Raw genomic sequence first — 57351 nt, forward strand, 5'->3', positions numbered from 1 at the left:
AAATCTTCAAAAGACAGTGGTAATTGTAACTGATCCATAGTATAATCTTTAAATGTGAGCATACCTTATTATATCACATAATAAGGGAAAAAGGAGAACGGCGTGGTAACCGTTCTCCTTTTTTATAGTCGGGTGTCCTTTCAGTCACTTCGTGACTTTTGGGACACCCTCATTTTTTCTCTGTCATCTATACAAATATTTATATTGTGTATCTGATTAAATTCATGTATAATAAATGTTAAGAAAAATACGTATGTCAAATACATAAAAAAGGAGTGTTTCCCATGGTAAATTTATTGACAGGACCCAAAGGCAGCGGCAAGACCCAGCAGATGATCGATCTTGCAAATCAGCAGGCAAAGGCATGCAACGGCAACGTAGTATTCATCAAAAACAGCCACCGCGACACAAGCAGCGTGACGTTTGACATCCGCGTTGTATGCATGGACGATTACGAGGCTATCACGAACATTGACGAGTACATAGGCTTCCTCTACGGCATGTACAGCGCCAACCACGATGTGGAGTGCATCTTCATCGACGGCATCCTTAAAAGGGACCACATCAAGGCGGAGGATATGCCGAAGTTTGTGGATCGTCTGAAAAAGATCTCCTCTCAGTGCGGCATTGATTTCTATGTGAGCATCAGCGCTGACAAGAATCAGCTTTCAGATGTGGATCTGACCGACTGCAAGGTATTAAACTAACAAAGCCGGGGAATTTATTCTGAGCGAAGGAAAAAAGAGCTTCGGAACAGTTTTCAAAACTGGACCGAAGCTCCTTTTTTGTCTTTTTATCTTCTTTTCTATACCAGCCGCCTATGCGATCTCGTTGTACTTCTGGGCGATATTGAGGGCGTGATCGCCGATCCGCTCAAAGTCGGTGAGGATCTCGGAGTAAATAATGCCGGTATCCGCCTGGCAGGTTCCCTTTTGCATACGGGCCACCTGCCTGTCTCTGTAATCGTCTCTCATGTCGTCGATCTTCTGCTCATTCTGGGCCGTCTTCTGAAGGATATGATCCTTCTGCCCGTTTGTAAAGTTCTGGATATCATCCAGCGTCTTCAGGCACATATCCCGCATTTTCTTCAGCTCACCCAAGGCATCCTCCGAGAAGGTCTGCCCCCATTTTTTCAGGTTTACCGCATATCCGGCAATATTCATGGCGTGGTCGCCGATCCGCTCCAGGTTGCCTACCACTGTGTAGTAGCCGCTGATATTTTTCAGATCCTGGCTGGCCGACTCGGAGGACATGACGTGGACAATGTACCTGGATATCTCCACATTGAGATAGTCAATGTACTCTTCCCTCTCATCGATCTCCTCACTCTTGCTCACATCCCCCTTCAGCAGGGACTCAAAGCTGTCCTCAATATTCTGGCGCACCATGCCTGTCATGCGGCCCACCTCCTGCTCTACCTGAGCCTGGACAATGGCTGCCTGACCTACCTGGTAGCTGGTCTCAAAGGGCGTAATGTACTTGAGCCGCTTGATCTCGTCCTTCTCCTTCTCGCTCTCCGGCAGGATCTTCTCCGCCAGGCTGGCCATATAGGTTCCAAATGGAAGGAGGAGCAGGGTCGTCACTACGTTGAAGGTGGTGTGCACATTGGCAATCTGGGCCGCCGGGTTGTTCGGCGCTGTGGTGGCCATAAAGTCAACAAAGGGCGTCACGATACAGATAATCGTAAATATCGTGGTACCGATAATGTTGAACATGAGGTGGATGATGGTGGTCCGCTTCGCGTTTGTCCTCGTTCCGATGGAGGCCAGCACAGCCGTGATACAGGTTCCGATATTCTGCCCAAACAGGATGAATACCGCACTGTGCAGGGGCACCAGTCCCGCTGTCGCCAGCGCCTGCAGGATGCCGACGGAGGCGGAGGAGGACTGGATGATAGCTGTGAACACAGCTCCCATGGCGATGCCTGCCAGCGGGTTGGAGAAGGTGGTCATAAAGTTGATGAACACCTCGGAGCTCTGGAGGGGCACCATGGCATTTCCCATCATATCCATACCGATAAAGAGAACGCCAAAGCCCGCGATAACCTCGCTGATATGCTTTACCTTTTCCTTTTTCACAAACATGATACAGGCAACGCCGACAAAGGCGAAGAAGGGCGCCAGAGCTCCCACGTCAAGCGCAATGAGCTGTCCTGTGATGGTGGTACCGATGTTGGCACCCATGATTACCCACACTGCCTGTCTCAGTGTCATAAGTCCTGAATTCACAAATCCCACTACCATAACCGTGGTCGCCGAGGAGGACTGGATCACCGCTGTGATGATAGCTCCCGCAATGACGCCCTTAAAACGGTTCGATGTCAGCTTCTCCAGGATCGTCTTCATTTTGTTTCCCGCTGCCGTCTCCAGGCCGGTACTCATCATCTGCATACCGTACAGGAAGAGAGCAAGACCCCCAAGCAGCTGCAAAACCTCTGTAATTCCCATTTCTTTTTTCCATCCTTTGTTTTTTCAAATTTTTATACAAAGCCTGTCAGATGAGCGCCTCATAGAGAAGCACCATCAGAGGCATCGTAACAATACAGAAGATCACGGACATGACATTGATCACGCTGGCGTATCGGGCGTCCCTGCCGTGGATCTGGGCCAGCTGTGTCACCATGACCGCCGCCGGCGCGCTTGTGGCCAGGAGCACTACCATCAGGATGTACTCCGCATCCTGATGCAGGCTCACTGCCCCGCTGAAGGTAAAAATCAGTATAGCTATGACCGGAAAGAAGACCAGGCGTATAAAGCAGATAAAGTAGGGCCTCTTCTGCCGGAACACCCATCCCAGGTCCACATTCCCGATGATCATGCCCACCGCCAGCATGCTGGCCGGGCCGATCATGTCCCCAAAACCGCCGACACACTCGCCAACGATATAGGGAAGGCGAATACCGGTGGCAAAGAGGATAAACCCGATGACAATCGCTATGATGTTCGGATTGAGGAGGATCTTCCTCCAGTTCTTCTCCTGTCCCTGGCAGATCACGGACTGTCCGTGAGTCCAGATCAGGATCGTCTGCACGATAATGTACGCGGTGGTGTAGAAGACCCACTGCTCTCCCAGCACCGCGGACACAAGGGGAACGATCAGGTTGCCCGCGTTGCTGTACTCCACAGACGCCTTCTCGATCCCGTTAAAGTGCAGAGGCCCCGCCAGGAGCCGCCCCCCTCCGATCAGTATGATATGGACAAGGATGCAGGCCGCCCCCGCCAGCAGGAAGCCCATCAGCTTATCTGATGTAAAATCAATCTGAAACGCGTTGATGACCACACAGGGGGAGCAGATATACACCACCATGTTGGAGATGATCCTGCTGTCCTCCTCTTTAAATTTTCCTGATTTCACTGTCAGAAAGCCCACCAGGCCCATGAGGAACAGGACTGCGATCTGCTCTGCCAGCAGTATGCTTATCTCCATGGTGTCTCTTTCATCTCACTTCTCCTTTGTAATGAATTCTTTATCGCAAAGCTCTTTATCGTGCATCCTCCGCGCCAAAATCCCTACTGCTGCTTCACGGCCGTAACTGTGTTGGCCGGCGTTCCCTCCTGGTACTCCAGGGTGACACTGTCCCCCTCCTGGTACCGGATGATATCCAGGCAGTCCGCCACCGGCACATCGAAGATCTCTTCGGAGCCCTCCACCATGACGTAGTAGTGGGAGTTGCCGTCCACCACAGCCTCCGCCATCCGGGTGATCACACCGGTGACTGTCATAGTCTCAGCCACCTCAGCCTCCTCTTCCTCTTTGATGCCATTGCTCACCAGGAGCTCACGGTAGTTTTCCTGGCACTCGCTGACGCTGTCCCCGATGGCCACGATCTGGTATTTCTGCACATTGACCATGGCGTACTTTTTCACCAGTCCGGCGTCGTCCTTCAGAGCGATAAAATAGGTGGGCTCATCCGCTATATTCAGCAGCAGCGGGAAGGTTGCCTGGTACTTGAGATTTTGTACCTGCCCCTCTGCCGAGTCCATGGCCGCCTGCTCGGTGGCGCCCTCCACCTCGTAATACTTGGTCTCCATGGTCCTCTGGTTTGCAAGGACAAACCCCACGTTGGACTGATCACCGTTGACGGAGGTCACACCCGTGTACATCCACACGTCATCGTCCATCGCAAGATAATTATATCCCTCTGTTGTCTGCAGGCAGTCTCTCTGTCCCAGGATACTGTTGAAAAATCCGTGCTTCAGTGTGCCGTAATAGTCAAAAAGATCAACCAGAAGGTCAGCCGAGTACACTCTGTCGATCCACTGAGGCGCGTCCTCCACATCACAGGTGGTCGTCTCTCCCGTGATGGCATTGCAGAGGACTACTCTTCCTACCGTCTCCCCGCCAAAAAGGCCGATATTGAATTTTTTCACCGGGGCGATCCAGTAGGGCACCCCCTCCTCGTCTATCTCAAAGCTCAGCTCCCCATAGATATAAGTGGGGTGAGCAAACCGCAGATGACGGTAGATATTCCGGTTAAAATATTCGCTCGTGGAATATTTGATCCCCTCATCCAGCTTTACAAGCTCCGTGTTCTGGCTGGCCATGTCAATGAGGATGTAGGCCGGGATCCCTTCCGACCTGTTCGTCAGCCATTTGATGGGGCTGGCGTATTTCAGCGGTGTGACTCTGACAGGACGGTCCTGGTAGTTGATCTGGCTGTAGATGTCATCCGCCTCAAACTGGGAGACCATGTCCACCATGCTCCCCATCTTCCTGTCTCCCAGGATTTCCGCTGAATCCTTGTCAAGGAGCGGGATCTTGTCAAAGGAGAGCTCCTCTATATCTTCCGCAAAATCGCCCTCCTCCACTGTCATAAGCTGCTGATATTTCTTTGCGTTGATGACAGGGGAAGATAGCAGTGTTCCGGCCAGATATACGATGCCCACACCCAGGATCAGTCCAAGGAAAAACTTCATAGGACGGGACTTTCTGATCTCCCCTCTCCCCAGCCGTTTCCTCGCGGCATAAGCAACCGCGAGGACCACCAGCAGGAAGAGAAGGAAAAACCAGGTGTCCGAAGAATGGATATTGACTGCCGGCAGCGCAATATAATAGTAGATACCTGCAAGAAGCACCAGCGCAATACCCAGAATGATCTTTTTACTCTTTTTCATAATTCCTCCTTTTTGAGGGAGTTAGAATTTCTTTCTCCACATATATGAGAATAACATCAAAAAGGGGAATATTTCAAGCCTTCCGGCCAACATATCAATACAAAATACAAATTTTGAGAACAGGGAGTAGTCCGCAAAGCTTCCCACAGGCCCTGTCAGGTTCAGTCCCGGGCCCACATTTCCAATGGTGGTCAGGACAGAGCCTACATTTGTGGTAAAGTCAAAGTTGTCCAGGGACACGAGCAGGACGGAAACAATGGCAATGAAGCCGTAGGCCATCAGGTAGATGTACACGTTGTGGATCGTGTCCTCCCCCAGCTTTTTCCCGCTCAGGCGCACCACATTGACAGACTTGGGATGGGCCATCTGCTTGACCTCCTTCCAGATGCTCTTCAGGGAGATCAGAAGGCGGGACACCTTGATGCCGCCTCCTGTGGATGAGGCGCAGGCTCCCAGGATCATCAGAGCCGCAAGGACACTCTGGGAGAACACGGGCCAGAGGGTGTAGTCTGCCGTGGCGTAGCCGGTGGTGGTGATGATGGAGGCCACCTGGAAGGCCGCATAGCGGAATGCCTCCAGGACAGAGCCGTACAGGTGGCAGGTGTTGGCGGTAATAGCCGCGATAGCGCCGCCGATGATCACAAGATAGGCCCGCAGCTCCTCATTTTTGAAGACCGGCTTAAAGTCTCTGAGCACCATAAAAAAGTACAGGTTGAAATTGACGCCAAAAAGGATCATAAACACGGTGATAACCCCGTCCAGATAGGCGCTGTCAAAATGTCCCACGCTGTCCGCGTAGTTGGAAAATCCACCGGTTCCGGCTGTGCCGAAGGCGTGGATCAGGGAGTCGAACAGGTTCATGCCGCCCGCCATCAGGAGGATGACAAGGATCACGGTAAGGACAAAATACATGCCGTACAGTATCTGGGCCGTCTCTCTGGCTTTGGGTACCAGCTTATCCTTCTCCGGCCCGGGCACCTCGGCTCTCATCAGATGGATAGAGCTCTGTTTGTCCAGATTTGTCAGCACCATGACAAAGACCAGCACGCCCATGCCTCCCACCCAGTGGGTAAAGCTCCGCCAGAAGGTCATACAGCGGGGCAGCACCTCCACATCCCTCAGGATGGTGGAGCCTGTCGTTGTGAATCCGGACACGGTCTCGAAGAACGCGTCCATATAGTTTGGTATGGAGCCGGACAGGAAAAAGGGCAGGGCCCCGAAGAGGGACCAGAGTATCCAGGCCGAGGACACGATAAACAGCCCGTCTTTCCCGTAAAGCCCTGGATTTTGCGGCTTTTTCAGGCCTGTCATGAGAAAGAACACAAACAGGACCGCCGCCGTGACGACAAACCAGACCGCACAGGCCTCTCCGTAAAGCAGTCCCACAAAGGCCGGGAGCAGAAGCAAAAGAGCCTCTACCCCCATCATTTTCCCAAGGATATGTAAAATCATTTTTTTGTTCATATCTGTCTACCTCTATCTGCGGAACATCTCTCTTAAGTCCTCTGTCCCGCGCTCTGTCGTGACAATGACAACACTGTCCCCCGCCTGTATCCGGTCATCTCCTCCGGGGATGATGATCCTTCCCTTCCGCCCGATGCAGGCGATCAGATACTCCGGCTTTGTGGGAAGCTCTTTGAGCGGCACGTCCGTGTACTCGCACTCCTGACGGATCAGGAACTCAAGGGCCTCCACCTTGCCCTCCACAAGGCGGTACAGGGTCTCCACATTGGCGCTCTTGATGGATTTCCTCCTGGCCCGCACATAGCTCAGGATGGCATCCGCCGTCACGCTCTTGGCGGACACGATGCTGTCAATGCCCAGCCCCTCCACCATCTGCGCCCGGGAATCCTCGTTGACCTTTGCGATGATCTTCGGCACGTTCTGGGTCCTGGCAAACAGCGCCATGATAATGTTCTCCTCATCCATCCCGGTCAGCGCCACCAGTGCGTCCGCACTCTCGATCCCCTCCTCCAGGAGAAGGTCGTGGTCGGTGGCATCTCCGTGGATGATGGTTGCTTCGGGGAGGAGCTCTGTCAGCTTTTCGCACCTTGCATAATCCTTTTCGATGATCTTCACATGCATCCTGCTGTGCTGCAGCTGGTGAGCCAGGTAGTAGCTGACACCTCCCCCGCCGCAGATGAGGACGTTCTTGACCTTCCCTGTCCTCTTGCCCAGGGCGTTGAAGAAGTTCTCAAGCTCTCTGTGGGTGGCTGCAATGTGGATCCGGTCGCCCTCCTCAAGGACTGTGTCACCGTTGGGGATGAAGACCTCTTTGCCTCTGCGCACGGCACAGACAAGGATACGGATCTGGTATTTTCTGTATATATCTGCCAGGGACAGGTCCTTCAGCCTGCTGTCAGCGCGCACGCAGAATTCGACAAGCTCCACTCTGCCCTTTACAAACGTCTCCACTTTACTTGTGTCCGGAAAGAGCAGCACCCTGGCAATCTCGTGGGACACAGCCAGCTCCGGATTGACTGCCATGCTCAGATGCAGGTCCTCTTTCAGGAGTCCTATCTGACGGTAATAAACAGGATTTCTGACCCTCGCAATGGTGTGCTTTGCCCCCAGTCTCTTCGCCAGCAGACAGCTCAGCATATTAAGCTCGTCTGTGGATGCACAGGCAATGACCAGGTCAGCGTGAGGCACGTCCGCCTCCTTCTGCACCTCCACATTCGCGCCGTCGCCGGTGATGCAGAAAATGTCCATGCGGTTCAGGGCTTTCTTCAGCTTCCCTGCGTTCTGGTCGATCAATACGATATCATAATCCTCTTCAGACAACTGGGCGCACAGCTTATGCCCCACCTTTCCGTCGCCAATGATAACTATCTTCACCTTTTTATACCTCTTTTTCCCATATTCTCTTTAGAACCTCTGTACATTTCCGATATACAGCAACAGGATTATAGCACTTTTGTATTTGCTCTGCAATACGGAAACAGGCATGAAAAGGGCGGCATACATCACAAAAAAATGTATGCCGCCCCGGCCTCTTTTTGTGCTATTTTCACACCTGCATTTTATCTATGATTTCGCGGAAAAGCTTCTATAGATAAGAGCGTGTTCTTATTCCTCCGCTGCCCTCTTGGCGATCTCCGCCTCCTGCACATCGTGAGGCGCCTGCTCATAGCGGGCAAAAGCGTACTCGTATGTACCCCGGCCTCCTGTCATGGAGCGGAGGGTTGTGCAGTAGCCGAACATACCTGTCATGGGCACGTCCGCCTCAATGACCTGGCGTCCGCCGCTGACCGGGTTCATGCCCAGCACACGGCCTCTCCTCTTGTTCAGATCACCCATAATGTCTCCTGTGTACTCGTCAGGCACTGTAACCTTCACAGACGCGATGGGCTCCAGAAGGATCGGATCGGCCTCCATAAAGCCCTTCTTGAAGGCCTGAATGGTGGCTGTCTTGAAGGCCATCTCAGAGGAGTCTACCGGGTGGTAGGAGCCGTCGTAGAGCACTGCCTTGACGCCCACCACCGGATATCCGGCCAAGGGCCCCTTCTGAACAGACTCCTGAAGTCCCTTTTCCACAGCAGGGAAGTAGTTCTTTGGCACAGCGCCTCCCACAACTTCTTCCTCAAATACATAGGGGGTCTCCAGGTCGCCGGAGGGCTCGAAGCGCATCTTGACATGTCCATACTGGCCATGTCCGCCTGTCTGCTTCTTGTACTTGGAGTCCACGTCTGATTTCTTCCGGATTGTCTCCCGGAAAGCAACCTTCGGGGTCTCCAGGAGAATCTCACATTTATATCTGGAGAGGAGCTTGCTGGCCACGATCTCCAGGTGCTGGTCGCCCATGCCGTAGAGAAGGCTCTGCCGGTTCTCACTGTCGTTGACAGCCTTCAGCGTCACATCCTCTGCCATCATCCTCTGGAGAGCCTGGGACACCTTGTCCTCATCGCCTTTGTTCTTCACCACATACTTCATATATGTATAGGGCTTGGAGTAGTCGGTCTTGCTGTACACAACCTGGGTTGTCTTGGAGGAGAGGGTATCTCCCGTCTGGGTGTTCGGCAGCTTGGCGATAGCACCGATGTCACCCGCGAACATCTCGCTCACCTCCACAGGCTTGTTGCCGTTCATGGTGTAGATCTTGCCCAGCTTCACCTCTGTGTCTGATGCGGTGTTGTAGAGCGTGTCATCCCCCTTCAGCACGCCGGAGCATACTTTAATGAAGGAATATTTTCCGATAAACGGGTCTACCATGGTCTTGAACACGTAAGCACTCTTAGCGGCGGAGAAATTGTAGTCAGCCTCAAAGATCTCGTTGGTGGTCCGGTTCAGTCCGGCGCATTTTCTGCAGTCCGGGCTGGGGAAGAAGCGGACGATGTCGGACAGCAGGTTGGCAACGCCCTGGGCCTGGATGTTGGAGCCCATGGCCACAGGAACGATATCCCCGTCCATTACCTCTGTGCGCATGGCGGCCCGGATCTCCTCAACAGAGAACTCCTCGCCCGCGAAATACCTCTCCATAAACTCCTCGCTGGTCTCCGCGACCGCCTCCAGGAGCTTCTCTCTGTATATCTCCAGGTTGGGCTTGCAGTAGTCCGGGATCTCGCATTCCTCTCTCTGGCCGATGCCTGTGTACCGGCGTCCAGCGTTCTTGATGACATTGACATAGCCTACCAGCTTCTCATTTTCGCGGATGGGCTGGAAGTGGGGCGCGATCACCTTGCCGTAGCGGTCTGTGAGCTGCTGCACGACCTCGCGGAAGCTGGCGTCGTCCACGTCCATCTCTGTCACATAGACCATGCGGGGCAGGTTGTACTTGTCACACAGCTCCCAGGCCTTCTCCGTGCCGACCTCCACGCCGGCCTTGCCGGAAACAACGATGACCGCCGCGTCCGCCGCGCTGACTGCCTCCTCTACCTCGCCAACAAAGTCGAAATATCCCGGCGTATCCAGGACATTGATCTTAGCCTTCTCCCACTCGATGGGCACCAGTGTCGTACTGATTGAAAATTTACGTTTCTGCTCCTCTTTATCAAAATCGCTGATGGTGTTGCCGTCCGTCACCTTTCCCATGCGGCTGATAGCACCGGAGACGTAAGCCATAGCCTCCACAAGGCTTGTCTTTCCGCTCCCCCCATGTCCCAAAAGGACCACGTTTCTGATTTCGTCCGTTCTGTAAACCTTCATATAGCTGCCTCCTTGCGTTTGTAAAATCTCATGTGTATATTGTACTAAAAATTTTCTGATTTTACAACTCTTTCATGCAAGTTTTACAAATTCAATACTCTTTTGACAACTTCTGTCAATCGTAGTAGAATTTTTACCAGACGGCCGCATAAGCCTGCTCACAGGCGGACAGGCGACTTCTCCCGGAGCAAAGAATGAAACGGGGCGGCTTCAGCTTACAGAGAGGAATTTGACAGTACATGGATCAGAAGAAAAAAATTGGTTTTATCGGACTGGGACTCATCGGCGGCTCCATCGCGAAGGCCATCCGGCAGTACTATCCCGATTACACCATCACCGCATTTGACAAAAACAAGGAGACGCTGGCCCTGGCCACCCAGGAGTCGGTCATCGACGTGGCGGCCACCCACATTGACGACAGCTTCCGGGGGTGCAGCTATATTTTCCTGTGCGCCCCTGTCTCCTACAACAACGCCTACCTAAAGCAGGTCTCCCAGTTTCTTAATGAGGACTGCGTCCTGACAGACGTGGGCAGCGTGAAGACCAGCATCCACAGAGAGGTGGAGCGGATGGGGCTTGGAAAATACTTTATCGGCGGCCACCCCATGGCCGGCTCGGAGAAGAGCGGCTACGCCAACTCCAAGGCCATGCTCATCGAGAACGCCTACTATATCCTGACTCCCACCGAGGAGGTGGAACAGGCAAAGGTGGAAGCGTTTGAGGCATTTGTTGAGAGCCTGCGGGCGCTTCCCGTTGTGCTGGACTACCGGCAGCACGACCAGATCACCGGCACCATCAGCCACCTGCCCCACATCATCGCCGCCAGCCTGGTGTGCCTGGTGCGGGACACGGACACAAAGGATGAGCTCATGAAGCAGCTGGCAGCGGGCGGCTTTAAGGACATCACAAGGATCGCCTCCTCCTCTCCCACCATGTGGCAGCACATCTGCCTGAACAACAGGGAAAATATTTCCGTCATCCTGCAGCGGTATATCAATATGCTGGTGGAGGCCAAAAAGGCTGTGGATGAGGGGGACGAGCAGGCGCTGTACCAGCTCTTTGACAGCTCCAGGAATTACCGCAACTCCATCCCGGGAGGATCCTCGGGCCCCATCAAGAAGGTGTTCGCGGTGTACTGCGACATCATCGACGAGGCGGGCGGAATTGCCACCATCGCCACTATTCTTGCGTCCAACAACATCAACATCAAGAATATAGGTATTGTGCACAACAGAGAATTTGAAGAAGGGGTTCTGCGGATCGAGTTCTATGACGACGCCTCCTCGCGGAAGGCGGCTGAGCTTCTGCAGAAATACAGGTATATCGTCTATGAGAGACAATAGCAGGATCATCCGCCCGGCCGGGCGGCCATTTAACGGGGAGATCACCGTGCCCGGAGACAAGTCCATCTCCCACCGGGCAGTCATGTTCGGCGCTATCGCCAAAGGCACCACCCGCATCCGGAATTTCCTCATGGGGGCGGACTGCCTCTCCACCATTGACTGCTTCCGTCGGCTGGGCGTCCAGATCGACGTGGAGGCCGCCCCGGGACAGGTGACGGTTCACGGGAGAGGGCTGAGGGGACTGAAGGGGCAGCAGGAGCCGGCGGCATCAATTGTATTGGATACAGGAAACAGCGGCACCACCACAAGGCTCGTCTCCGGCATCCTGGCGGGACAGGATTTCCCCTCCCTCCTCTCCGGGGACGCCTCCCTGAACACCCGTCCCATGAAGCGGATCATGGAACCCCTATCCCAGATGGGAGCCCGGATACGCAGCGTCAAGGGAAACGGCTGCGCACCCCTCGCCATTGAGCCCGGGCAGCTCCACGGCATCCACTACACTACTAAGGTGGCCTCCGCCCAGGTAAAATCTGCCATCCTGCTGGCCGGTCTGTACGCGGACTCACCCACCTCCGTGACGGAGCCCGCCCTCTCCAGGAACCACACAGAGCTGATGCTGAAGGGCTTCGGGGCAGATGTTTCTTCTATTATAAATGAGGACGGCACGGCCACGGCGTCCATCCGGCCCTGCCGGGAGCTGTTCGCCCAGGACATTGTGGTGCCCGGGGACATTTCCTCCGCAGCCTACTTTATTGCCGCTGCCCTCCTGGTACCGGGCTCCAGCCTGCTCATCAAAAATGTGGGCATCAATCCCACCCGGGCGGGCTTTCTTTCAGTCTGCCGCGACATGGGCGGGGATATTACCCTCCTGAACGAGCGGCAGGCCGGCGGCGAACCATCCGCCGATCTTCTCGTAAAACACAGCTCCCTCCACAGTGTCACTATAGAGGGCGGCCTGATCCCCACTCTCATTGACGAGCTGCCCATGGCCGCAGTTCTGGCCGCCTTTGCCGATGGAACCACTGTGATCCGGGACGCAGCAGAGCTGAAGGTCAAGGAGAGCGACCGCATCGCCACTGTCACCGCCAACCTGCGGGCCATGGGATGCGACGTCACCCCCACGGACGACGGCATGATCATCCGGGGCGGCAAATCCCTCCACGGCGCCGTCCTCGACAGCTACCTGGACCACCGCATCGCCATGTCCTTCGCCGTGGCGGGTCTCGCCGCCGGCGGTGAGACCCGCATCAGGAACGCCAATTGTGTAGACATTTCCTTCCCGGGGTTCTACGATTATTTCAACTAACGCAATTGCGGACGTAATACTTCTAAAAAGTATTACGTCCGCAATTGCGTTAACTGGTGTGCTATTGTGTCAATTGTCTAGTAATATCTGACCTTTACATTCTTCCCCAGCTTCTGAACGCAGTCCTTCAGCTGCTCCACCAGGTTCATCCTGACGCTCAGGTCAAAGGGCAGATTGGAGTTCTGGTGGGCCGGATTCAGGGCCTTCCCCACAAAAAGGTGGAGGTCCGTGCACTCCTCGATAATGAGCTTGGCCAGCATTGAGGCCCCGTTTTTCGCATCCAGCTCATTGAAAAACTCCTCGTCAAATTCATCCTGCTCGTACTTTTTCAGGATACTGAGAGCCTTCCCGATGGTCAGCACGCCCTCTGTCACAAGATCCAGCCCCTCGATGGAGGCTGTGGGCGGAACTGATGGATCCGCGTAGTCCACGGAAGTGACGATCTCTTTTTTCAGAACGCGGGCGGCGATATTGGCGCTGGTCCCGCCGCAGACCACCTTTTTCCCCTCGCTCTTCATGAAGTCGCAGATCAGCTGCTCGTCATCCTCCTTGTTGGTAGGCGGCCCTGTGAAAATGTTGACTACCTGTCTCTCGATGACTCTGACCACAGCCACCGTGGTGTCGTCCCCGGGCTTTTCCCCGTACAGGTCATAGCAGGCCTGGGACAGCATGGCCGCAAGCCGTGAGGCGGACAGGGTCTCCTTTGTACATTTCAGGGTGTACTGGGCCATGTCCTTCCATGTCCAGCCGAAATTGAGCAGTTCCCCCACTCCGGCGTAGATCACTCCGTCGCTCATGAGGACAAAGCAGTCATTGATCTTCACCTGAAACCGGTACTCCCGTATCTTCTTGTCCTCTATAAAGCGCTCCTCATAGGGATAGTCCACGATCTTCTTATCCCGCACAAAGACGCAGGACGGATTGTCAAATTCCACCAGATAGGCATTGCCATCATGAAAGATCTGGAGGATGCTGAAGGTCGCATAGGCTACCTGACGCACCTGGCAGATGGGCAGCGTGCGGGCAATGGTCTCCACGCAGGACTCAATGGACGCTCCGTTCAAAAACATGGTCCCCAGTATCTTGGAAGTGAGAGTGGCCAGTATGTTGGCTTTCACGCCACTTCCCATGCCGTCTGCCAGGATCACAATATCTGCATTCTCTGTGTGCAGCACCTCCACCTTGTCGCCGCACAGCTCTTCATTATGTTTATTCAGGCTTTTCCACGAAATATCCAGACAAACACTCATATCAATCTTCCTCTTCAAACAAAATGGAGTCCCGCAGCTTGGACAGGGTCACCTTGGTCTCCGCCGTTGTCTCCCCCAGGAGCCCGGCAATCTCCTGCGCCACCATCATCTGCTTGTCAATAACCTTCTGGGCCATCTCCACTGTCTCCATTTTCAGGTGGTAATGCTGCTCCTTCGCCTTCTCCTCCCTGGACACGTCCTGATAGGTGACAAGCACAGACTCCAGCCTGTCTATGTAAATGATGCTCTCCACCACAGGCAGACCAGCAGGCTCCAGGCGAATTTTCTTCCGGATGATTGGCTCCCTCGTATCCAGCACCTGATCTATATCGTCCGACTCGATAAACTCAAATATGTACCGCTCCAGCGCCTCCTCCCTGGAGACCTCCAGAATCTTCAGAGCCTTTTTGTTGCACTCCCGTATCCGCATCTGGCTGTCCACAATGAGGATCATGCTGGGCGTCACGTCCATGACGACATTGGACATGGACTCCGCCTGGGCCACCGCGTTGGGAAGGCACATGCCGATCTCCGCCTTCCCCTGGAAAACGGCCGTGGCCTTGGCCCGGCAGCTGGGATAGCCACAGGCTCCGCAGTTGAGCTCATCGGACTTCGTGTATTTTCCCATGGCCCGGAGCACATCCTCCATCTGCTCCTCCGTTGGCGCCGGATCCTCCACTCGGCGGTCCATAAAAGTCTTGTGCATGTCTACATTGGTTCCGCTGGTCTCCTCTGCCGGCCCCCGCTTTACCGCATGCCTCTCCACGTCCATCTTGGCCCGGACCGCAGAGCGGTTCCATTTGTCTGAGGCAGGTCCCTTGACGCAGCCCCCCTCGCACACGTTTACCTCAAAAAAGCAGCCCTGTATCTCCCCTTTTTTCAGCTCCTCAAAAAGCTCCATGCAGGCTGACAGGCCGTCCACAGCCACCTTGTAGTAGCCCCCCTGCCCCTCCAGGGGTGCTCCCGGTCCTGCCAGCACAGAGTGGATGATGCCTCCCCCCACCGGGTAGAGCTGATTGACCATAGGGCAGGGATTTGCCAGGGGCTCATCCTCGCAGGCAGACACATGAATCCCCGCCATCTCCCACCACTTCACCACTTCCTCAAAGGTCAGGATGGCGTCCACCGCTCCGCTCACCCGCTCGTCCCCCTCGGCCTCCGCCTTCTTGGCAATGCAGGGTCCCAGGAAGACCACCTTCACATCCTCCCCGTAGATCTGCCGGATCAGCCGCCCGTGGGCGATCATGGGGGACACCACAGGCGCCATCAGAGGCACCAGCTCCGGGTAATATTTCTCGATCAGGTCATTGACGCTGGGGCAGCAGGTAGTGATGATATTGGTCATCTCCCCGGCCCGCAGCAGCTTCTGATACTCGGCCGTCACAAGAGCCGCCCCCTCAGCTGTCTCCCTGACTGCGTAAAATCCCAGCTTTTTGAGAGCTGAGACGACCTGTCCCGGGCGTTCGTAGTCCAGCACCCCCAGGTAGGAGGGCGCAATGGAGATGATCACCTTCATTCCCTGGCGCAGATATCCACGTACCCTGTCCATATCGCTGGCAAACTTCTTTGCGTTCTGGGGACAGACCTCCAGACAGTGGCCGCAGTTGATACAGTGATCCTTCATGATGTGGGCCTGCTCATTCTGCACGGAGATCGCCTTCACCTCACAGTGCCGCACACATTTATAGCAGTGACGGCAGCTTGCATCCTTAAAATCTATAACTCTCACCTTTGCCCTCCTTTTACAGCGCTCTTTCCATATTTATGCATATTATAGCATCCCGGGTGCAGGCAGGGCAACGAAAAAGGCTGAAATCAGCACCCCACAGGACTTGTTTTTATACAGAAGCAGACGTACAATATAAGTATTACATAAGAGGGAGGGGAGCCGGTATTTCCATCGCAAAATATCGGTTCAAACAAAAAAGATGTCTGAATTTGAAAACCACAGAAAAAAAGCCCGGGAAATGCAACAGGCCCAGGAGGCCAGGGAGCGGGCTGTCCAGGAGGTACGGCGCTCCAGAACTCATTCCCGGAGGAAAAATGACCAGAAATTCTTTCTTTTCGTCTTTGTCACCATTATCCTCGGCATCGCGGCTGCCGCTCTCCTGTCTGTCTTCTTTCCGTCAGGCGCAAAAAAGGCGGATGACAGGAAAGCGGAGCCTGTCAGCGCCCAGGCTCAGACTTATACGCCGTCCACTGCCACCTGGACAGCGGCGGGAGATATTGTCTTTCACCTGCCCTTTCTGGAGTCAGGCGTGTATCTGAATTCGTCGGACGGCACCTACGATTACACATCTATATTCGACCACTGCCGCCCGCTCCTTGAGTCGGCTGATTTCTCCACAGTCACCATGGAGACCTCCCTGGCCGGTGAGGAGGCCGGGTACAGCGGCTATCCCATGTTCAAGGCCCCGGACGCGCTGGCTGACGCGCTGGCCGCAGACGGATTTGACATGGTCAACCTGGCCAGCAACCATGTGTACGACAGGCTGGACGAGGGACTTGCCCGCACCATGGAGGTCCTGAGCCAGAAAAATCTCCAGTACATGGGCACCCGGCCGGATACAGACCACAAGAAATACAATGTAGTCGATGTAAACGGCATCAAAGTGGGCGTGCTCAGCTATGTGTACGAGACCACCGCCGGGAGTGGCTCCAAGTCCATCAACGGTATTGCCCTGTCTGACGCAGCCGCTCCTCTTATCAACTCCTTTGATCCCAGCAATCCGGATGTATTTTACAGCGAGGTGGAGGCCTCACTGGCCGCCATGAAGGAGGAGGGCTTCCAGTACACCATCGCCTACATGCACTGGGGCACAGAGTATCAGACCCAGCAGTCCCAGGAGCAGACAGATATGGCCCAAAGGCTCTGCGATATGGGCATCGACACCCTCATCGGCAGCCATCCCCACGTGATCCAGCCGGTAGACGTACTCACCTCATCGGACGGGGAGCACCAGATGCTCTGCTGCTACGCCATCGGAAATTTCCTCTCCAACCAGCGCAGCGAATACATGCAGGCGGAAATGCCCACCGGCGAGACAGAGGACAGCTACCTGCTGACACTGACTCTCTCCAGCGACAAGAAGGGAAAGGTCACACTCACAGACGCGGCCTTCACTCCCATGTGGACGTACCGCTATGAGACCGACGCCGGCGCCGCCTTCGCGGTCCTCCCGGTAAATGACACCTCCTCCCTGGAGGAGACCACCGGACTTTCCAGCATCAAGGCTGAGGCGGACGAGTCCGCCGCCAGGACCCAGGCCATCATCGGGGAGGGCGTGGAGAAGGTCAAAGCCGCGCTGCCCCTGAAATCCGCCATATAGAAAAATGCCATATGGGAAGACGCCATATAAGAAAATAATGCCAAAGAAAAATGCACTGCCCGCGTGGGAAATCCTCCCACATGCGACAGTGCATTTTCTTTTATTTCTTCTATTTTATAATTGTCAAGATGTCTTCCACTGTCTCTGCCAGGTAGTCCGCCCCGGCCTGCGAAAGCTCCTGCCTGCTTCCATATCCGTAGAGAACACCCAGGCTGTCCACGCCGTTTGCCCTGGCCCCCTCCACATCGTGGAACCGGTCTCCCACCATCAGCACCTGGGCCGGATCCGTTATATTGCAGCAGTCCATGGCGTAGGCAATGACCTCGTCTTTGCCTACCCTTGTCTCGTCCATGGTAGCCCCTGCCGCATAGGCAAAGTAGCTGGTCAGGCCAAAATGGTCCAGTATCTGCCGGGCAAAGTACTCCGGCTTAGACGTGGCCAGCACCAGCGTTTTCCCCCTGCGCTTCAGCTCCGCCAGCATCTCCTCCATGCCCTCATAAACCTTGTTCTCGAAAATGCCCCGGTCTTTATAGTACTCCCGGTACAGCTTAATGCCTCTCCTTGCCTCCTCCGGGGTAAAGCCGTAAAAATCCCGGAAGGAGTCCGCAAGCGGCGGCCCGATAAAGCGGTACAGCTTGGTCCGGTCTGTCTCCTCGATTCCAAAGCCCTTCAGGGCGTACATGACAGAGCCTGTGATGCCAACCCCCGGGTCTGTCACCGTGCCGTCAAGGTCAAACAGAATGTATTTGTACTCTTTCATTTTCTTCCTCCTTGTTCCCTGCTTCCCTCTTGCTATATCCAGGCCTCGCAGCCAGGCGTCAGAGGCACCAGATATATTTATACTTCCATCTCTGCCATCCCCGCAGCCGACTGTACATCTCCGCCCCCGTCTTCCTGTATATGTCCATCGCTTTCCTGTACTCCCGGGCAGACGGACGTTTCTCATTAAACATACTTTCCAGCACAAGCTGATACAGCCATCTCATCTCCTGCTCCTTAATACTGTCCCACATATCCGCCATGCGCCGGCAGGTCTCCTCTCTCAGGGGGCTGCTCTCCTTCATCCCCATCGTACGGCTCCTGTCATAGATCGTTCCGTAGATGGCCTCCACCGCTTTTGTTCTGTTTCTTCCTCCCAGGACGCGCAGCCGCCTTTTTCTGCGGACTGCTGCCTGCAGGAAAAATGCGCCTATGACGCATCCCACTATAGCCAGAAGGAGAGCCGCCCTTCCCGCGATCCGCATAGCACCTGGCCCGGCCTTCTCCTGGTCGCCCGCCTGCCCGTGCCGCAACGCGCTGTCAGAAGCTGTCTGCGTCTCACTGCCTGGTGAAGCGCTCCCATCGGAAGCAGGAGTGTGCTCCCGCACTGTCCATTCTCCATCCTCAAATGTCTCACACCAGGCGTGCCCCATGGTCCCGTCCGCCACCGCCAGATAGGTCCCGTCCGCCTGCCTGGAAAAGGCCGAGGCCGGGACAGCGTAGCCCTCCACATATCTGGCAGGGTATCCCATCATCCTGTACATAAGGACAGCCGCTGTGGCAAAATGCACACAGAATCCTCTTTCACTCTCAAACACAAAATACTCCGCGAAATCTTCCCCTGTCGGTGTTCTTCCCGGCTCCGTGTCATAGACAGCCTTCTGCGTCAACTCTCTGTCAATCTGTTTTTCTGCCTCCTCCACTGTATCTGACGGCCAAGAGGCGCACAGCTCCTCCAGACGATCCAGTCCCTCCGGCCAGGAGAGAAAGAGACTATCTCTTCCATCCTCACCGGACGTCTCCTCCCACGACTGCCCTGTGTAAGCGCCGCCCCATCGGAGGGGATAGTAGACGGTTCCGTAAGGAGCCTCCTCCAGCCTCACATCCACCGCTGCCGTCCCGTCTGGCGAAAACCTGGCAACTGACGCCAGGTCGGTCATCCCGTCCGCTTCTGTGTCCCAAGGAAGAGTACCAGCCCCGCTATCTCCGGGCGTCTCACTTTGCTCATCCGAAGCGGAAGGAGCCTCCTTTGCAGCCACTTCCGCTCTGTCTTCCTCCCTTTCCCGCGGCAGCTGTTCTTCTTCCTCCGGTCTGTCGTCTGCCTCTTCATCCTGACCTTCCATGCGCAGCCGGACGGCATTCAGATTATCCACGACTCCGGTCTGGATCGCCTGCCTGGTCTGACTGTAAAAGCCGTCTTCCTCCAGGCGGATCACATCTGCCGCTCTGCCTGCCAGCACGGACACTCCTCCCAGCACGAGGAGAGTCACCGCAGCGATAGCGGTTCCCGCCCAGGCAGCGCCGGCCGGACCTGCCATGTCTCTTCCTCCCGCTCCCGCGGCGGTGAGATAGCAGCCCCCTGTCACAATCAGCATCCAGGTCGCCCAGGCAGACGGAAAAGCTCCTTCCAGTATAGCTGCCAGTACGGGAAGCAAGAGGATCAGCACGGCTACCAGCTTTCCTCTTCCCCACCGGATCACCAGAAGCAGGATCGTAAGAAGAGGCACACAGACGAGCACCGCTGTGCCAACTGCCAGCGTCCCGGCTGAAAGGCTCCCCTCCTCCCAGAACCGGACTTCAAACCCTCTCTCCTGGTGTACCGCCAGATAGGCGTTGACAAGATGGGCCGCCGCCCCCTGTATCACATAAAAAAATCTCCAGCACAGAAGAGCCGCAGCCAGTATCACAGCCGGCACTGCCACTTTACGCCGCGGGCAGGACACAGCCCCGCCAATGATGACAGCCAGCACAAGTCCGGCGCCATACAGCCAGCTTCTACTCACCACCATCCCGGGAAAGACAGAAAAAAGACATTCCCACCAGGCTGCTGCCGCCAGACAGGTCACAAAGATACGCAGAGCAAAAAGAGATGCTCCGCCTTTCACAGACATATGTTTGACCTTTTCTCTTTTCATCTCTCTCCCCCTCTCAGACCTGCAGCAGCTCCTGCCTCTCTCCGTCGACGAGAATGTCTCCCCCATTGTCGATCGTCAGGACTGTGCTGAACCAGACGCCCCTGAATGCCTCCTCCCAGCAGGCGTCCGCCAGCTCTCTGTCGCTGACAGGCTCCATCTCCATCAGACTCCAGAGCAGTTCGTAGAGACTCTCCTCGCTGTCCACCCTCCGTTTCACGATCCGGCGGTTTTTCTCCTCCGGCCAGGCAGCCATATGCACACATTTGACCTCTGTCAGAGAAAAGCAAAGAGAGGCGGCGCTCCCCAGGATATGGTCGAGATCCTCTGCCATTTTCCGGCTCTTTTGGAAGTCAATCCGCACCAGCACAGCTGTCCCCAGAGGGAAGCTGTTTTCCTTCACCATCACAGCATCCTCCTTGGCGCTGATCTTCCAGTGGATGTTCCGCGCCGGATCCTGGGGCCTGTACTCCCGTATCTGATAAATCTGGGACGGGTCGTCCCCGCTCCTCTCCTCAGAGTACTCATCCGCATCTGCAAGAAATTCTCTTGTTCTCCTCGTCACCTCCACCGGCAGGAGCTCCATATCCGGCCAGATGCCCACTGCCTTCAGGCTTTCTGCCCTCACAGTCCTCTTGAATATCCCCAGCCAATCCCACAGAACCAGACCGGTCAGTTCGACCTCCAATCGTCCGCTCAGCTCCGCCCGGATCCTGACCGAAAGCTTTCTCGTCCTGCCAGGGACAAGATAACAGGAAACACGCTGCCTTCTGCCTGGGAGAAAACGGCTGCCTGCGTGTAGGCTGACCCGACACCTGACAGGAAACCGATATCTGCTCTTTACAAGGACAGGCACCTCTATCTCCTGCCCCTTTTCCCCCATATCCGGCACAAAGCCGAGGCGCGCCTCCACCGCTCTTTTCGCCCCCGCAAGGAAAAACCAGGCAGCGGCCGGATAGAGGATCTCCAGGATCAGAACGGTCGTCACCACTGTATCGTTCAGTATAAAAAACAGATAGCCGGTAAAAACCACAGCCACTGCATACAAAATGATCCGAAGCACCATATTTATCCCCGCCTTATCCTGATGGAGGGCGCCGGCACCTTCTCTTCGATTTGTCTCAAAAGATCAGCCGGACGGACATGTCCCACTCTGGCCTTTGCCGACAGCTGGATGCGGTGGGCCGCTGTGTCAACAAAAATTTCGGACACATCCTCAGGAACAACATATTTTCTCCCTTTCAGCCAGGCCCTGGCCCTGCTCATAGCCGCCAGGGCCACCGCTCCCCTCGGACTCACACCCAGGGAAATCAGGCCGTGGCTTCTGGTTGCCTCCACAAGGTCCGCTATATATCCATAGATGAGGTCGTGGACATAGGTATCTGCCGCCTCTTCCTGCATTTTGCACAGAATATCCGGGCCGAACACATTGCTGGTCCTGACAGCCGGCCGTCCCTTCTGATTCCTTTTGAGTATCTCGATCTCATCTTCCTTATCCGGGTATCCCATGGTGACACAGATCATAAAGCGATCCAGCTGGGAGTCCGGAAGCAGCTGGGTTCCGGCTGAACCTGCAGGATTTTCTGTAGCCATGACAATAAAAGGCCGGCCGGTCTTTCTCGTCACGCCGTCCACAGTCACCTGCCCCTCCTCCATCACCTCCAGAAGAGCGGACTGGGTCTTGGGCGAAGTGCGGTTGATCTCATCCGCCAGAAGGAAATTGCACATGGCCGCTCCGGGCTGATAAACAAATTTCTCCAGCTCCTTTTTATAGATGGTAAATCCGGTCAGATCAGAGGGCAGCACATCCGGCGTAAACTGCACTCGCTTCTCCTTCAGTCCCATAGCCCTGGAGAAAGCCAGCGCCATTGTCGTCTTCCCGGTGCCCGGCATATCCTCCACCAGAATATGGCCGCCCGCCAGGATAGCCGTCATGATCTTCTCTATCACCTGGTCTTTTCCAACGACAGCCTTCTCCACCTCGCGGATGACTCCCCAGGCTGCCTCCTGATATGCTCCATTCATTATAAATCCCCTCTCCCCTTTTTCGTATCATGTATACCTGCCAACATATTAGCATATCTGTCTTTAGATATCCACCTCTGCAGCATGTCTCTTCCGGTATTCTCTCGGCGTCGTATGGAACCGCTCCTGGAACACCCTGTTAAACGTCCTCATACTCGTAAATCCCGCGTTCATGGCAACATCCGTGATGGAATCCTCTGAGCTCTGCAGGAGCGCCACCGCCTGGTTCAGCCGCAGCTCATTCAAATACTGGTTGAAATTTGTGTGAAAGGTGCCGGAAAAGACCCGGGACAGGGCAAAGGGACTGTATCCCAGATCCTGGGCCATCTTTGTGAGGGATACCTCCTCATCCCCGTAGTGCTTTGCCATGTAGACCACCGCATCGTACACGATATCGTGTCCCGGCTGCTCTTCTCTCCTTCTCAGCTCCAGAAAAGGCAGCGCCCTGGCCAGAATCACCTGCGTGAAGGCCTGCCGCAGCACAGTTCCCGGAAGCTCCTCCTCGTCTTTTGTTTTTCCCAGACGCGCATCTCGGGGATTCTTCAGCTCCCGCAGCCTCTCCAGGGCGTAGGGGATATCCCTATGGACATGCCCCGATGGGACAACCGGCCCGAGAGGCTGACAGGTCAGCAGCTGCTCCGAAAAAAAGCCTGCAAAGGAGGGCGGCGCCAGAAAGTAGAGGGCCCTGGACTCCTCCCGGCTGAACACCTGGTAGTGGTGGATCACATTGGGAAAAACAACCCCGAAATCTCCCGGCTCCATATGGCACAGCGTCTCCCCCACTCCCAGCTCCAGCGTCCCGCTGGTCACATAGATACATTCCATGGACTTGTGGATGTGGGGCGGATAGTGGACAGACTCCTTTTCATAGATCTCCATCTGATCTTCCTTTAGCTCGTAGAAAAAATGCATCAAAACCCTCCTGCAAGATTTGGCTGATTTATCTTCCCTTTTGACAAGAATTATATCCCCTGCCACACTATAATGCAATTGAAAATAAAGAGGAGGTGCCAGATATGATCAGAAGATTTAGCAATTTCTTAAGAGACTCTTTTGACACATATATGCAGATCTACACAAGAGATCTCTTCTAAAAAATGGCAGAAAAGCAGCAATGAAACAAAAGCAGAACAAAAAAGCAGGCAGCTGTCACTGACCCTCACCGTTCCCGGTGTCCGGTCTTGAACAGCTGCCTGCTTTTTTATAATCCTGTCTTTTGTGAAGGGCTAATGCTGATTTCTACTCTTTCCTATTCTTTTGCTCCCCCTTCCGAAGGATCACCGGCCCTCCGGCTTTCCCTGAAGGCCAGCAGAGCGTTGGAGACCGCACAGCCAAGCACACATCCCAGAGTATTATGGAACATGTCATCCCACTCAAAAAGTCCCCTCATAAATAGAAACTGACTCACCTCAATCACACCGGACAGCAGGATTCCCAGCAGGATCCCCGCCCGAAGCCGCACTTTTTTCCCCGCCGCAAATGGCAAAAGCAATCCTGCCGGTGCCAGCATAACGCAGTTCAGCATGATCTCCTGCAGCAGCGCCCAGTCATGCTCAGACAGCACAGCTCTCCAGGACCAGAGAGGGATCAGTTCACACTGCCGTTCACTCACTTCCCTGGTGAATACAGTTGATCCCAGCACAACCACTATATAAACCAGCATGGCCATCATCCCGGCCGCCTGGCTTTTTCTGATCCTGTGACTTCCTGCCGCCGCCAGCAAAAAGGCCGCCCCCGCAACGAGCAAAATCCCAAAGAACAAGATTTCTCTCTCCGACCAGGGCCGGCTGTGGGTAGACAGGATCTGATATAAATCCATATATCCGTCTCTTCTTTCTCTAGTTTTCTCTTAAATCAAAACGAATCCTCTTCCGGATTGTCTTATCTTATACATTTTTCCACTTATAGGTACCCCCTTTTTCAAGTATCGCAGGAGGCAGCCTGTAAAGACGAAAACATAAGCTTCAAAGCATAGCTTTCAGGAAACCTCTCTGCTTTGTCGATGGGAATAAAAAGCATTGAGATTTCTTTTAGATCTTCTTATCAGATTTGCAGACACGGCAGACGCCGCAAAAGAAAAAAGCTGCCAGAAATATAATGCTTTGCCATTATCATATCACATACCCGAAGAAGTTTCCATAAGTTTTAGGTGTAAATTTTGCCCCCCTTCTGTACAGCCCTGCAGCAATAACACTCGAAGCGGGAAGAAAGCCACACCGGCTTCCTTCCCGCTTCTTTATATATCACATTAGGAGGTGTCTCTTGTCTGTCCTATCGTCTTATCCGTTGATGCTCCGCTTCACATAGGTAGTGTGCAGATACTCGTGAGCCTTGTGGCTACCGGGCTCGCCCAGATACTCCTCGTAAAGCTTTTTGATAGCCGGGTTCTCGTGGGACTTGCGGATGGCCTTGGCCTCATCATTGCGGTACAGGACGCCGGCGCGGATGGCCCGCACGTCTGTGAAATTCCGCACCTCACCCGATACCTGAGGCTGGCCGCCGCCATTAACGCAGCCGCCGGGACAGCCCATAATCTCGATGAAGTGGTACTGTGCCTCTCCGGATTTCACTCTATTTAAAAGGGTTCTTGCGTTGGCAAGGCCGGAGGCCACTGCCACCTTAATGTCCATGCCGGCCACATTGTAGGAGGCCTCCTTGATCCCTTTAGTTCCACGCACATCGGCAAACTTCAGCTTGGCCAGCTCCTCGCCTGTGAGGGTCTCCACCGCTGTCCGGAGGGCCGCCTCCATAACGCCGCCAGTGGCTCCGAAGATGACGCCGGCTCCGGTGGACTCTCCCATGGGATCGTCAAATTTCTCGTCCGGAAGAGCTGTGAAGGATATGCCGCACCGACGGATCAGCCTTGCCAGCTCACGGGTGGTGATAGCGATGTCCACATCCGGCACGCCGGCCGCGTTCTGGTCATCCCGCCCGATCTCGAATTTTTTGGCCGTGCAGGGCATAACGCTGACGGACACGATCTTCTTCGGGTCGATGCCCTCCTTCTCGGCAAAATAGGTCTTCAGCATGGCCCCAAACATCTGCTGCGGCGACTTGCAGCTTGACAGGTTCTCGGTCATGTCCGGGAAATAGTGCTCGCAATACTTGATCCAGCCCGGTGAGCAGGATGTGATGAGAGGCAGCACTCCGCCGTTCTGTATCCTGTCAAGGAGCTCTGTGGCCTCCTCCATGATGGTCAGGTCTGCCGCCCAGTCTGTATCGAACACCTTGTCAAATCCGATACGGCGCAGAGCTGCCACCATCTTTCCCTCCACATCGGTTCCCATGGGGTAGCCGAACTCCTCGCCAAGGCCGGCCCGGACAGAGGGTGCGGTCTGCACCACCACGTATTTGTCGGGATCCGCGATGGCCTCCAGGATCTGGTCGGTGTAGTCCTTCTCATAGAGAGCGCCTGTGGGACAGACGGCGATGCACTGTCCGCAGGAGACGCAGCTGGTCTGGCCAAGCCCCATGCCAAAGGGTGAGCCGATAAAGGTGGCAAAGCCCCTGTTGTTGGGCCCGATGACTCCGATGCCCTGGGTCTTCTCACACACTGCCACGCAACGGCGGCAGAGGATACACTTGTTGTTGTCCCGGATCATGTGGGCCGCGGAGGTGTCCAGCTCATAGTGGTTGGACTCTCCCTGGAAATAGTCTTCATCGTCCACGCCGTACTCCTGGCAGAGCTGCTGTAGCTCACATTTACCGCTGCGCACGCAGGAGAGGCATTTCTTGTCGTGGTTGGACAGCAGAAGCTGAAGCGTCCGCCTTCTCGACTTGATGAGTCTGGGGGTGTTGGTCCACACCTCCATCCCTTCATTGATGGGATAGACACAGGCCGCCACCAGGTTCTTAGCCCCCTTGACCTCCACCACGCACATACGGCATGCGCCGATCTCGTTGATCTCTTTTAAATAACACAGGGTCGGGATCCGGATGCCCGCCAGGTGCGCCGCTTCGAGAATGGTGGAACCAGCCGGAGCGGATACTTCTAAACCGTTTATCTTTAAGTTGATGTTCTCCATATTCTCCATCCTCCATTATTCTTTGTAGATTGCGCCAAAGCGGCATTTCTCCATGCAGGCGCCGCATTTTACACACTTCTCCTGGTTGATCACGTGAGGCTCTCTCACCTTGCCCACGATCGCGTCATTGGGGCAGGTGCGGGCACAGAGCGTACAGCCCCGGCACTTGTCCGCGTCGATCCGGTACTGCAGGAGATCCTTGCACACGCCCGCCGGACATTTCTTATCCACAATGTGGGCAATGTACTCGTCCCGGAAGTACCGCAGAGTAGACAGAACCGGGTTGGGGGCTGTCTGCCCCAGAGCGCACAGGGAATTGGATTTCAGGTGCTCTGCCAGCTCCTCCAGACGGTCCAGGTCCTCCATGGTTCCCTGTCCCTTTGTGATCTTCTCCAGTATCTCCAGCATGCGCCTTGTACCCACACGGCAGGGGGTACATTTTCCGCAGGACTCATCCACCGTAAACTCCAGGAAAAATTTGGCGATGTCCACCATACAGGTGTCCTCGTCCATGACGATGAGACCGCCGGAGCCCATCATGGAGCCGATGGCGATAAGGTTGTCGTAGTCAATGGGCACGTCAAAGTGCTCTGCCGGGATACATCCGCCGGAAGGGCCGCCGGTCTGGGCCGCCTTGAATTTCTTGCCCTTTGGGATGCCTCCGCCGATCTCTTCCACGATCTCCCGCAGAGTGGTGCCCATGGGGATTTCCACCAGTCCTGTGTTGTTCACCTTTCCGCCCAGGGCAAAGACCTTTGTCCCCTTGGACTTCTCGGTTCCCATGGAGGCGAACCACTCTGGTCCGTTGAGGATAATCTGGGGAATATTTGCGTAGGTTTCTACATTATTCAGTATAGTCGGTTTCTGGAACAGGCCCTTCAGCGCCGGGAAGGGCGGACGGGGACGGGGCTCTCCTCTGTTTCCTTCAATAGAGGTCATGAGGGCCGTCTCCTCGCCGCACACAAAGGCTCCTGCACCCAGGCGCAGCTCAATGTCAAAATCAAATCCTGTCCCGAAAATGTCTGTTCCGAGAAGGCCGTACTCTCTTGCCTGGCCGATGGCAATGTTCAGTCTCTCTACTGCGATGGGGTACTCTGCCCGGACATAGATATAGCCCTGTGAGGCGCCAATGGCGTAGCCCGCGATGGCCATGGCCTCCAGCACCACGTGGGGATCTCCCTCCAGCACGGAGCGGTCCATAAATGCTCCCGGATCTCCCTCGTCAGCGTTACAACAGACGTATTTCTGATCCGCCTCGTTGGCAGCGGCAAATTTCCACTTCAGTCCCGTGGGGAAGCCGGCTCCTCCGCGGCCCCGCAGGCCGCTGTCCAGAAGAATCTGGATCACATCCTGGGGCTGCATTTCCGTGAGCACCTTCCCCAGAGCCTCGTATCCGCCGGTGCCTATGTACTCCTCAATATTTTCCGGATTGATGACACCGCAGTTGCGCAGGGCAATACGGTGCTGCTTTTTGTAAAATTTTGTCTCCTGGAGAGGAAGGACTTCCGTGCCCTTTACTGTCTCATCGTAGAGAAGACGCTTGACCACTCTTCCCTTTAAGAGGTGCTCGGACACGATCTCCGGGATATCCTCTTCCTTTACCATGGAATAGAAGGACCCTTCCGGGTACACGATCATGATGGGGCCTAAGGCGCACAGGCCGAAGCAGCCCGTCTTCACCACGCCGACTTCGTTTTCCAGTCCCTGCTTTCTGATCTCTTCTTCCAGTCTGTCTCTGATCCTCTGGCTGCCCGAGGAGGTACATCCGGTTCCTCCACAGACCAGTACATGTGAACGATACATAGCCGTAACCTCCTTCTACTCTTTTCCGAGCTGCTCTGCGGCGAGGGTGTACTTGGTCACCACCTGGCCGCCTTTCAGATGCAGGCGGAACACCTCCATCGCCTTCTCGGGTGTCATTTTCACGTAAGTTACCTTCTCCCTGCCCGGCTCCATGACCTCTACAATGGGCTCATACTGGCACAGGCCGATGCAGCCTGTCTGGGTCACGTTGATATTGTTCAGGCCCTCCTCCTGCACGGCGTCTGCCAGGGCTGTGAGCACAGGGCGGGCGCCGCTTGCGATGCCGCAGGTGGCCATTCCCACCACCACCCTTGTCTGGGTAGCGTCCTCGGAGCGGAAGCCTACTTTCCCCTGCATCTTCTCTCTTATGGCACGTAATTCTTCAAGAGATTTCATATCCTTCCTCCAATCTTTCTTGTTCTCTATAACGCACTGCCGCCGTCCACTTCCCTCCAGTTCTCATCCAGGTATTCCTTCAGGAACCCGGACACCTCCGGTGAGCTTAGCGGCACATTTCCAAGTATTTCCTTCATCTCCCGGGTATCCAGTGTGAACTCACGTCCGTCCCGGGCGTATCTGTAGTAAAAATCCATCTCCTCATGGCAGGTGACAAGTGTATGTATAGTGGCTGTCATGTCCCCAAGGGGCATCCTGTCGATGCTGTCAAGGACAAACACGGCCTCCGTCACCGTCCCTGCTCCCTCCTTGGACCGGATGGAAAAGCTGCCCCCTGTCCCCTCAGCCGCTTGCTTGAAAAAAGGGATGCCCAGACCCACCTTCCGGGTGCTCCTGGTGGTAAAAAAAGGGTCTGACACCTTAGCCAGCTGCTCCCCGGACATGCCGCAGCCGTTGTCCGCTATCGTGATGGAAAGGGTATTGCGTGCTGTGTCAGCCAGCACTTCAATCTTTACAAGAGACGCACCTGCGCGGACGGAATTCTCCGCCACGTCCAGGATGTGAAGAGAGATCTCCGGCATCATGGCTATTCGTATTTGGCCAGGATGTCGTCGATGTCGTCCACCTTCAGCCTGCCGTATACCTCATCGTTAATGGTCATGACAGGGGCCAGGCCGCAGGCACCGATACAGCGGCACGCATCCAGTGAAAATTTACCGTCGGGAGTGCACTCCCCGCCCACGATCCCAAGCTTTTCCATCAGCTTGTTGTAAATGTCTCCGGAGCCCTTCACGTAGCATGCCGTGCCAAGACAGACAGAAATCTGATACCTGCCCTTGGGGCTTAAGGTGAACTGTGAATAAAATGTCACAACTCCGTAGATTTTCTCCAGGGAAATCCCCGTCTCATCGGAAATGATCTTCTGCACTTCTATGGGAAGATAGCCGTATATCTCCTGCGCCTTCTGCAGAATGGGCATGAGAGCGCCCTTCTCATCCTTCATGCCGCGGATGACGGTAAGAAGCGCCTCTTCCTGCTCTTTCGTTCCCCGGAACGGAACGGTCGACTTCGTAGAAACCATCTGTGAACCTCCTTGCTCTCAATTTTGTCTGAAAATTACTTTGTCTTTCACTCTTCAATCATTCTATCACAGACTTTTCTAAATATCTACAATTTTATGGTTTGTTTTTTAGTGATTATATCTTTATTACCGTCTATTTTTTCACAGTATATGTTAAAAAATGCACAATACAGGCCCCTTATTTTTATCTATTTTATACAATCTGCCTTGATTTGCCTATTTTCTGATGTTATACTCTCTTTATATATATTGTTTCACATTTTATATGTCATTTTGTTTTTTACAGTATTTTCACAGGAGGTTTCCATGCTGATCAGAGAAATCAAAGCCCTTCTGGACGCGCAGATCCTGTCTGGCGAGCAGATGCTGGATCATGAGGTTGGAGAGGCCTTCGCCTCGGATATGATGAGCGATGTACTGGCCTTCGCCAATCCCCACTGCGTCCTTCTCACCGGTCTGTGCAATCCACAGGTCATCCGCACTGCCGAAATGCTGGATGTGTCCTGCATCGTCTTCGTCCGGGGAAAGCCCCTGGACAGTGAGATCCTGAATCTCGCAAGGGCAAAGGAGATGTGCGTCCTGCACACAGAGAAAGGAATGTATACAACCTGCGGCATCCTGTATAACAGCGGGCTGTAATGCCGGCCCCGCCGTCTTCAAGGAGGTAAGCGAAACATGAGCGACTGTCTGACATTTGAATATCAGGTCCCCGGCGATGATTTCACCCGCGCCGGAGAGGCCAGCAGCAGTGTGAAGAACAAGCTCAAGCTGATGGGCGTGGACAGCGGTGCCATCCGCAGAGTTGCCATTGCCATGTACGAGGGGGAGATCAACATGGTCATCCACGCAGGCGGCGGCGCCATCAAGGTCATGGTCACTGACGACAATATCCGGCTCATACTGGCGGACACAGGCCCTGGCATCCCGGATGTGGAAAAGGCCATGCAGCTTGGCTACTCCACCGCCCCGGAGGAGGTTCGGTCCCTGGGCTTTGGCGCAGGCATGGGGCTTCCCAACATGAAGAAATATTCAGACTCTATGCAGATCGACACGGAGGTGGGCAAAGGGACCACTGTGACTATGGATATACACCTGTAGGCTGATCTGCCCTGTAAAGGAGGACATCTTTTGGATAAATTCATACATTCTGTCAAACTGGATAAAGATGCCTGCACAGGCTGCATCAACTGCATCAAATACTGTCCCACCCAGGCTATCCGGGTCCATGGCGGGAAGGCTTCCATCAAGCCCCAGTTCTGCGTGGACTGCGGCCGCTGCATCCGGTACTGTCCCCACCACGCCAAGATCGCGGAGTCGGACTCCCTCGATGAGATGCGAAATTACAGATACACCGTGGCCCTGCCCGCTCCCTCTCTACGCTCAGTTCAACAATCTGACCAATGTGGACATTGTCCTCAACGCCCTCATATCCATGGGGTTTGACGATGTCTTTGAGGTGAGTGCAGCGGCGGAGCTTGTGTCGGAGATGACCCGCTCCTACATAAAAGAGCACAGGGACGAGGCTCCCTTTATCAGCAGCGCCTGCCCCACCATCGTGCGCATCATCCGGGTTCGCTTCCCCACCCTGATCCCCCGCCTCCTTCCCATCCGGCCTCCGGTGGAGATCGCGGCGCAGATTGCCAGAAAGCTGGCCATGGAGAAGACCGGCCTTCCTGCATCGGACATCGGAATCTTCTTCATCTCCCCCTGCCCCTCCAAGGTAACCTACGCCAAGGCTCCTCTGGGCATTGAGAAGAGTCAGATCGACAAGGTGCTGGCTATCAAGGATGTGTACCCGATCCTTCTCTCCCACATGACCCAGGACGAGTCGAAGCTGCGTCCCCTCTCCACCTCCGGCCGCATCGGCATCGGCTGGAGCAACAGTGGAGGGGAGGCGGCCGGGCTTATCACAGACAATTACCTGGCAGCCGATGGCATCATGAACGTGCTGCGGGTGCTCAGCGATCTGGAGGACGAGAAATTCCACGGCCTTTTGTTCGTCGAGCTGAACGCCTGCAACGGAGGCTGCGTGGGCGGTCCTCTGACCGTAGAAAATCCCTACGTGGCCACCGCCAAGACCAAGCGGCTGCACCGGTATCTGCCCGTCTCCGGCACCCACATGGACAGCTGCCCCAAAGTGGATTATCTGTGGGAGGAATATGTGGAGTACGAGCCTGTCTTCCGCCTTGGAAATAATTTCCGCGAGAGCTTTGAGATGATGGGCATGGTAGAAGAGCTGACGGAGCAGCTCCCAGGCCTGGACTGCGGCTCCTGCGGCGCGCCCACCTGCCGGGCCCTGGCCGAGGACATCGCCCGGGGCGAGGCTTCCAGAAACGACTGTATCTATGAGTTTATCGAGTATATCCAGAGCCTCTCCGGGGACCTGTCCTACATGACCACCGAGCTGGAGGCCTCCGGCCATATCAGCGCCGAGGATCTGCAAAATCTGCAGCACTCCATCAGTAAGCTGGCTCTGGAGCTGCGAAGAAAGGATGTGTGACAGATGACTGCCGTGCGGGACCTGATCGAAAAAAATTGTTTTGAGCTGAAAAACCGGGGCAGAGCCGATAAGGCAGTGACGAAGGTGTTCTGCTGCGACCTGCTCAGCGTTGCCATGGGAAAGGCCCCCGAGGGCTGCGCCTGGGTCACTGTCATGGGAAACCGGAATACACTGGCAGTGGCCTCCCTGGCGGATGTCTCCTGTGTGATCCTGGCAGAGGGAGCTGCCCTCACACCGGAGGACCTGGCCTGCGCCGAAAAAGAAGAGATCACCGTGTTTTACACAGAGCTGCCCGTCTTCGAGGCAGCCCTGGCGGTGCATGGCCTGCTGTGAGCATGCTCTACTACGACCTTCACATCCACTCCTGCCTCTCTCCCTGCGGCGACAAAGACATGACACCGGCCAACATCGCCGGCATGGCCGCCGTGAAGGGGCTGGATGTGATCGCCCTCACAGACCACAATTCCTGCCGGAACTGTCCCGCTGCCATGAGGCACGCCGAGGATCTGGGTATTACCTTGATCCCGGGCATGGAGCTGACCACCTCCGAGGAGGTCCATGTAGTCTGTCTGTTTCCCACTCTTGAGGCGGCCATGGATTTCGACCAGTATGTGTATCTCCATCTTCTTCCCGTAAAAAACCGTCCGGACATTTTCGGAGAACAGCTGATCCTGGATGAGAAGGATCAGATCACAGGCACCTTAGAGAAGCTCCTGATCAATGCTACAGACATCCCCTTCTACCGGACAGAAGCTCTAGTGGCAGGATTCCACGGCCTCTGCTTTCCGGCCCACCTGGGCAGATCCTCCACCAGCCTGTTATCCAACCTGGGCTTTATCCCCCCGGAGAGCACTTTCCGTTGCGCGGAAATCCGCGATCTCACAAAGCTGCATCAGCTAAGGAGAGACCACCCCTATCTGGAGAGCTGCCGCATCCTCTCAAATTCAGATGCCCACTATCTCTGGGACATCAGAGAGCCGGATCTGCAGATCCCCTGCGCCTCCCGCAGCATACCGGATATACTGGAGGTCCTGTCTGCGCCCCCGGTATATATCCAACATGCCGGGGATCGCAGGGATTGACTTGCCCCTGCAGGTGTGCTATCCTGTGGTAAGAAAATCAGATACATACAGGTGCCCTGCCATCTCACAAAAGAAACGGCAGGGATAATAGGGAAACAGGTGCAAGTCCTGTACGGTCCCGCCGCTGTAAGGAGGGAACAGTCTTTATGGTCCACTGTGTCCGGGTCATTCACACTCAGGGATATGGGAAGGCAAAGGCTGTGCGGATCTCCAAGTCAGAAGACCTGCCTGCTTGTAGGGAACTGCCGTCTGTCACGGAGTATGATGAGAGGTATGGAAACGGAAGACAGAGCCGTCCGGTCTGCTTCTGTATTTTTGATGCCCCTGTTGCGATCCCGACAGGGGCATTTATCTGATACCGGCACACAGCGCCGGAGCATACATACAGATACCCATACGGTATGAAATGAAGGAGGATCAACACAATATGACAAACAAATCTATGGCACACCGCGAAAAACTGCTGGTGGCTCTCGCCGGCGTCTTCGCCCTGTCCCTTGCGGCGGCGCCGGAGGCAAACGCCATGCACATCATGGAGGGCTATCTGCCCGGGGGCTTCTGCATCGCCTGGGGCGTTTTATGTCTTCCCTTTGTGCTGGCAGGCTTTTTCTCTATCCGAAGGACCGTACAGGAAAACCGGAAGGCACTCATACTGCTGGCCATGTCCGGGGCCTTTATCTTCGTGATCTCCTCTCTGAAAATCCCCTCTGTCACCGGGAGCTGCTCCCACATGACAGGGACAGGACTTGGAGCCATCCTTTTCGGCCCCTCCTGCGTCAGCATCCTGGGCGTCATCGTACTTCTCTTCCAGTCCATCCTGCTGGCTCACGGAGGACTGACCACCCTGGGTGCCAACACCTTCTCCATGGCCATCGCAGGCCCCTTTCTCGCCTGGGGACTGTACGCACTCCTCAGCAGGCTGAGGGTCAACCGGAGAGTGTCCATCTTCCTTGCTGCCGCTCTGGGAGACCTCTTCACCTACTGCGTGACCAGCCTGCAGCTTGCCCTGGCCTATCCGTCCCAGCAGGGGGGAGTGGCCGCCTCCGCCCTGAAATTTCTGGGTGTCTTTGCCCCCACACAGGTGCCTCTTGCTGTCATCGAGGGAATACTCACAGTGGTCATCGTCATCGCTCTTGAGTCCTACGCACAGCCGGAGCTGAAGCTGATCGGCTACTACAGGGAGGTAAAATAGGATGAAGAAGAAACATATGAGCAAAAATACAAAAACCGTGCTTATCCTGCTTGTTATCGCTGTCCTCATCGCCGTGGTCCCCCTCTTTGCACGGAAGGGAGCTTCCTTCGGCGGGTCCGACGACGCAGGCAGCGTCATGGTGGAGGAAGTCAGAGGCGCATCCTACGAGCCCTGGTCCACTCCTGTCCTGGAAAATCTTCTGGGCGGCGAGCTGCCTGGAGAGGTAGAGAGCCTCATCTTCTGCGTCCAGACCGGCATCGGCGTTGGCATCATCGCCTTCTGCATGGGCCGCCTTGTAGAGCGGAAAAAATGGATGAAAAAATATGAGAAGGAGCAGGAAGAAACGGAAGAAGACGGAGGGATTGCAAGAGACCATGCTGGAGATAGATAAGCTCTGCTACACGTCAAAGCTGCGGTATGTGAACGCCGGGGAAAAGTGTTTCTTTTCCCTGGCTTCTGTCATACTCTGCATTGTCAGCCGGTCCGTCCCGGCGGCCCTTCTCCTCCTTATCGCCTCCACGTACCTGACTGTGAGAAAGGGCGGTATTTCTATAAAGCGCTGGCTGAGATACATGACTCTGCCCCTTACGTTTCTGCTCCTTGGCACAGGCGCCATCCTGGTCAATATCTCCCGGACTCCCCTGGACGCCTTTGCCCTGCCTGTGGGCTCTCTCTATCTGACCGGGAGCCGGGCGGGAGTGCTGCAGGCCGCGCAGCTGATCCTGACAGCCCTCTCCAGCGTGTCTGCCCTCTTCTTCCTGTCCTTCAATACACCCATGACAGACATACTGGGCGTGCTGAAGGCCTGCCGGCTGCCCCGCCTTCTCATTGAACTTATGATGCTCACCTACCGGTTCATTTTCCTGCTCCTGGAAAACGCCTCCGCCATGCTCCTCTCCCAGGACGCCAGGCTGGGGAACCGGGACCTGCGGACAGCCTTCAGGTCCCGGGGCATGCTGGCCTCCATGCTCTTTATACGGGCCATGAGACAGGCCGGCTCCCTCTACGATGCCATGGAGGCCCGGTGCTACAACGGACAGATCCGGGTGCTGGAGGAGCAGCGCCCGCCCGGAAGGCGGGAAATCCTCTCCATAGCAGTGTTTGAGGCAGTACTCCTCCTGCTGGCCCTGCTTCCCTTCGCAGCCGGAGCCGCGGGAGCAGGTGCATGGCTGTAGAACAGAAAGGATGACTATGAACGATCTTATTCTTGAAGCGAGACATGTATCATACTCTTACGGCAGCGGGGAGACGCCCTCCTTGAAGGACCTGTCCCTGTCCATCCGCCGGGGTAGACGCACCGCGGTCATGGGCGCCAACGGCTCGGGGAAATCCACCTTTTTCCTCTGCTGCAACGGCATCCTGCGGCCGGACGAAGGTCAGATATACTACAATGGCCAGCCCCTCTCCTACCGGAAGAAGGACCTCCTCTCTCTGCGGGAGAAGGTGGGCATCGTGTTCCAGGACCCGGACATGCAGCTCTTCTGCGCCAGCGTGTACCAGGAGATTTCCTTTGGTCCTCTCAACCTGGGACTTCCCAGGGAGGAGGCCGCCAGGGAGGTGGAGGCGGTCATCCGGCGGCTGGGCATCACTCCCTTCCGCCACCGCCCCGCCCACGCCTTAAGCGGCGGTCAGAAAAAGCAGGTGGCTCTGGCGGACATCCTTGTCATGCACCCGGAGCTCCTCATCCTGGACGAGCCCTTTGCCGCCCTGGACCCCAGCCATGTCCACATCATCCGCGACATGATACGGGACCTGGAAAAGGACAGCTCCCCCTCCGGCCCCCTGACTGTCGTCATCGCCACCCACGACACGGACTTTGCCCTGGAGTGGGCAGATGAGGTCATCCTCTTCAGCGAGGGACAGGTGCTGGCCCAGGGAGCTCCCGCCTCCGTCCTGACAGACCGGGAGCTGCTGGCCCGGGCCAGCCTGGATCTACCCGGCGTCATAAAGGTCTTTGAGAGCCTGCAGGCGGCGGGACTTCTGGGGGCGGACCTTCCCGCCCCGAAGCATCTTGACCAGCTCACCGACTATATCAGACACACTGTATAAATGTCAGACACACTTCGTAAAGATCAGGTACACTTGTATAAAAACATAAGGAGAATAGACATGGAACACAGAGGACTCCTGGTTGTCAGCTTTGGCACCAGCTATCCGGAGACAAGAAAGAAAAATATCGAACATATAGAGAGCCTTCTGTCCGCGGCCTTCCGGGACAGGACCTTCTACCACGCCTACACAAGCGGCATGATACGCAGGAAGCTGCGGGAGCGGGACCAGCTCCTCATCCCCAGCGTGAAGGAGGCAGTCCAGGCGGCTCTGGAGGACGGGGTCAGGGACCTCCTCGTCCAGCCCACCCACATCATGAACGGCATTGAGAATGACCAGATGAAGGAAGACGTGCAGAGCTTTGCGGACCAGTTTGACAGGATTTCTATCGGCGCTCCCCTCATCTCCAGCACAGAGGACCAGTTTGCAGTCATAGAGGCCCTGATGGGAGAACTTCCCTCCCTCTCAGACCAGGAGGCCCTGGTCTTTATGGGACACGGCAGCACCCACTATGCCAACACTCTCTATGCCGCCCTGGACTACGCCTTCAAACAGGCCGGGCACCCAAATGTGTACATGGGCACGGTAGAGGCCTACCCGGACGCCCGGGCCGTGCTGGAGCAATTGGGAAAAAAGAACATTCGTCGGGTGTATTTAACCCCCTTTATGCTGGTGGCAGGGGATCACGCGTGCAATGATCTGGCAGGGGAGGATGAAGACTCCTGGAACAGCCTCTTTAAGGCCAGGGGCTACGAGACCTGCTGTATCTTAAAAGGCCTGGGAGAGTACGACGACATCTGTGATCTCTATATCCGCCACGCACGCCAGGCCCTTCTCCAGCCCTAAGCCATGTAGAGAAGGGCGTTGCAGATGGCGGCGGCAATATTGCTGCCGCCCTTTCTTCCTCTTGCCACAATGGAGGGCACGGTTCTTTCAAGGAGCATCTCCTTGGCAGCCACCACATTGACAAATCCCACCGGCACACCGATCACCAGGGCAGGGGACAGCTCCCCATCATCCATAAGGCTGCAGATCTCCACAAGGGCGGTAGGGGCGTTTCCCACTGCCAGGATGAGGGGACGCTCTGTCTCCCTGGCGAGGGCCGCCGCCTTCTTCATGCTGGCCACTGCCCGGGTAGTCCCCTCCCTCCTGGCAGACTCCGCCACGTCGGGATCTGCCATGAAACAGAGAGCCTCCCCGCCGAAGGAGGCAAGAGCTTTCTTGTTGATCCCCGCCTTCCCCATGTTGGTGTCCGTGACGATGAGGGCGCCCGAGCGAAGGGCTGTCAGCGCCTCGCTCACAGCTCCCGGTGAGAAGACAAGGTTATCCGCATAATCAAAATCCGCGCTTGTGTGAATACACCTCTTGATGACAGGCTCCTCCAGGGGATCAAAGGTTCTGTCTCCCAGCTCCTGCGTGATGATCTCAAAGCTCCTTTTCTCAATGTCTCCCGGCAACACCTGCTCCAGTTTTTCTGTCATAGCTCTTTTTTGTCTCCTTCCTTCTGTTTGCTCTTTTGCTGTACCTTCACTTTACCGTTTACACTCTCTATAGGCCTTCCCCGATGATGCGGTACACTGCCTCCATATCAAGGGAAGCACGCAGCTCCCTTGCCAGCAGACTGTACTGGCTCTCCTTGTAGGTCTTAAAATCTGTTCCTTCTATTTCCTCCAGGGCGACGCCCTTTGCGGCGGCCAGCTTCTCAAGGATAGCGCCGGCCATCTCCCGGCTGTCAAAGATACCATGGATGTAGGTTCCTGCCACATTGTCCCGGCAGATGCCCAGAGCCCGGTCATCCTTCCTGGCCAGGATCCGTACCTCTTCCCGGTCCGCGGTAATCTCCGTGTCTCCCATGTGAATCTCATATCCCTCGTATCTTCTTCCGGAGAGGGCAACCCAGGGGCCCTCCAGCTCCTCCGTCTGGCCCTCCACCCGCGTAGTCACCTTGGATCGGCCAAAGACGGTCCGCACCGGGAGAAGTCCCATGCCCCGCATGGCTCCCCCCGCCTCCACTCCGTAGGGATCCGCGATCTCTTCCCCCATCATCTGGTAGCCGCCGCAGATGCCAAAGACAGGCACCCCTCTCCGGGCCAGCTTCAGGATGGAGGTCTCCAGCCCGGACATCCGCAGCCACCGCAGATCCTCCATGGTATTCTTGCTGCCCGGCAGGATGACAAGGTCCGGCGTCTTCAGCTGCCGCACACCGGACACGTAGCGGACGCTGGCGCAGGTCCGGCTCTCCAGGGGAGCCAGATCCGTGTAGTTGGATATACGGGGCAACCGGATGACGGCAATGTCCAGGAGCCCCTGCACCTGTCTGTCTTCCTGCAGCCTCTCGGAAATGCTGTCCTCCTCCTCAATGTCCACCTGCATCATGGGCACCACGCCCACCACCGGAATGTGGATCTTCTCCTCCAGCATGGCAATGCCCGGATCCAGGATGGACTTATCTCCCCGGAATTTATTGATGACAAGCCCCCTGATGCGGGCTCTTTCCTCCTCCTCAAGGAGGGCGGCGGTGCCGTAGAGCTGGGCGAAGACGCCCCCTCTGTCGATGTCACCGGCCAGCAGCACGGGAGCCTCCAGCATCCGGGCCAGTCCCATATTCACAATGTCATTTTCCTTCAGGTTGATCTCCGCCGGGCTGCCGGCCCCCTCAACCACAATGACGTCGTACTGGTCTGCCAGCTTCCGGTAGGCCTCCAGTATTACCGGGACAAGCTCCTTTTTGTAGGCGAAATACTCCCTGGCGCTCATATTTCCCAGCACCTTTCCCATGACGATGACCTGGGAGCCTGTGTCCGTGGTGGGTTTTAAAAGAACAGGGTTCATAAGGACAGAGGGCTCCGCCCCGGCGGCCTCCGCCTGAACCACCTGGGCTCTCCCCATCTCCAGCCCCTCCGCCGTGATGTAAGAGTTGAGGGCCATATTCTGGGACTTGAAGGGGGCGACACGCAGCCCGTCCTCCTTCAGGATCCGGCACAGTCCCGCTGTGAGGAGGCTCTTGCCGGCCCCGGACATGGTTCCCTGTATCATGATCACTTTTGCCATCTGTCCATTTTCCTCTCTTTCATGATTCTTCCAAGTACTTCCAGAAGGATCTGGTTCTCCTGTCTGGTTCTCACACCGATCCGCCAGGTTCCAGCCCACAGGCCGGGGAAGCTGGCTCCGTCCCGGATATAGATACCCTCCTTAAGACAGACGTCCTGCAGATCCTTTGGTCCTTCAAACAGGAGAAAGGTAGTTTCGGAGGGCCAGACACGAAATCCCAGCTTTCTGAGCTGACAGGACAGCCACTCCCGCTCTTCCAGGAGGAGGGCGGCAGACCTTCGGGCAAATTCCTGTTCCTTCAGGGCCGCGCAGCCCGCCATCTGAGCCGGCCAGGACACATTCCAGGGGGGGAGCATCCGGCGGATCCTCTCCGCCGTCTCCTCCCGGCCCGCGGCCAGCCATCCAAGCCGCAGCCCGGGCATGGCGTACATCTTCGTGAAGGCCCGCAGCACAAGGAGCTCCGGGCAGTCTCTCTGTAGGGCCAGGGCGGAGGCCGCCTCCCCCTCCCGGGTCAGGTCCAGAAAGCACTCGTCCACCACCAGGGTGATCTTCCTCTCATGGCAGACACGGGCCAGATCCTCTAGTATCTCTGCCGGGACAAGCCTGCCGGTGGGATTGTTTGGATGGCAGAGAAAGAGTATCTCAAGCCCCGGCTCCTCCCCGGTCCTGCGGACCAGCTCCCGGGTCGCCAGCCAGTCATTTTCTTCTCCCAGATAAAACCGCTCCACCTGGCAGCCCCGTGCCAGAAGAGCTCCCTCGTACTCCCCGAAGGAGGGGGCGCAGACGAGAGCCTTCCCCGGCTGCAGGGCCGCCGTGATCCCCCAGATCAGCTCCGCCGCCCCGCTGCCGGCCACGATCCGCTCTGCCGGTATGCAAAAGGCGGCAGAGATGGCCTGCCTAAGCTTCCTCTGCTCTGGGTCCGGGTAGCGGAAGGACTCCTCTACCCCCCGGATGGCCGCCCCTTTGACCGCCTCCGGCATGCCGAAGGGGTTCACATTTACAGAGAAGTCGATCCGTATGTCTTTGTCGTAAATATTTCCGCCGTGGTCTTCCATCCCATCCACCTCAGTCTTCTACAGTATAAAGATGACCGCCGCCTTCAAAGCTCCCAGAACAAGGAGCTGGAGAAGGGCGGTGGCATACTCCAGCCGGCAGGCCCGCCTGATATCCTGCCTCTCTATGGGCCGTATCCCGTCGCCGATAAAGGGCTTCCTGACGAGCTTCCCAAAATACCAGGCATCCCCCGCCAGCTGCACGTCCAGCGCCCCTGCCATGACCGCCTCGGTGTGGGCCGCGTTGGGGCTCTTGTGGTTCTTCCGATCCCGCTTCAATATCCGCCACGCGTTTCTCCCGTCGTACCCGGCCAGGAAGGCGGCGGCGGTCATAAAGAGGGCGCTCAGGCGGGCCGGGATAAAGCCTGCCGCGTCGTCCAGCCTGGCAGCGCAGGTGCCGAAATACTGGTATTTCTCATTCTTATAGCCCACCATGGAGTCCATGGTGTTCACCGCCTTGTAGGCAAATCCTCCCAGGGGGCCTGCCAGGATCATGTAAAAGAGGGGCGCTGTGACGCCGTCGGAGGTGTTCTCCGCCACCGTCTCCACAGCCGCCTTGATGACCCCCTCCTCGGTCAGGTCCTGGGTGTCTCTCCCCACGATCATGGAGACGGCCCGCCGGCCGGCCTCCAGCCCCTCCTCCTCCAGGGCCTTCTCCACCTTCAGGCTCTCTGTCCTCAGGGATTTTGCCGCCAGCAGCTGCCAGCAGAAGACGCAGGAGAGAAGAAAGGAGAGAAGGGGATGCACAAGAGACAGAAGGAAGAGGAGCAGGGCCGGCACGCCCACGGAGACAAGAAGGGTCAGGACCACAAGGACGGCCCCCGCCCATCTCTCCCCCGCCCTGCCCACCGGGAAGAGCCGCCGCAGGATTTTCTCCAGCCTGCTGATGACCCAGCCTATGCCCTGCACCGGGTGCCAGAGCCCCCTGGGATCCCCCAGGATAAAATCAACTATAGATCCGATGATCAATGCCGCCAGTGACTGTACCATCCAGCTGTCCATCCTTCCATTTGTTTTCGTCAATCTCCAGTATGTATCCCTCTCCGTTCTCCACATTCCATCCATAGTAGCTGCTGCCCTCTATGACCTGGGAGAGAACCGCCATGATGACGCCCCCGTGGACGCAGCAGGCGATGGAGCCATAGCCTCTCTTCCGGCTTATCTCCACCGTTTCCCTCAGCGCTTCCAGGCACCGGGCGTTAAAGCCGGGGATACTCTCCCCGCCGGGGAAAGTGTCCGCCCCTTCTGTGCCGATGAAGGCGTCGTAGGCCGGATCCCCCAAAAGCTCCTCGTGGGTCTTCCCCTCCAGGATGCCAAAGTCGCACTCCCGGAAGCCCTCCACCACCTCCGGGCTGCGTCCCCGAAAGATGCTCTGCGCCGTCTGGACGCAGCGCAGCATGGGACTGGAAAAAATGTGCTCCGGCTGGGGGTATGTCCTCTTTTTCAGCGCCTCCATCCCCTCCCGGGACACCGGCTCGTCCGTCCTGCCCCCGATAAATCTGTGTATTTTATTTCCTTCTGTCTGTCCGTGACGGACCAGTATGATTTCCATCTTCTCTAACCTGTCACCGCCATGGCCAGCAGGACGGCCAGCTCGCAAAGCTGCACAAAATATCCCGCCAGGTCTCCGGTGATCCCTCCGAATTGTTTTCTGCTCATGTAATAGTACCAGCCAAAGACGGCCGCCGCCGCTGCAGCCGAAAGCCCTCCTCTCCAGCCGCCAAGCCACAGAAGGAGAACCCCCTCCAGGACGAGGAGAAGGGCGAGAAAGAGGACTGCCCTCCCCTTGCTGGCTCTCTTTGCGAACATGGTCACATAGGAGCCGCTCTTCTTCGCCTTTGGAAAACAGAGCACGGACAGGCCGCTCAATGTCCGGCTGACCGTGTAGCCCAGGCAGACGCACAGGAGTCCCTGCCCCGGCTTCACAGCGCACCAGGCGCCAAAGGAGAGGAGCAGGTAGAGGCCGCAGCCCATGACCGCAAAGGCACCTGTGTGGCTGTCCTTTAAAATGGCCAGCTTCTTCTCCTTATCCCCGCAGGAGGCCAGGGCGTCCCGGGTGTCCATGTACCCGTCCATGTGGATGCCTCCTGAGATCCACAGGGGCAGAGCCGTCAGCACAGCCCCCAGAAGGAGAGGGGACAGTCCCAGCAAGCGCCCCCCCTGAAAGCAGAGCCAGGCGAGCGCCCCCAGGACGGTCCCCACAAAGGGAAAATAGCACATGACATAGTCCATGGAGGAGCGCTCCCAGTCCGGCTGGGGCACCGGGATGCGGGAGTACATGCTGAAGGCAACGAGAAAGCTGTTGACCTGTCTCATCGTCTCTCCACCTCGCTTAAGAGCTCACTGCCCTTGAGCACCAGGGGCAGGCCGAACTTCACCTCCACCACTACGTCCGCCTCCTTTGACAGCAGCTGGTTCACCCGGCCGGACTCCTTTACATACCTGCGCAGCTCCGGATCCATGGGCACCTCCGAGAAGGCGTCCTGGGCAATGACGATGAGGTTCTCCGCCTGGTCCTTCAGATGCCGGATCCCCTCCATGATGTAGGCGGCCGGAGCCTCCGGATGCCTGGCCCTCGGGTCATACAGCTCGTTGGCCAGCAGATTGGTCATGCACTCCAGAAGTACAAGCCGCTCCCCGGACAGGTCCAGTGTCTCCAGGGCCAGTCCCTGCTCCACTGTGCGGAAATTTTTACCCTCCCGCATCTTTCTGTGGTCCCGGATCCTCTGCTCCATCTCCTCGTCAATGTCTGTCAGAGTGGCCAGGTAGACCTTCTCTTCGGGGCACAGCTTCACAGCCAGATCCTCCGCGTAGGCGGATTTGCCGCTGCCGCTCCCTCCAAAAATCATGTACAGCATCGCTCGTCTCCTCTCTTTCCTATGCTTCCCCGCCCAGGGGCTTGTAGGCCTCGATCTGGATGCCGTCAAAGTCCGGCATCTTCCGGTAGACCTCCAGCGTCATGTCCAGAAGGGGCATCAGGGCCACAGCCCCTGTCCCCTCTCCCAGCTTCATGTGACAGCCGATAAAGGCCTCCTTATCCAGTTCTCTTAAAATCCGCCCCATGCCCGGCTCCCCGGACATGTGGGAGGGCAGGATAAAACGCTCCGTCCCCGGGGCGATCCGGCAGGCCAGAAGGGCCGCCGCCGCGGAGATAAATCCGTCCATCACCACCGGCAGGCGCTCCATGGCACCGCCCAGGAAGACACCTGCCAGACCTCCGATGTCAAATCCACCCACCTTGGCAAGGACGTCTATGGGGTCTGCCGGATCCGGCTTCCACAGCCCGATGGCCCGGCGGATTACCTCCCGCTTTCTCTGAAGCCCCGCATCCGACAGTCCGGCTCCCCGCCCGGAGAGCCCCTCCGGATCCTCCTCCAGGAGAACAGAAGCCACAGCGCTGCTGGTGGTGGTGTTGCCGATGCCCATCTCCCCGGTGAGAAGGATCTGGTAGCCCTGTTTTTTCAGCCTTTTTGCCGCCCGGATACCGGCAAGGATAGATTCCTCCGCCTCCCTGCGGGTCATGGCCGGCTCCTTTAACATGTTCTTTGTGCCGTAGGCTATCTTGTCGGTGTACACCTTCGTGTCCACTGACACGCCAATGTCTATGGGAAACACATCCACCCCGGCTGTCCGGCCCATAATACAGGCGGAGGTAAGCCCTCTGGAAAAGTTGTCTGTCACCACCGCGGTGACGCTGCTGTCGGTCTGGGAGATGCCTTCCTCCACCACGCCGTTGTCCGCGCACATGACGATGAGTCCCTTTTTGTCAATGGACACGTCCGCCGTGCCGGTTATACCCGCTATCTGCGTGACGGCATCCTCCAGGGTGCCCAGGCCAAAGAGAGGCTTTGCTATGGAGAGCCACCTGCTTTGGCATTTCTCCACGGCCGCCTCATCGAGGGCGGGGATGTCCCCCTTTCCCGGTATTTTTATCTCACTGTCTCTTGTTTCCATATTCTTCCGCCTTTCTGACAAATCTTGCGGCCACCTTTGGGGAGGAGTACAGGTACAGGTGGGGAAATCCCGCGCAGAAGCCCTCCCCTATATGTCCACAGGTCCAGCTCCTTCCTGTGACCGGCTTTCTGGCAAGGAGAGCCTCCCCTGTGCCCTCCGTATCCATATAGTGGAACTCGTGGCCCTGGATACTCTCCCCCGGCCCAAGGAGTCCGCCGTGCTCTGCCGTAGCCGGAAATCTTCCGCTCTCTGCGGATGTCGCAGCTTTCCCGTCCTCCGTCAAGGTCAGGGTGACATAGCCGAACCTGGAGAGCTTTCCTGTGTAATGGCTCTTCCCGGGAAGGAAGCCGGCCATCCGGTGGGCTCTCCCCTCCCTGTCCTCCAACTCCTCCAGGAGATAGAGAAAGCCTCCGCACTCCGCAAGACAGGGCATCCCCGCCTGAAGGCTGCTCTGTATGGATCCCCTCATGGAACCATTCTCCGCCAGCTCCCCGCCGTGGAGCTCCGGGTAGCCGCCCCCCAGCAGAAGGGCGTCCGCCTCCCCGGGGACTCTTTTGTCCTTCATGGGAGAAAAGGGGAGGAGTCTGGCTCCCAGCTTTTCCAGGAGTCGCAGATTGTCTTTATAATAGAAGGAAAAGGCCGGATCCCTGGCCACGGCGATGGCAGGCCCTTTTGCGGAGGCTCCCTCCCCCAGATGCAGGTTCGGGAAGAGGAGCTCTCTTCTCTCCTCCAGGGGCGGCGCCTCCGCCCCAATCTTCTCCAGCAGCTCCAGGTCCAGCGTCTCCAGGCAGGTCTGCCCCAGCCGGTCCATCTGCTCCTTCAGCCCTTCTATCTCCTGGGGCATGACAAGGCCCAGGTGGCGGCTCTCCATGGCAATCCCCTCCAGCTTCGGCAGATAGCCGCAGACGGAAAGGCCCAGCCGATCCTCTGTCATAGACTTCAGAGACGGATAGCGCATGGGGGAGACCCGGTTGAAGATCACGCCCCGGATCCGCTTCTCTTCCATAAAGTCCCTAAACCCCCGGATCAGAGCCAGGACGGACACGCTGGATTTCGCCCCGTCCACCACAAGGATGACCGGCGCCTCCAGAGTGCGGGCCACGTCCCAGGTGCTGGCCTGTGTGGTGACTCCTCCCAGGCCGTCGTAGAGCCCCATGACTCCCTCCACCACGGAGAGATCCGCCAGGGCCGCATCCTCCAGGAAGAGCTGCCGGGTCAGCTCCTCCCCGGCGAAGAAGGTATCCAGATTCTTGGAGGGTGTCCCCAGAACCGTCTCGTGGAACATGGGATCAATGTAATCCGGGCCGCACTTGAAGGCTGCCGCCCGGCGCCCCGCCTTTTTCAGGGCTGACAAAAGCCCGCAGGTCACCAGCGTCTTGCCGCTGCCGCTTGAGGGGGCGGCAATGACAAGCCTGGGCGCTTTTTTTCTCATTTCTTTTCTTCTCCTTCAAATGTGACGATATAGACCGGGTTCTGGCCCTCCATCATCTGGTAATGCCCGGCCTTCTTTCCCTTAGACACCTGCACCTGCAGGATCTGTGCCGGGTGATCCGAAAAGGCCTGCATGCAGGCCATGCACTCCGCCACCGTATTGATGGTGATGGCCGACACCACGACCCTGGCCGCCGGATTTTTCTCCCAGATCGTCTCCAGGATGGGGCGCAGGCTGCCGCCGCTGCCCCCCACAAAGGCCAGGTCCGGGGCGGGCAGGTCACGGAGAGCCTCAGGCGCCTCCCCGTGGACAGGCCGGATGTTGGACACGTGAAAGTGAACCTTATTTTTATGGATCAAAGAGAGACCCTCCGGATTTTTCTCCACTGCGTATACTGTGCCGTCTATAGCCTTTTTGGCGAGCTGGATGGACACTGATCCGGTGCCGGCCCCCACATCGTAAATGACCGCGTCCTTTGCAGGCGCCATCCTGGAGAGGATCACGCTTCGCACCTCGCTCTTGGTCATGGGCACCTTTCCCCGGATAAATTCCTCATCCTTTGCATCAGAGGGCTCCGGGCGGCGGTGACGGGGCAGCTCAATGTAGATTACACTCAGCCCGTCCCACTCCGTCTCTGCCTTCGCCAGCCGCTCTGCCAGCCCCTGGACGATCCTCTCCTTCGGGTAGGAGAGGCGGCTGCCCACGTATACTCTGGCCTGCTTCCACCCATATTTACACAGCCTTGTCAGCACGGACCGGATTTCCTTTCCGCTGCTCACCAGCAGGAAAATACGGCCGTATTCCCGGAGATAATCCAGGTAGTTGCAGCTTCTCCCATGGATACTCAAAAGAGGCACTCCCTCCAGTCCCACGCCGATTCGGGCCGCCATGCAGGAGACGGAGGAGATACCCGGCAGAACCGTCACATCGTACTCCTTCAGCTCCTCCTTTAAGCTGGCCGCTCCGCTGTAAAAGCCCGTGTCACCGGAGAGGAGGATAGCGACCCGGCGGTACCGGGAGTTCATCTGGATGAACTCGTGGATCTTCTCCGCCCGGTACTCCTCGTGGCGCTCCACGCCAACGTCCTCCGCCACCTTCAGCATCCGCTCCGCCCCGATCAGCACGTCGGCGCTCTCAATGGCCTCCCGGGCCTCGGCGGTGAGACATTTCCCGGTGCCCGGGCCCACGCCGATGAGCGTGATCTTCCTGGGATCCCGGAAGCCGTATTTCTCCGCCAGCATGAGAAAGACCTCCTTCAGAGGAATCCCTCTCTCCTGGGGCCTGCCGATGACCACCGGCACGGCTCCGGCCTTCCTGGCCGCCTCCATCTTCTCCTGGAAGCCGCCGATCTTTCCCGAGTCCTTCGTCACCAGATAACGGGCCTTCACGTGGACGAGAAGCTGCTCGTTCATGCCCTCGGAGAAGGGGCCCTGCATGGCGATGAGGTGCTTTCCCTCAAAGCCCTTGGATACCGCGTGCTCCACCGCCTCCTTTGTGGAGAGCACCCGCAGAAAACATCTCCTCCTGTAATCCGGAATACGGGTGTAGGGATCCAGCTCCTTGCTGCCCGTAGTGATCAGGATATTGCCCTTCTTGTCCGCCAGATAGGCGGCAGCCTCCTTGATATTCTTCACCCACACGGCGTTCTCTCCCCCCGCGGAGCCCTCTCTGAGGACCCGCACGCAGGGAATGTCCGCCTTCTCGCACATGGCCCTGATGTTCTTTGACACTTCCATGGCAAATGGATGGGTGGCATCGATGACAAGCTCTGCCTGACATCCCTGTGCCAGCTCCCCCATCCCCGCCACGTCCAGGCGGCCTGCCAGGACATGGATATTTTCCCCGTCCTCCACAAGCTCCTTGCCGTACTCAGTGGCCGTGCACACATATACCTCCGGCGCATGCCCCCGAAGGTATTCCGCGATCTTTCTTCCCTCTGTCGTACCCGCAAAAATTAAAATACTAGCCATTTTCATACCCTCTTGGTGTTATCATGTGTCCTTTTAATGCCTTTGTCTGTGAGTTTCCGATAAACACTGTTGTAAACATATCTGTCCGGGCGTTTTCCAGCTCTCCCAGGGTACAGATATGGTACGTCTCCCCCTCCCGGCCGATGTTGGCCGCGTAGCCGCAGACCGTGTCGGCACTCTTAAATTCCTCTATGATCCGGCAGGCCTTTTTCAGATAATCCGCCCGCTTCCTGCTGGAAGGATTGTAAAGGCAGATGACAAAATCCGCCTGAGCCGCGCAGCGCAGCCTCCTCTCGATCTTCTCCCAGGGCGTCAGAAGGTCGCTCAGGCTGATAAGAGCAAAGTCGTGGATCAGGGGCGCCCCCAGAAGCGCCGCCCCCGAGAGGGCTGCCGTCACACCGGGGACCACCTCCACATCCACCTGGGGATAATCCTTCCCTATGGAGTAGATCAGTCCCGCCATGCCGTAGACGCCGGCGTCCCCGCTGCACACCATGGCCGTGGTCTTGCCCGCCGCCGCCATCTCCAGCGCCAGACGGCACCTCTCCTCCTCCCTTCTCATAGGAGTGGTGAGAAATTCCTTCTCCGGATAATAGTCCCTTATAAGATCCACATACACCGTGTAGCCCGCGATCACGTCGCAGGATTCAAGAGCCCGCGCCGCCCGCATGGTCATATCTTCATAGCTTCCCGGCCCCAGGCCGATCACATACAGTTTTGTCAAAATCCACACTCCAATCTTCCGCGGCCAGGGCAAGCGTCATGCCCCGCTCCGCTGTCTTCTCCAGCACGAGCCGTCCACCGCCGCTTCCGAGGATGGCGGCCCGCTCACACACATTACCGACTCCCACTGTCGACTCCACAAAGGGAGACTCGCCTGTGACCGCGGTCACCTTCTCAAGCTGCCCGGCTGTCCAGGTCTCAAAAGGGATCTGCCATTTTTCCGCCAGCTGCGCAAGGCCTGGCTCCTGTGCCTTCCGGTCGATACTGGCAAGGCGCCGCACCTGGCCGGGGCGGCAGCCCACAGCTTCCAGTCCTCGAAGAAGTAATTCTTCCAGTTCCTGCCGGGGAACACCCTTTTTGCAGCCCATCCCGGCGGTCAGGTTGATAGGCAGAAGGCTGAGGATGTGGTCCCCGGCCTCCCCTCCCGCCCTCTCCTCCACCGCAATGGCTGCGGAAAAGCGGCCCAGCTTCTGCCGGCTGTCCACCAGGGTCAGTTCCTCCGGCACCCTGCCAAGAACCGGGAATTCACTGTAAAATCCCACCTTCTCCCCTTTCAGGATGCGGGCGGAAATATCCTTTGCCTTTGTCCTGTCAGTTAGCACAAGGCCACATTTTTTTGCAAACACGTCCACCGCGAAGCGGCCGTTCACGTCCGTGGCCGTGGTGATCACTGCCTCCGCCCCTGTGGCCCGGGCCAAAAAACGGGCCAGGTCGTTGGCACCTCCCACATGCCCGGAGAGGAGGGGGATGACGAACCGTCCCCCCTCGTCCAGCACCAGCACGGCGGGATCTGTAAATTTATCCCGGATATAGGGGGCGATGAGCCGCACCGCGATGCCTGCCGCGCCGATGAAGACAATCTCCCGAACCTGCTGCCAGTGCTCCTGAAGAAAAGCGCCTCCCCTGGGCCGCTCCAGCGCAAGGACTGTGCGCCCCTCTGACTCCAGCAGGCTGCGGATCTCTCCCATCTTCGCTTTCCCCCGGTCTGTGTAGCTTACAAGAAGCGTCCTATTTTCCATCCTCATCCCGTCCCTTTCCTTTCCGGAACTCTGTGGTGAAGGCGGGATCATACAGGCAGGAGCGCTGGTAAGCCTCCCCTGAGAGCACCCGCCCCACGATGATGAGGGCGGTCTTCCGGATATCCTCCCGCCGGGCTGCCTCCGCCAGCTCTGACACCTGGCAGAGTATCTTCTTCTCATCCGGCCAGGTGGCCTTGTACACGATGGCTGCCGGGGTGTCCGGCGGGTAGCCGCCCTCTATCAGGGCCTCTGACAGTTGCTCCAGAAGGCCTGTGCTCAGGAACAGGACCATGGTGGACTGGTGGGCCGCAAAGGACTGGATCTTCTCCCTCTCCGGCACCGGCGTGCGCCCCTCCATGCGGGTGATGACCACGCTCTGGGAAATGCCCGGCAGAGTGTACTCAAGCCCCAGGGCCGCAGCCGCCCCGGAAAAGGAGCTGACGCCGGGACACACCTCATAGGGGATGGACAGCTCATCCAGCCGGTCCATCTGCTCCCTGATGGCCCCGTAGAGACTGGGATCGCCCGTATGGAGCCGGACTACATCCTGTCCCGCCTCATGGCGCTCTTCCATCACCTGGATCACCTCCTCCAGAGTCATCCTGGCGCTGTCGTAGATCCGGCAGTCCTCAGGGCACAGCTCCAGGAGAGCCGGATTGACCAGGGAGCCCGCGTAGATCACTGTCTGCGCGCCCTCCAGAAGCCTTCTTCCTTTTACTGTGATCAGGTCCGGGTCTCCAGGACCCGCTCCCACGAAATGTACCATCTGCTATTCACCTGCCTCTTTTGCCACTATAATAGAATAATAACTCAGATCATCAGGAATTTCATCCAGAGAGTGAAAAATACGCTCTCCCTCCATCCCACATCTCTCCACGGCCCAGCCCTTCTCTTTCCGGGCCAGCAGCTCATCCCGCACCTGGGCGGCGGCCTTCCCCGCCTTCATCAGCACCCTTGTGCCGGGGAGATCCATTCCCTCATCTGCCGGGTAGGAGGCGGGAACCAGGTGAAGCATCTGGTCGTTCTCCACAAGGCCCTCCCCCACGGCCGCGGCGGCGGCGATAAAGGAGGGGATGCCGCTGATGATCTCCGCCCGGTATCCGGCGTCTTGCACCCTTTTATGGACGTACAGGTAGGTGGAGTAGATGCAGGGATCCCCCAGGGTGAGAAAGGCCGTCCTTCTCCCCTTTGCCAGCTCCTGTACGATCCGCTCCGCGGCGGCCTCATGAGCCTCCTGTCGGGTCTTTGGGTCTCTGGTCATGGGCATATGGATCCCCAGGGCCTCCTTCTCCTCCAGCCCCGGCACGGCTCCCGCCGCGATCTTCCAGGCCACTGTCTCCCTTGGCTCCTTCCCCGGGGCCAGGATCAGGTCGCACTCCCGGATGACGCGCACCGCCTGCAGTGTCATAAGCTCAGGGTCGCCGGGGCCCACCCCGACGCCGTACAAAATTCCTTCCATAGCTGTTTCTCTCCTATATCTCTGTGTCATTTTTTCCGGCTCTCTTCCAGAAGCTCCTCCCCGTACCGGGTCATCCCCAGCAGGCCGTACACGTTGGAAAAGAGGATAGCCCCGGTCCGCATCCTAGGTCCCGCGCTGCTTCCGGCGCGGATCTTCAGATACGCATGGATCTTCTCCAGGAGACTGGCCGTCACCTTCCCTCTCTCCTCTGCCGAGAGGGACTGCAGGGCATCCTCCGTAGTGTTGCAGTCAAGCAGCGCCGCCGCTCTCTTCCCGGGAAGGCCGGCCCGCAGGGCTGCCGCCGCCAGAAGCTCCATCCGGCAGTCCCCCTGGCGGGAGTGGGTGTTCATGATGCCCCCGGCAATCTTCACCAGCTTGCCAATGTGTCCCACAAAGAGAAGGCCCTCAGCCCCCTGCTCTGCGGCCAGGTCAATGGTCTCGCCAATGTAGTTGCTGCACTTGACGGTGTCCCGGGGCAGAATTCCCCACTTTTCACGGAGGAAATCCAGGCCGTAATTGCCCGGCGCGGCAATGAGGCACCGTCTTCCCTCCGCCAGCTTTACTTTGATCTCCACCTCTATGGTATCGATGAGAGCCTTCTCGCTCATGGGCTCCACGATGCCGCTGGTTCCAAGAATGGAAAGTCCTCCCACAATACCGATTCTTGGGTTGAAGGTCCGCTTTGCCAGCTCCTCCCCGCCGGGGATTTCCACAAGAACCCGAAATCCTCCCTCCCAGCCTGCCGCCTCCTTCAGTCGAACCAGCTCTCTTCGGATCATCTCCCGGGGGACAGGGTTGATGGCCGCACTCCCCACAGGCTGGGCAAGCCCTGCCTTGGTCACTCTCCCAATACCAGCTCCCCCGTCGATCTCGATCCGGTCCTCTGGAAGGAGGGACACGGTGGCATAGACTGTAACGCCGTCGGTCACGTCCGGATCGTCCCCGCTGTTCTTTTTCACAGCACAGGTCACAGAGGTGAGTCGGCCTTTGTCGTCCCTCTCCGCCTCCGTTCCGGACCACACCGGCAGAGCGAAGGGCTGTCCCTCCGGCAGGCGGACCGTGACGGTCCAGCTCTCCCGATCTCGTGGAAGGCCGCCCGCCAGGAGAGCCTCCGCGGCCGCTGCGGCTGCCGCCTGGGCGCAGGTGCCGGTGGTCCAGCCCCTGCGCAGGCCTTTTTTATTTTTCTCCATCCGGATTACTCTGTCCTTCTCCATCTTCTCTCTCCTCTGCCGCCACCTGCAGGGCCAGATCCACCAGATCCCGGAGGGTGGCCCGGGCTGCTGTGAAGGTCCTCATGCCTGCACGCTTCGCCTCTCCTGCCGTCATCTCCCCGATGCACAGGGCAGTCACCTTTGACAGATCCAGCTCCTCCGCGGTCCTCACAAAGCCGCGGACAGTGGAGGCGCTTGTGAACATGGCCCAGCAGTTCCCCGTCTCAAACTCCCTCTCACAGTCCATCCAGGGGAAGGACTCGTACTCTGTGTCGTAGATGGGCAGATCCAGTACCCGGGCGCCTGCTTCCTTTAGTCTTCTCACCAGCTCCTGATTGCCTGCTCTGGCCCGGGGGATAAGCACCTGCTCTCCGGCCTGCACACTGGCCGCCAGCGCCTCTCCCAAATGGTCTCCGTCGTACTGTTCGGGTATCAGATCCGGGTAAAAACCCCATGCTTCCAGCTCCCCCGCTGTGCCCTCGCCGATGGCGGCGATCCTCAGGTGTGCCAGACTGCGGGCATCCTGTCTTCTCTTTTTTAACTCCTCCCGGAACACCCGGACGCCGGAGGGACTGGTGAAGACGATCCAGGAAAAGGTCTCCAGCCCGGCCAGCGCCCTGGACAGAGGTTCCCCCTCTGTCACAGGCTCAATGCGGATAGTGGGCAGCTCCAGCACCTCCGCCCCCTCCCCTCGGAGCATAGCGGCCAGTCGGGAGCCGCGCTCTCTGGGCCTTGTGACAAGGATCTTACGCCCCGCCAGGGGACGGCTCTCATACCAGTCCATAGCCTGGAAGGCGGCCACATAGCCCACCAGAATGATGGCCGGGGACTGGACCTTCGCCCGGGCTGCCTTTCCGGCTATCGTTCCCACAGTGCCGACAATTTTTCTCTGGGCAGCAGTGGTTCCCCTCTCCAGCACGGCAGCCGGCATATCCGGAGACATACCCTCCCTCAAAAGTCCCTCCATGACGTTACCCAAGGTGCTCACTCCCATGAGAAACACAATTGTTCCTCCTCCCTCGGCCAGAGAGCGGTAGTGGATATCCGGCAGGCTTCCGTCCTTTTTGTGCGCTGTCACAATGTGGACAGAAGAAGCCAGATCCCGATGGGTCACAGGGATGCCCAGATAGGATGGCACGCCAATGGCGGAGGTGATGCCGGGCACGATCTCAAAGGGAATGCCGGCCTGCTCAAGGACAGCTGCCTCCTCGCCGCCTCTGCCGAAGACGAGAGGGTCGCCCCCTTTCAGCCGCACCACCTTCTGCCCTTTGCGGGCCTCACGCACAAGGATCTGGTTGATCTCATCCTGGGGGATCGGGTGATGGCCGGATCGCTTGCCCACATCAATATACCGGGCATTCCTGCCTCCCCACATGAGAATGCCGTTGCCCACCAGCCTGTCGTAGACGATCACATCCGCCTCCTCAAGGAGACGCTTTCCCTTCACAGTGATCAGCTCCACATCTGAGGGGCCTGCCCCCACAAGGTACACCTTTCCCACTCTACGATTTTCCTGCGTATCTGTCTCTAAGCTCATGAGCAAGCTCCCTTCCCGTCCGCGCCGCCTGGGCCGGATCATTTTCTTCTATATTAAAAGTCCTCTCCCCGATGCTGTATCCGCCGGACTGCTCGTCGTAGTACAGCCCCCTTAAGCGGCAGGTATCTCCACAGACCCTGGCGTGGGCCGCCACCGGGGAGGAGCAGCCCCCTTCCAGCTCCCGGACAAAGGCACGCTCCGCCGCGGCCTCCAGGGCGGCCTCCCTGTCGTTTGTACAGGCAGCCATCTCCCGCAGCGCCGGCCGTCCCTGGACAGCCATGATGCCCTGCCCCGCCGAGGGGAGTATTTCCTCCGCGCTGAAGAAACGGCTGATGCGCTCCTCAAGGCCAAGGCGGATGAGGCCGGCGGCCGCCAGCACCAGGGCGTCGTACTCCCCCGCGTCCAGCTTCTCCAGCCGGGTCAGCACATTGCCCCGGATATTTTTTATCTGCGCCTCCGGGTACAGAGCTCCAAGCTGCAGCTTCCTCCGCAGGCTGGAGCAGCCGATGACGCTGCCCTCTTTCAGATTTTCCAGTCCCCTGCGCAGCACAAGCACATCCCGGGGATCCTCCCTCCTGGTGCAGGCCAGGACCGGGAAATACGCCGGGGTCTCCATGGGCATGTCCTTCAGGCTGTGGACAGCCAGGTCGATCCGTCCCTCCTGGAGAGCCAGGTCCAGCTCCTTGATGAAGAGCCCCTTGCCCCCAATCTGGTCCAGCGTCCTGTTCAGGATCCGGTCCCCGGTGGTCTTCATGGTGACCAGGCTGATCTCCGCCTCCGGGTGATGTCTCTTCAGTTCTTCCATGACGATCTGCGCCTGCCGCACGGCCAGACGGCTCTGTCTGCTTCCCACTGTGATCCTCATGTCCTGTCTCCTTTGTCCTTTTTTGTCTCTTCCTCCCCCGCAAGGCAGCTGCGGATCAGGGCCGCCGCCCTGGCCGTCCTGCCGTGATCCTCCCCATCCCCGGCAATCCCCACCGCCAGGTTCTCCCCGGTCACAACAGCCGGGAAATAGAAATCGCTTAGTCTCCTGTCAGAGGCGATATTTACCGGGATGCCCAGCTCCTGACACCTCTCCTTCGCGATGCGGTCCGCCTCCGGGTCGCCGGCAGCGCAGATGACAAGGAGATACTCCGGCGTGATATCCGCCTTCTCAAGGCACTTCCGGATCAGGCGGACCTTTCCCGTCTCCAGGAATTCCTCCAGCTCCTGTCTTTGCCCTTCAGGCACCTCCCGGGCTATCACCGCGATGTCCGCCCCGAAGAGGAGGAGGGTGCGGATCCGGCGGACCGCCACCTGCCCGGCTCCCACCAGCAGTATTTTTTTGTCCTCAATATCAAGAAATACCGGAAAGCGAAGTCCCATTTTCCTCTCCCCCTCTATCCAGAGCAAAAATTTCCCCAATTAAAACAAATGAGACTGCGCACGAGCGCAATCTCACACAGTGTAATCTTAAATCCTCACCGAAAGATCACGTTTGCTGTATTACAACAGGTATCCTGGCTCGGAACTAAAGCCTACTCCCCTGCCTTCCCACCCGACAGCCGGCGGAGGGCTTCCGCCGGACCGGGCAGTGGCATACGCCGGGTTTCGTCATTCCTCACAGTAGAGTGAGCTGCTGTGGATTTTCACCACATTCCCTGTTCTCTCTTCAAAATAACATGTTCTATTCTATACTGTTTGGGGCTGTCCGTCAACTGCCTTTCCCACAGTCCCCCTCCCCGGGCCTTTCTCCCAGGTTACAGCACAAGGGAGAGAAAGGTTCCCAGAACCGCAAATCCCAGTCCGACCCAGATAAAGAGCCATCCCACAAGGGAGCCCTTGACCGGGATCCTCTCCACATAGGCTCTCTGGGGCTTCTCCGGGTCGTACCACACCGGAATAGAGGAGCCCATGGGGTACAGGCTCTCGGCCATGGCCCCCAGGTTCAGCACAGCGCCGCCCCGGATGTGGAGCACATCGTTCTCACTAACGTAGCAGCTCTGATTTTCCCCTGTCCAGTCCTTTGGGGAGAGACTCCTGCGCACCTCCACCACGCCCCGGAACCTGCGCTTTTTCTCGTAGGAGACGCCGCCAACCCTGTAGGCCGCCACAGGGCTCGGCGTTCCATTTACATAGCTGTACCGGACTACTGTCCCCATTGTCATGGCCGTGCAGCGGCCCTTTCTCCTCTTTTCCATCACAAGGACCAGTATCCCCGCCAGTATAAAGAGCAGCCCCGGAACTGCCAGCGTAAGGAACATCAGCAACCCCACATTCACTCCCTCATTCATAGACATCCTCCTTTGTCGTCCGTCTACGCCGTATATTTGCCGGCGATCTCAAGCAGTCTGTCTCTGTTGGCCCTCTCCCAGTCAGCGTAGGAAAGTCCGGAGGCCGCCGCCTCTTTTCCCACCTCCACCAGGAAGGCGGGAATGTCCTCCTGCAGCATGGTCCCTGCCGCCTCGCCAAGCCTCTCTTCGCCCTGCCTGTCACAGCCGAAGAAGAACACCTCAAAGGCCGGATGGGGTGTCTTGTCTATCATCTTCACGCCGCCCCGGAAGCCGATCTGCCCGATCTGGTGAGTGCCGCAGGACGAAGGACAGCCGGAAATGTGGACTCTGGGAAGGGCAGAGGCTGGAAGATCAGCCTTCCGGACCGCCTCTACCGCCTCCTCAAGGAGACTCTGGGAGTCCCTCACACCCGCCTGGCAGATAGAGGCCCCGATGCAGGCCACAGAGGACTCAAAGGGCGTCCGGGCGCTGTCCTGGGTTACGTCCAGCACCTGCTCCGCCTCGGCCCCTGTCAGATTGACAATGTAGAGCGTCTCATCCGGCGCGATGCGCAGCTCCACCTCTTCCATGTCTTTGATCGCATTGTAGAGTCTGCCGTAGATAGCCGGATCCGGGCATCCTCCAAGAGGATGGTAGAGGACAGAGTAGAGTCCGTCCTGCTTCTGCTCCAGGATGCGGCTGCCGGACACTCTCGTCCCATCCGGCTTCTTGGCTATCTCCTCCGGCTCCACCTGGATGGTCAGATCCTCCCCGGCCTCCGCCTGGGCCAGTTTTTCCAGGTACGCCTGCCTGTAGCCCTCATCGCCCAGCTTGTCTCTCATATATCGGGTGCGGGCCTTTCCCCTCTGCTCGTAGTTACCGTGCTCCAGGAACACCTCCCGCATAGCCAGGATATAGTAGAGGATCCGGGACGGATCCACCGCCTCCGCCATTAAAAGACCAAGCTTCGGCTGATTTCCCAGACCGCCCGCACTGTACACATCAAATTTTCCGTCCGGCCTGGCCACAAATCCCAGATCCCGGAAGGTGGCGTGAGTCACATTGGCCGGGCTGCTGGAGAAGCAGACCTTCAGCTTTCTTGGCATCTTCTTTGCATCCAGGAAGGACAGCAAAAACTCCTCCGCCTTTGCGGCGTAGGG

At 57.3% G+C, this 57351-nt stretch carries 54 protein-coding genes and 2 riboswitches (1 of these 56 only partly in view); of the genes, 15 read left to right on the plus strand and 39 right to left on the minus strand.

The window, feature by feature from the left end; translation table 11 throughout:
* Positions 1-284 precede the first annotated feature (284 nt).
* Positions 285-707, plus strand: a complete 423-nt coding sequence (locus NI21_RS0111325) for a hypothetical protein (protein ID WP_033126311.1) — start codon at positions 285-287, stop codon at positions 705-707.
* A 111-nt stretch (positions 708-818) separates the two neighbouring features.
* On the opposite strand, the gene NI21_RS0111330 is transcribed toward NI21_RS0111325, so the two are convergent.
* From NI21_RS0111330 to NI21_RS0111355, 6 genes are all read right to left on the minus strand, one after another.
* Positions 819-2447, minus strand: a complete 1629-nt coding sequence (locus NI21_RS0111330; RefSeq protein WP_033126312.1) for a Na/Pi cotransporter family protein — start codon at positions 2445-2447, stop codon at positions 819-821.
* Positions 2448-2493: 46 nt separating this feature from the next.
* On the minus strand, positions 2494-3426 hold the full coding sequence (locus NI21_RS0111335; RefSeq protein ID WP_033126313.1) for an AEC family transporter: 933 nt from the start codon (positions 3424-3426) through the stop codon (positions 2494-2496).
* Positions 3427-3509: 83 nt separating this feature from the next.
* Complete coding sequence (locus tag NI21_RS0111340) at positions 3510-5114, minus strand: hypothetical protein (protein WP_033126314.1); 1605 nt, start codon at positions 5112-5114, stop codon at positions 3510-3512.
* Positions 5115-5135: 21 nt separating this feature from the next.
* Positions 5136-6578 carry a TrkH family potassium uptake protein gene (locus NI21_RS0111345; protein WP_033126315.1) on the minus strand — a complete coding sequence of 481 codons (1443 nt, stop codon included), beginning with the start codon at positions 6576-6578 and terminating at the stop codon, positions 5136-5138.
* A 12-nt stretch (positions 6579-6590) separates the two neighbouring features.
* Positions 6591-7952: a Trk system potassium transporter TrkA gene (trkA, locus tag NI21_RS0111350; RefSeq protein ID WP_033126316.1), complete on the minus strand. Its 1362-nt coding sequence runs from the start codon at positions 7950-7952 to the stop codon at positions 6591-6593.
* 231 nt (positions 7953-8183) lie between these two features.
* Entirely contained in the window at positions 8184-10259 is a 2076-nt protein-coding gene (locus NI21_RS0111355) for a translation factor GTPase family protein (protein ID WP_033126317.1), read from the minus strand.
* Between the two features lie 239 nt (positions 10260-10498).
* Between NI21_RS0111355 and NI21_RS0111360 the strand changes: the two genes are divergently transcribed.
* Complete coding sequence (locus NI21_RS0111360) at positions 10499-11602, plus strand: prephenate dehydrogenase (RefSeq protein WP_033126318.1); 1104 nt, start codon at positions 10499-10501, stop codon at positions 11600-11602.
* A complete protein-coding gene (aroA, locus tag NI21_RS0111365) occupies positions 11589-12908 on the plus strand; it encodes a 3-phosphoshikimate 1-carboxyvinyltransferase (protein WP_052084077.1) in 1320 nt (439 codons plus the stop codon). Before NI21_RS0111360 ends, aroA begins: the two co-directional genes overlap by 14 nt.
* Before the next feature lie 77 nt (positions 12909-12985).
* Here the strand turns inward: aroA and NI21_RS0111370 are convergent, their stop codons facing one another.
* Together NI21_RS0111370 and NI21_RS0111375 are read right to left on the minus strand one after the other, a co-directional pair.
* A complete protein-coding gene (locus NI21_RS0111370) occupies positions 12986-14158 on the minus strand; it encodes a SpoIIE family protein phosphatase (protein ID WP_033126319.1) in 1173 nt (390 codons plus the stop codon).
* Between the two features lies 1 nt (position 14159).
* A complete protein-coding gene (locus NI21_RS0111375) occupies positions 14160-15887 on the minus strand; it encodes a [Fe-Fe] hydrogenase large subunit C-terminal domain-containing protein (protein WP_033126320.1) in 1728 nt (575 codons plus the stop codon).
* Positions 15888-16125: 238 nt separating this feature from the next.
* Between NI21_RS0111375 and NI21_RS0111380 the strand changes: the two genes are divergently transcribed.
* Positions 16126-17487 (plus strand): CapA family protein, encoded by a 1362-nt coding sequence (locus NI21_RS0111380; RefSeq protein WP_197052625.1) that lies wholly within the window; start codon positions 16126-16128, stop codon positions 17485-17487.
* A 109-nt stretch (positions 17488-17596) separates the two neighbouring features.
* Here NI21_RS0111380 and NI21_RS0111385 read toward each other — a convergent pair whose 3' ends face one another.
* The 11 genes from NI21_RS0111385 to NI21_RS0111435 form a co-directional block, all read right to left on the minus strand.
* Complete coding sequence (locus tag NI21_RS0111385; protein ID WP_033126322.1) at positions 17597-18247, minus strand: HAD family hydrolase; 651 nt, start codon at positions 18245-18247, stop codon at positions 17597-17599.
* Positions 18248-18305: 58 nt separating this feature from the next.
* Positions 18306-20381 (minus strand): transglutaminase family protein, encoded by a 2076-nt coding sequence (locus NI21_RS0111390; RefSeq protein ID WP_033126323.1) that lies wholly within the window; start codon positions 20379-20381, stop codon positions 18306-18308.
* 13 nt (positions 20382-20394) lie between these two features.
* A complete protein-coding gene (locus NI21_RS0111395) occupies positions 20395-21444 on the minus strand; it encodes a DUF58 domain-containing protein (RefSeq protein ID WP_033126324.1) in 1050 nt (349 codons plus the stop codon).
* 2 nt (positions 21445-21446) lie between these two features.
* A complete protein-coding gene (locus tag NI21_RS0111400) occupies positions 21447-22403 on the minus strand; it encodes a MoxR family ATPase (RefSeq protein ID WP_033126325.1) in 957 nt (318 codons plus the stop codon).
* Positions 22404-22466: 63 nt separating this feature from the next.
* A complete protein-coding gene (locus NI21_RS0111405) occupies positions 22467-23315 on the minus strand; it encodes an AraC family transcriptional regulator (protein WP_033126326.1) in 849 nt (282 codons plus the stop codon).
* A gap of 337 nt (positions 23316-23652) precedes the next feature.
* Positions 23653-24222: a VanZ family protein gene (locus tag NI21_RS0111410; protein WP_081958060.1), complete on the minus strand. Its 570-nt coding sequence runs from the start codon at positions 24220-24222 to the stop codon at positions 23653-23655.
* A 460-nt stretch (positions 24223-24682) separates the two neighbouring features.
* On the minus strand, positions 24683-26428 hold the full coding sequence (locus tag NI21_RS0111415; protein WP_033126446.1) for an NADH-dependent [FeFe] hydrogenase, group A6: 1746 nt from the start codon (positions 26426-26428) through the stop codon (positions 24683-24685).
* 15 nt (positions 26429-26443) lie between these two features.
* Positions 26444-28231, minus strand: coding sequence for an NADH-quinone oxidoreductase subunit NuoF (gene nuoF / locus NI21_RS0111420; protein WP_033126327.1), 1788 nt, complete (start codon positions 28229-28231; stop codon positions 26444-26446).
* Between the two features lie 15 nt (positions 28232-28246).
* On the minus strand, positions 28247-28627 hold the full coding sequence (locus NI21_RS0111425) for a ferredoxin (protein ID WP_033126328.1): 381 nt from the start codon (positions 28625-28627) through the stop codon (positions 28247-28249).
* A 26-nt stretch (positions 28628-28653) separates the two neighbouring features.
* On the minus strand, positions 28654-29211 hold the full coding sequence (locus tag NI21_RS0111430; RefSeq protein WP_033126329.1) for an ATP-binding protein: 558 nt from the start codon (positions 29209-29211) through the stop codon (positions 28654-28656).
* Positions 29212-29213: 2 nt separating this feature from the next.
* Positions 29214-29708 carry an NAD(P)H-dependent oxidoreductase subunit E gene (locus tag NI21_RS0111435; protein WP_033126330.1) on the minus strand — a complete coding sequence of 165 codons (495 nt, stop codon included), beginning with the start codon at positions 29706-29708 and terminating at the stop codon, positions 29214-29216.
* Between the two features lie 306 nt (positions 29709-30014).
* On the opposite strand from NI21_RS0111435, the gene NI21_RS0111440 reads away from it, so the two are divergent.
* The 11 genes from NI21_RS0111440 to NI21_RS0111490 all read left to right on the plus strand — a co-directional run bounded on the left by NI21_RS0111440 (position 30015) and on the right by NI21_RS0111490 (position 37377).
* Positions 30015-30347 carry a DRTGG domain-containing protein gene (locus NI21_RS0111440; RefSeq protein ID WP_033126331.1) on the plus strand — a complete coding sequence of 111 codons (333 nt, stop codon included), beginning with the start codon at positions 30015-30017 and terminating at the stop codon, positions 30345-30347.
* A 36-nt stretch (positions 30348-30383) separates the two neighbouring features.
* On the plus strand, positions 30384-30806 hold the full coding sequence (locus tag NI21_RS0111445) for an ATP-binding protein (protein WP_033126332.1): 423 nt from the start codon (positions 30384-30386) through the stop codon (positions 30804-30806).
* 30 nt (positions 30807-30836) lie between these two features.
* Positions 30837-31151 (plus strand): 4Fe-4S dicluster domain-containing protein, encoded by a 315-nt coding sequence (locus NI21_RS17295; protein ID WP_369792802.1) that lies wholly within the window; start codon positions 30837-30839, stop codon positions 31149-31151.
* Positions 31036-32208 carry a [Fe-Fe] hydrogenase large subunit C-terminal domain-containing protein gene (locus tag NI21_RS15900; RefSeq protein ID WP_369792803.1) on the plus strand — a complete coding sequence of 391 codons (1173 nt, stop codon included), beginning with the start codon at positions 31036-31038 and terminating at the stop codon, positions 32206-32208. Before NI21_RS17295 ends, NI21_RS15900 begins: the two co-directional genes overlap by 116 nt.
* A 3-nt stretch (positions 32209-32211) precedes the next feature.
* Complete coding sequence (locus NI21_RS0111455; protein ID WP_033126333.1) at positions 32212-32541, plus strand: hypothetical protein; 330 nt, start codon at positions 32212-32214, stop codon at positions 32539-32541.
* 2 nt (positions 32542-32543) lie between these two features.
* Complete coding sequence (locus tag NI21_RS0111460; protein WP_033126334.1) at positions 32544-33290, plus strand: PHP domain-containing protein; 747 nt, start codon at positions 32544-32546, stop codon at positions 33288-33290.
* Positions 33291-33322: 32 nt separating this feature from the next.
* A riboswitch (cobalamin riboswitch) is annotated at positions 33323-33537 on the plus strand.
* 195 nt (positions 33538-33732) lie between these two features.
* Positions 33733-34482 carry an energy-coupling factor ABC transporter permease gene (locus NI21_RS0111470; RefSeq protein ID WP_033126447.1) on the plus strand — a complete coding sequence of 250 codons (750 nt, stop codon included), beginning with the start codon at positions 33733-33735 and terminating at the stop codon, positions 34480-34482.
* A 16-nt stretch (positions 34483-34498) separates the two neighbouring features.
* Complete coding sequence (locus tag NI21_RS0111475; protein WP_052084089.1) at positions 34499-34873, plus strand: energy-coupling factor ABC transporter substrate-binding protein; 375 nt, start codon at positions 34499-34501, stop codon at positions 34871-34873.
* Complete coding sequence (gene cbiQ, locus NI21_RS0111480) at positions 34806-35657, plus strand: cobalt ECF transporter T component CbiQ (RefSeq protein ID WP_369792805.1); 852 nt, start codon at positions 34806-34808, stop codon at positions 35655-35657. The genes NI21_RS0111475 and cbiQ overlap by 68 nt, the downstream gene beginning before the upstream one ends.
* Positions 35658-35673: 16 nt before the next feature.
* Complete coding sequence (locus NI21_RS0111485; RefSeq protein ID WP_033126336.1) at positions 35674-36531, plus strand: energy-coupling factor ABC transporter ATP-binding protein; 858 nt, start codon at positions 35674-35676, stop codon at positions 36529-36531.
* A 60-nt stretch (positions 36532-36591) separates the two neighbouring features.
* Positions 36592-37377: a sirohydrochlorin cobaltochelatase gene (locus NI21_RS0111490; protein ID WP_033126337.1), complete on the plus strand. Its 786-nt coding sequence runs from the start codon at positions 36592-36594 to the stop codon at positions 37375-37377.
* Here NI21_RS0111490 and NI21_RS0111495 read toward each other — a convergent pair.
* The 20 genes from NI21_RS0111495 to NI21_RS0111590 form a co-directional block, all read right to left on the minus strand.
* The gene (locus tag NI21_RS0111495; RefSeq protein WP_033126338.1) at positions 37374-38012 is read right to left on the minus strand and encodes a precorrin-8X methylmutase; all 639 of its coding nucleotides are present in this window, start codon (positions 38010-38012) and stop codon (positions 37374-37376) included. The two genes, NI21_RS0111490 and NI21_RS0111495, sit on opposite strands and share 4 nt — an antisense overlap.
* Before the next feature lie 67 nt (positions 38013-38079).
* Positions 38080-39582 (minus strand): cobyric acid synthase, encoded by a 1503-nt coding sequence (locus NI21_RS0111500; protein ID WP_033126339.1) that lies wholly within the window; start codon positions 39580-39582, stop codon positions 38080-38082.
* On the minus strand, positions 39570-40637 hold the full coding sequence (locus NI21_RS0111505; RefSeq protein WP_033126340.1) for a histidinol-phosphate transaminase: 1068 nt from the start codon (positions 40635-40637) through the stop codon (positions 39570-39572). The genes NI21_RS0111500 and NI21_RS0111505 overlap by 13 nt, the downstream gene beginning before the upstream one ends.
* 18 nt (positions 40638-40655) lie before the next feature.
* Positions 40656-41624, minus strand: a complete 969-nt coding sequence (cbiB, locus tag NI21_RS0111510; RefSeq protein ID WP_242842852.1) for an adenosylcobinamide-phosphate synthase CbiB — start codon at positions 41622-41624, stop codon at positions 40656-40658.
* Complete coding sequence (locus tag NI21_RS0111515; RefSeq protein ID WP_033126342.1) at positions 41581-42186, minus strand: histidine phosphatase family protein; 606 nt, start codon at positions 42184-42186, stop codon at positions 41581-41583. The genes cbiB and NI21_RS0111515 overlap by 44 nt, the downstream gene beginning before the upstream one ends.
* 5 nt (positions 42187-42191) lie before the next feature.
* Complete coding sequence (locus NI21_RS0111520; protein ID WP_033126343.1) at positions 42192-42950, minus strand: adenosylcobinamide-GDP ribazoletransferase; 759 nt, start codon at positions 42948-42950, stop codon at positions 42192-42194.
* Positions 42947-43492, minus strand: a complete 546-nt coding sequence (locus tag NI21_RS0111525; RefSeq protein ID WP_033126344.1) for a bifunctional adenosylcobinamide kinase/adenosylcobinamide-phosphate guanylyltransferase — start codon at positions 43490-43492, stop codon at positions 42947-42949. The genes NI21_RS0111520 and NI21_RS0111525 overlap by 4 nt, the downstream gene beginning before the upstream one ends.
* 19 nt (positions 43493-43511) lie before the next feature.
* A complete protein-coding gene (gene cobT, locus NI21_RS0111530; RefSeq protein WP_033126345.1) occupies positions 43512-44588 on the minus strand; it encodes a nicotinate-nucleotide--dimethylbenzimidazole phosphoribosyltransferase in 1077 nt (358 codons plus the stop codon).
* Positions 44569-46020, minus strand: coding sequence for a cobyrinate a,c-diamide synthase (locus NI21_RS0111535; protein ID WP_033126346.1), 1452 nt, complete (start codon positions 46018-46020; stop codon positions 44569-44571). Before NI21_RS0111535 ends, cobT begins: the two co-directional genes overlap by 20 nt.
* Complete coding sequence (gene cobK / locus NI21_RS0111540; protein WP_171031511.1) at positions 46017-47990, minus strand: precorrin-6A reductase; 1974 nt, start codon at positions 47988-47990, stop codon at positions 46017-46019. The genes NI21_RS0111535 and cobK overlap by 4 nt, the downstream gene beginning before the upstream one ends.
* The gene (gene cobJ, locus NI21_RS0111545; protein WP_033126348.1) at positions 47983-48714 is read right to left on the minus strand and encodes a precorrin-3B C(17)-methyltransferase; all 732 of its coding nucleotides are present in this window, start codon (positions 48712-48714) and stop codon (positions 47983-47985) included. The genes cobK and cobJ overlap by 8 nt, the downstream gene beginning before the upstream one ends.
* Entirely contained in the window at positions 48671-49738 is a 1068-nt protein-coding gene (locus tag NI21_RS0111550; RefSeq protein WP_052084079.1) for a cobalt-precorrin 5A hydrolase, read from the minus strand. The genes cobJ and NI21_RS0111550 overlap by 44 nt, the downstream gene beginning before the upstream one ends.
* A complete protein-coding gene (cobM, locus tag NI21_RS0111555; protein WP_033126349.1) occupies positions 49722-50498 on the minus strand; it encodes a precorrin-4 C(11)-methyltransferase in 777 nt (258 codons plus the stop codon). Before cobM ends, NI21_RS0111550 begins: the two co-directional genes overlap by 17 nt.
* A 3-nt stretch (positions 50499-50501) precedes the next feature.
* Complete coding sequence (cobI, locus tag NI21_RS0111560; RefSeq protein ID WP_033126350.1) at positions 50502-51191, minus strand: precorrin-2 C(20)-methyltransferase; 690 nt, start codon at positions 51189-51191, stop codon at positions 50502-50504.
* 26 nt (positions 51192-51217) lie between these two features.
* Entirely contained in the window at positions 51218-52405 is a 1188-nt protein-coding gene (cbiD, locus tag NI21_RS0111565) for a cobalt-precorrin-5B (C(1))-methyltransferase CbiD (RefSeq protein ID WP_242842853.1), read from the minus strand.
* Positions 52368-53939, minus strand: a complete 1572-nt coding sequence (cobA, locus tag NI21_RS0111570) for a uroporphyrinogen-III C-methyltransferase (RefSeq protein ID WP_052084080.1) — start codon at positions 53937-53939, stop codon at positions 52368-52370. Before cobA ends, cbiD begins: the two co-directional genes overlap by 38 nt.
* A complete protein-coding gene (gene hemC, locus NI21_RS0111575) occupies positions 53905-54804 on the minus strand; it encodes a hydroxymethylbilane synthase (protein ID WP_033126351.1) in 900 nt (299 codons plus the stop codon). Before hemC ends, cobA begins: the two co-directional genes overlap by 35 nt.
* Positions 54801-55304 carry a bifunctional precorrin-2 dehydrogenase/sirohydrochlorin ferrochelatase gene (locus tag NI21_RS0111580; RefSeq protein ID WP_033126352.1) on the minus strand — a complete coding sequence of 168 codons (504 nt, stop codon included), beginning with the start codon at positions 55302-55304 and terminating at the stop codon, positions 54801-54803. Before NI21_RS0111580 ends, hemC begins: the two co-directional genes overlap by 4 nt.
* 106 nt (positions 55305-55410) lie before the next feature.
* Positions 55411-55623: riboswitch (cobalamin riboswitch) on the minus strand.
* A 55-nt stretch (positions 55624-55678) separates the two neighbouring features.
* A complete protein-coding gene (locus NI21_RS0111585) occupies positions 55679-56212 on the minus strand; it encodes a DUF3592 domain-containing protein (RefSeq protein ID WP_033126353.1) in 534 nt (177 codons plus the stop codon).
* 23 nt (positions 56213-56235) lie between these two features.
* Positions 56236-57351, minus strand: the 3' portion of a protein-coding gene (locus NI21_RS0111590; protein ID WP_033126354.1) for a nitrite/sulfite reductase. It continues 426 nt past the right edge of the window; only the last 1116 of its 1542 coding nucleotides appear in the window; its start codon lies off the right edge, out of view; the stop codon is at positions 56236-56238.

The organism is Eubacterium sp. ER2, assembly GCF_000765215.1.
GTDB classification, from domain to species: Bacteria; Bacillota; Clostridia; order Lachnospirales; family Lachnospiraceae; genus Claveliimonas; species Claveliimonas intestinigallinarum.

Bases quoted from the DNA above. Each gene is read 5' to 3' on its own strand.
- NI21_RS0111415 (WP_033126446.1), bottom strand. From the start codon at position 26,428: ATGGAGAACATCAACTTAAAGATAAACGGTTTAGAAGTATCCGCTCCG.
- NI21_RS0111385 (WP_033126322.1), bottom strand. From the start codon at position 18,247: ATGAAAGAGTACAAATACATTCTGTTTGACCTTGACGGCACGGTGACA.
- NI21_RS0111360 (WP_033126318.1), top strand. From the start codon at position 10,499: ATGGATCAGAAGAAAAAAATTGGTTTTATCGGACTGGGACTCATCGGC.
- NI21_RS0111405 (WP_033126326.1), bottom strand. From the start codon at position 23,315: ATGCATTTTTTCTACGAGCTAAAGGAAGATCAGATGGAGATCTATGAA.
- NI21_RS0111585 (WP_033126353.1), bottom strand. From the start codon at position 56,212: ATGAATGAGGGAGTGAATGTGGGGTTGCTGATGTTCCTTACGCTGGCA.
- cobK (WP_171031511.1), bottom strand. From the start codon at position 47,990: ATGGCTAGTATTTTAATTTTTGCGGGTACGACAGAGGGAAGAAAGATC.
- cobT (WP_033126345.1), bottom strand. From the start codon at position 44,588: ATGGAAACAAGAGACAGTGAGATAAAAATACCGGGAAAGGGGGACATC.
- NI21_RS0111345 (WP_033126315.1), bottom strand. From the start codon at position 6,578: ATGAACAAAAAAATGATTTTACATATCCTTGGGAAAATGATGGGGGTA.
- aroA (WP_052084077.1), top strand. From the start codon at position 11,589: ATGAGAGACAATAGCAGGATCATCCGCCCGGCCGGGCGGCCATTTAAC.
- NI21_RS0111390 (WP_033126323.1), bottom strand. From the start codon at position 20,381: ATGAAAAGAGAAAAGGTCAAACATATGTCTGTGAAAGGCGGAGCATCT.
- NI21_RS0111400 (WP_033126325.1), bottom strand. From the start codon at position 22,403: ATGAATGGAGCATATCAGGAGGCAGCCTGGGGAGTCATCCGCGAGGTG.
- NI21_RS0111380 (WP_197052625.1), top strand. From the start codon at position 16,126: ATGCAACAGGCCCAGGAGGCCAGGGAGCGGGCTGTCCAGGAGGTACGG.
- cbiB (WP_242842852.1), bottom strand. From the start codon at position 41,624: ATGGTACAGTCACTGGCGGCATTGATCATCGGATCTATAGTTGATTTT.
- NI21_RS0111535 (WP_033126346.1), bottom strand. From the start codon at position 46,020: ATGAGAAAAAAAGCGCCCAGGCTTGTCATTGCCGCCCCCTCAAGCGGC.
- NI21_RS0111550 (WP_052084079.1), bottom strand. From the start codon at position 49,738: ATGAGGATGGAAAATAGGACGCTTCTTGTAAGCTACACAGACCGGGGG.
- nuoF (WP_033126327.1), bottom strand. From the start codon at position 28,231: ATGTATCGTTCACATGTACTGGTCTGTGGAGGAACCGGATGTACCTCC.
- cobI (WP_033126350.1), bottom strand. From the start codon at position 51,191: ATGGAAGGAATTTTGTACGGCGTCGGGGTGGGCCCCGGCGACCCTGAG.
- cbiD (WP_242842853.1), bottom strand. From the start codon at position 52,405: ATGGAGAAGGACAGAGTAATCCGGATGGAGAAAAATAAAAAAGGCCTG.
- NI21_RS0111525 (WP_033126344.1), bottom strand. From the start codon at position 43,492: ATGCTGTACATGATTTTTGGAGGGAGCGGCAGCGGCAAATCCGCCTAC.
- cobA (WP_052084080.1), bottom strand. From the start codon at position 53,939: ATGAGCTTAGAGACAGATACGCAGGAAAATCGTAGAGTGGGAAAGGTG.
- NI21_RS0111485 (WP_033126336.1), top strand. From the start codon at position 35,674: ATGAACGATCTTATTCTTGAAGCGAGACATGTATCATACTCTTACGGC.
- NI21_RS15900 (WP_369792803.1), top strand. From the start codon at position 31,036: ATGAGATGCGAAATTACAGATACACCGTGGCCCTGCCCGCTCCCTCTC.
- NI21_RS0111515 (WP_033126342.1), bottom strand. From the start codon at position 42,186: ATGGAAATCATACTGGTCCGTCACGGACAGACAGAAGGAAATAAAATA.
- NI21_RS0111500 (WP_033126339.1), bottom strand. From the start codon at position 39,582: ATGGCAAAAGTGATCATGATACAGGGAACCATGTCCGGGGCCGGCAAG.
- cobM (WP_033126349.1), bottom strand. From the start codon at position 50,498: ATGGTACATTTCGTGGGAGCGGGTCCTGGAGACCCGGACCTGATCACA.
- NI21_RS0111495 (WP_033126338.1), bottom strand. From the start codon at position 38,012: ATGACAGAAAAACTGGAGCAGGTGTTGCCGGGAGACATTGAGAAAAGG.
- NI21_RS0111410 (WP_081958060.1), bottom strand. From the start codon at position 24,222: ATGGATTTATATCAGATCCTGTCTACCCACAGCCGGCCCTGGTCGGAG.
- NI21_RS0111335 (WP_033126313.1), bottom strand. From the start codon at position 3,426: ATGGAGATAAGCATACTGCTGGCAGAGCAGATCGCAGTCCTGTTCCTC.
- NI21_RS0111370 (WP_033126319.1), bottom strand. From the start codon at position 14,158: ATGAGTGTTTGTCTGGATATTTCGTGGAAAAGCCTGAATAAACATAAT.
- NI21_RS0111325 (WP_033126311.1), top strand. From the start codon at position 285: ATGGTAAATTTATTGACAGGACCCAAAGGCAGCGGCAAGACCCAGCAG.
- NI21_RS0111435 (WP_033126330.1), bottom strand. From the start codon at position 29,708: ATGGTTTCTACGAAGTCGACCGTTCCGTTCCGGGGAACGAAAGAGCAG.
- NI21_RS0111475 (WP_052084089.1), top strand. From the start codon at position 34,499: ATGAGCAAAAATACAAAAACCGTGCTTATCCTGCTTGTTATCGCTGTC.
- NI21_RS0111425 (WP_033126328.1), bottom strand. From the start codon at position 28,627: ATGAAATCTCTTGAAGAATTACGTGCCATAAGAGAGAAGATGCAGGGG.
- NI21_RS0111505 (WP_033126340.1), bottom strand. From the start codon at position 40,637: ATGGAAGACCACGGCGGAAATATTTACGACAAAGACATACGGATCGAC.
- NI21_RS0111490 (WP_033126337.1), top strand. From the start codon at position 36,592: ATGGAACACAGAGGACTCCTGGTTGTCAGCTTTGGCACCAGCTATCCG.
- NI21_RS0111440 (WP_033126331.1), top strand. From the start codon at position 30,015: ATGCTGATCAGAGAAATCAAAGCCCTTCTGGACGCGCAGATCCTGTCT.
- NI21_RS0111330 (WP_033126312.1), bottom strand. From the start codon at position 2,447: ATGGGAATTACAGAGGTTTTGCAGCTGCTTGGGGGTCTTGCTCTCTTC.
- NI21_RS0111445 (WP_033126332.1), top strand. From the start codon at position 30,384: ATGAGCGACTGTCTGACATTTGAATATCAGGTCCCCGGCGATGATTTC.
- NI21_RS0111455 (WP_033126333.1), top strand. From the start codon at position 32,212: ATGACTGCCGTGCGGGACCTGATCGAAAAAAATTGTTTTGAGCTGAAA.
- NI21_RS0111340 (WP_033126314.1), bottom strand. From the start codon at position 5,114: ATGAAAAAGAGTAAAAAGATCATTCTGGGTATTGCGCTGGTGCTTCTT.
- NI21_RS0111520 (WP_033126343.1), bottom strand. From the start codon at position 42,950: ATGAGACAGGTCAACAGCTTTCTCGTTGCCTTCAGCATGTACTCCCGC.
- NI21_RS0111430 (WP_033126329.1), bottom strand. From the start codon at position 29,211: ATGATGCCGGAGATCTCTCTTCACATCCTGGACGTGGCGGAGAATTCC.
- NI21_RS0111470 (WP_033126447.1), top strand. From the start codon at position 33,733: ATGGCACACCGCGAAAAACTGCTGGTGGCTCTCGCCGGCGTCTTCGCC.
- NI21_RS0111355 (WP_033126317.1), bottom strand. From the start codon at position 10,259: ATGAAGGTTTACAGAACGGACGAAATCAGAAACGTGGTCCTTTTGGGA.
- NI21_RS0111395 (WP_033126324.1), bottom strand. From the start codon at position 21,444: ATGGTGCTTCGGATCATTTTGTATGCAGTGGCTGTGGTTTTTACCGGC.
- NI21_RS0111460 (WP_033126334.1), top strand. From the start codon at position 32,544: ATGCTCTACTACGACCTTCACATCCACTCCTGCCTCTCTCCCTGCGGC.
- hemC (WP_033126351.1), bottom strand. From the start codon at position 54,804: ATGAGGATCACAGTGGGAAGCAGACAGAGCCGTCTGGCCGTGCGGCAG.
- NI21_RS0111580 (WP_033126352.1), bottom strand. From the start codon at position 55,304: ATGGGACTTCGCTTTCCGGTATTTCTTGATATTGAGGACAAAAAAATA.
- cbiQ (WP_369792805.1), top strand. From the start codon at position 34,806: ATGAGAAGGAGCAGGAAGAAACGGAAGAAGACGGAGGGATTGCAAGAG.